General features: G+C 69.3%; 59 protein-coding genes. 30 read left to right on the top strand and 29 right to left on the bottom strand.

Annotated features, from left to right (window positions below):
* Positions 1-119: 119 nt before the first annotated feature.
* The 3 genes from GV790_RS17420 to GV790_RS17410 form a co-directional block, all read right to left on the bottom strand.
* The gene (locus tag GV790_RS17420) at positions 120-1088 is read right to left on the bottom strand and encodes a sigma-70 family RNA polymerase sigma factor (RefSeq protein WP_163814387.1); all 969 of its coding nucleotides are present in this window, start codon (positions 1086-1088) and stop codon (positions 120-122) included.
* A 183-nt stretch (positions 1089-1271) separates the two neighbouring features.
* Positions 1272-2792: a DUF7782 domain-containing protein gene (locus GV790_RS17415; RefSeq protein ID WP_163814386.1), complete on the bottom strand. Its 1521-nt coding sequence runs from the start codon at positions 2790-2792 to the stop codon at positions 1272-1274.
* Positions 2793-2857: 65 nt separating this feature from the next.
* Positions 2858-3208 (bottom strand): DUF3099 domain-containing protein, encoded by a 351-nt coding sequence (locus tag GV790_RS17410; RefSeq protein ID WP_138455166.1) that lies wholly within the window; start codon positions 3206-3208, stop codon positions 2858-2860.
* Positions 3209-3354: 146 nt separating this feature from the next.
* Between GV790_RS17410 and GV790_RS17405 the strand changes: the two genes are divergently transcribed.
* Positions 3355-3591, top strand: a complete 237-nt coding sequence (locus tag GV790_RS17405; protein ID WP_036538019.1) for a DUF3039 domain-containing protein — start codon at positions 3355-3357, stop codon at positions 3589-3591.
* Positions 3592-3621: 30 nt separating this feature from the next.
* Here the strand turns inward: GV790_RS17405 and GV790_RS17400 are convergent, their stop codons facing one another.
* Complete coding sequence (locus tag GV790_RS17400; RefSeq protein WP_163814385.1) at positions 3622-4752, bottom strand: YihY/virulence factor BrkB family protein; 1131 nt, start codon at positions 4750-4752, stop codon at positions 3622-3624.
* Positions 4753-4919: 167 nt separating this feature from the next.
* On the opposite strand from GV790_RS17400, the gene GV790_RS17395 reads away from it, so the two are divergent.
* Positions 4920-6644: a DEAD/DEAH box helicase gene (locus GV790_RS17395; RefSeq protein ID WP_175585927.1), complete on the top strand. Its 1725-nt coding sequence runs from the start codon at positions 4920-4922 to the stop codon at positions 6642-6644.
* Between the two features lie 64 nt (positions 6645-6708).
* Here GV790_RS17395 and GV790_RS17390 read toward each other — a convergent pair whose 3' ends face one another.
* Positions 6709-7323, bottom strand: coding sequence for a TetR/AcrR family transcriptional regulator (locus GV790_RS17390; RefSeq protein ID WP_163814383.1), 615 nt, complete (start codon positions 7321-7323; stop codon positions 6709-6711).
* Positions 7324-7426: 103 nt separating this feature from the next.
* Between GV790_RS17390 and GV790_RS17385 the strand changes: the two genes are divergently transcribed.
* Complete coding sequence (locus tag GV790_RS17385) at positions 7427-8167, top strand: SDR family NAD(P)-dependent oxidoreductase (protein WP_163814382.1); 741 nt, start codon at positions 7427-7429, stop codon at positions 8165-8167.
* Here the strand turns inward: GV790_RS17385 and GV790_RS31770 are convergent, their stop codons facing one another.
* Positions 8168-8518, bottom strand: coding sequence for a helix-turn-helix domain-containing protein (locus GV790_RS31770; protein ID WP_280213805.1), 351 nt, complete (start codon positions 8516-8518; stop codon positions 8168-8170).
* Between the two features lie 227 nt (positions 8519-8745).
* Between GV790_RS31770 and GV790_RS17375 the strand changes: the two genes are divergently transcribed.
* Positions 8746-9315 (top strand): class I SAM-dependent methyltransferase, encoded by a 570-nt coding sequence (locus GV790_RS17375; RefSeq protein ID WP_175585926.1) that lies wholly within the window; start codon positions 8746-8748, stop codon positions 9313-9315.
* Positions 9316-9365: 50 nt separating this feature from the next.
* Here GV790_RS17375 and GV790_RS17370 read toward each other — a convergent pair whose 3' ends face one another.
* The gene (locus GV790_RS17370; RefSeq protein ID WP_163814381.1) at positions 9366-9926 is read right to left on the bottom strand and encodes a hypothetical protein; all 561 of its coding nucleotides are present in this window, start codon (positions 9924-9926) and stop codon (positions 9366-9368) included.
* On the bottom strand, positions 9926-11689 hold the full coding sequence (locus tag GV790_RS17365; RefSeq protein WP_163814380.1) for a DEAD/DEAH box helicase: 1764 nt from the start codon (positions 11687-11689) through the stop codon (positions 9926-9928). Before GV790_RS17365 ends, GV790_RS17370 begins: the two co-directional genes overlap by 1 nt.
* Before the next feature lie 130 nt (positions 11690-11819).
* Between GV790_RS17365 and GV790_RS17360 the strand changes: the two genes are divergently transcribed.
* On the top strand, positions 11820-12575 hold the full coding sequence (locus tag GV790_RS17360; RefSeq protein ID WP_163814379.1) for a TetR/AcrR family transcriptional regulator: 756 nt from the start codon (positions 11820-11822) through the stop codon (positions 12573-12575).
* 250 nt (positions 12576-12825) lie between these two features.
* Here the strand turns inward: GV790_RS17360 and GV790_RS31185 are convergent, their stop codons facing one another.
* Positions 12826-13020 (bottom strand): DUF7455 domain-containing protein, encoded by a 195-nt coding sequence (locus GV790_RS31185; protein ID WP_036538000.1) that lies wholly within the window; start codon positions 13018-13020, stop codon positions 12826-12828.
* 275 nt (positions 13021-13295) lie between these two features.
* Here GV790_RS31185 and GV790_RS17350 point away from each other — a divergent pair, with 275 nt between their 5' ends.
* Positions 13296-13655 (top strand): DUF952 domain-containing protein, encoded by a 360-nt coding sequence (locus GV790_RS17350; RefSeq protein ID WP_163814378.1) that lies wholly within the window; start codon positions 13296-13298, stop codon positions 13653-13655.
* Between the two features lie 12 nt (positions 13656-13667).
* On the opposite strand, the gene GV790_RS17345 is transcribed toward GV790_RS17350, so the two are convergent.
* On the bottom strand, positions 13668-14315 hold the full coding sequence (locus GV790_RS17345; protein ID WP_163814377.1) for a response regulator: 648 nt from the start codon (positions 14313-14315) through the stop codon (positions 13668-13670).
* The gene (locus GV790_RS17340) at positions 14312-15523 is read right to left on the bottom strand and encodes a sensor histidine kinase (protein ID WP_280213627.1); all 1212 of its coding nucleotides are present in this window, start codon (positions 15521-15523) and stop codon (positions 14312-14314) included. Before GV790_RS17340 ends, GV790_RS17345 begins: the two co-directional genes overlap by 4 nt.
* A gap of 180 nt (positions 15524-15703) precedes the next feature.
* Here GV790_RS17340 and GV790_RS17335 point away from each other — a divergent pair, with 180 nt between their 5' ends.
* From GV790_RS17335 to GV790_RS17325, 3 genes are all read left to right on the top strand, one after another.
* On the top strand, positions 15704-16186 hold the full coding sequence (locus GV790_RS17335; RefSeq protein ID WP_104359228.1) for a cation:proton antiporter regulatory subunit: 483 nt from the start codon (positions 15704-15706) through the stop codon (positions 16184-16186).
* Between the two features lie 4 nt (positions 16187-16190).
* Complete coding sequence (locus GV790_RS17330) at positions 16191-17354, top strand: cation:proton antiporter (protein ID WP_163814376.1); 1164 nt, start codon at positions 16191-16193, stop codon at positions 17352-17354.
* A 324-nt stretch (positions 17355-17678) separates the two neighbouring features.
* Positions 17679-18455, top strand: a complete 777-nt coding sequence (locus tag GV790_RS17325) for an MHYT domain-containing protein (protein ID WP_163814375.1) — start codon at positions 17679-17681, stop codon at positions 18453-18455.
* A gap of 69 nt (positions 18456-18524) precedes the next feature.
* On the opposite strand, the gene GV790_RS17320 is transcribed toward GV790_RS17325, so the two are convergent.
* Positions 18525-19886, bottom strand: coding sequence for an RNA polymerase sigma factor (locus GV790_RS17320; RefSeq protein ID WP_104359231.1), 1362 nt, complete (start codon positions 19884-19886; stop codon positions 18525-18527).
* 170 nt (positions 19887-20056) lie between these two features.
* Complete coding sequence (ppgK, locus tag GV790_RS17315; RefSeq protein WP_163814374.1) at positions 20057-20815, bottom strand: polyphosphate--glucose phosphotransferase; 759 nt, start codon at positions 20813-20815, stop codon at positions 20057-20059.
* 168 nt (positions 20816-20983) lie between these two features.
* Between ppgK and GV790_RS17310 the strand changes: the two genes are divergently transcribed.
* On the top strand, positions 20984-21913 hold the full coding sequence (locus GV790_RS17310; RefSeq protein WP_163814373.1) for an inositol monophosphatase family protein: 930 nt from the start codon (positions 20984-20986) through the stop codon (positions 21911-21913).
* Positions 21914-21923: 10 nt separating this feature from the next.
* Here GV790_RS17310 and cei read toward each other — a convergent pair whose 3' ends face one another.
* Positions 21924-22601: an envelope integrity protein Cei gene (cei, locus tag GV790_RS17305; RefSeq protein WP_163814372.1), complete on the bottom strand. Its 678-nt coding sequence runs from the start codon at positions 22599-22601 to the stop codon at positions 21924-21926.
* Here cei and GV790_RS17300 point away from each other — a divergent pair.
* Complete coding sequence (locus tag GV790_RS17300) at positions 22585-22863, top strand: hypothetical protein (RefSeq protein WP_163814371.1); 279 nt, start codon at positions 22585-22587, stop codon at positions 22861-22863. The genes cei and GV790_RS17300 overlap by 17 nt on opposite strands.
* A gap of 110 nt (positions 22864-22973) precedes the next feature.
* Entirely contained in the window at positions 22974-23276 is a 303-nt protein-coding gene (locus GV790_RS17295; protein ID WP_138447349.1) for a DUF4193 domain-containing protein, read from the top strand.
* An 87-nt stretch (positions 23277-23363) separates the two neighbouring features.
* Here GV790_RS17295 and GV790_RS17290 read toward each other — a convergent pair whose 3' ends face one another.
* Positions 23364-23879 carry a DUF3093 domain-containing protein gene (locus GV790_RS17290; protein ID WP_163814370.1) on the bottom strand — a complete coding sequence of 172 codons (516 nt, stop codon included), beginning with the start codon at positions 23877-23879 and terminating at the stop codon, positions 23364-23366.
* A gap of 74 nt (positions 23880-23953) precedes the next feature.
* Between GV790_RS17290 and dut the strand changes: the two genes are divergently transcribed.
* Positions 23954-24451, top strand: a complete 498-nt coding sequence (dut, locus tag GV790_RS17285) for a dUTP diphosphatase (RefSeq protein ID WP_163814369.1) — start codon at positions 23954-23956, stop codon at positions 24449-24451.
* A 4-nt stretch (positions 24452-24455) separates the two neighbouring features.
* The gene (locus tag GV790_RS17280) at positions 24456-25400 is read left to right on the top strand and encodes a DUF3710 domain-containing protein (protein WP_163814368.1); all 945 of its coding nucleotides are present in this window, start codon (positions 24456-24458) and stop codon (positions 25398-25400) included.
* Positions 25401-25445: 45 nt separating this feature from the next.
* On the opposite strand, the gene GV790_RS17275 is transcribed toward GV790_RS17280, so the two are convergent.
* Entirely contained in the window at positions 25446-26141 is a 696-nt protein-coding gene (locus GV790_RS17275) for an alpha/beta fold hydrolase (RefSeq protein WP_163814367.1), read from the bottom strand.
* Positions 26142-26265: 124 nt separating this feature from the next.
* On the opposite strand from GV790_RS17275, the gene GV790_RS17270 reads away from it, so the two are divergent.
* The 3 genes from GV790_RS17270 to GV790_RS17260 all read left to right on the top strand — a co-directional run bounded on the left by GV790_RS17270 (position 26266) and on the right by GV790_RS17260 (position 28174).
* Complete coding sequence (locus GV790_RS17270) at positions 26266-26670, top strand: OB-fold nucleic acid binding domain-containing protein (RefSeq protein ID WP_036537982.1); 405 nt, start codon at positions 26266-26268, stop codon at positions 26668-26670.
* 3 nt (positions 26671-26673) lie between these two features.
* Complete coding sequence (locus GV790_RS17265; RefSeq protein WP_228806827.1) at positions 26674-27411, top strand: DUF3159 domain-containing protein; 738 nt, start codon at positions 26674-26676, stop codon at positions 27409-27411.
* A gap of 127 nt (positions 27412-27538) precedes the next feature.
* Positions 27539-28174, top strand: coding sequence for a sigma-70 family RNA polymerase sigma factor (locus GV790_RS17260; RefSeq protein WP_163814366.1), 636 nt, complete (start codon positions 27539-27541; stop codon positions 28172-28174).
* Positions 28175-28183: 9 nt separating this feature from the next.
* Here the strand turns inward: GV790_RS17260 and GV790_RS17255 are convergent, their stop codons facing one another.
* Together GV790_RS17255 and GV790_RS17250 are read right to left on the bottom strand one after the other, a co-directional pair.
* Complete coding sequence (locus tag GV790_RS17255) at positions 28184-28855, bottom strand: potassium channel family protein (protein WP_163814365.1); 672 nt, start codon at positions 28853-28855, stop codon at positions 28184-28186.
* Between the two features lie 3 nt (positions 28856-28858).
* On the bottom strand, positions 28859-29524 hold the full coding sequence (locus tag GV790_RS17250) for a potassium channel family protein (protein ID WP_036537979.1): 666 nt from the start codon (positions 29522-29524) through the stop codon (positions 28859-28861).
* Between the two features lie 193 nt (positions 29525-29717).
* Here GV790_RS17250 and GV790_RS17245 point away from each other — a divergent pair, with 193 nt between their 5' ends.
* On the top strand, positions 29718-31706 hold the full coding sequence (locus tag GV790_RS17245) for an APC family permease (protein WP_163814364.1): 1989 nt from the start codon (positions 29718-29720) through the stop codon (positions 31704-31706).
* A 28-nt stretch (positions 31707-31734) separates the two neighbouring features.
* On the top strand, positions 31735-33129 hold the full coding sequence (locus GV790_RS17240; RefSeq protein WP_163814363.1) for a class I SAM-dependent RNA methyltransferase: 1395 nt from the start codon (positions 31735-31737) through the stop codon (positions 33127-33129).
* A gap of 171 nt (positions 33130-33300) precedes the next feature.
* Here GV790_RS17240 and GV790_RS17235 read toward each other — a convergent pair whose 3' ends face one another.
* Positions 33301-33969, bottom strand: coding sequence for an SIMPL domain-containing protein (locus GV790_RS17235; RefSeq protein WP_163814362.1), 669 nt, complete (start codon positions 33967-33969; stop codon positions 33301-33303).
* A 182-nt stretch (positions 33970-34151) separates the two neighbouring features.
* Between GV790_RS17235 and dxs the strand changes: the two genes are divergently transcribed.
* The gene (gene dxs / locus GV790_RS17230; protein WP_163814361.1) at positions 34152-36047 is read left to right on the top strand and encodes a 1-deoxy-D-xylulose-5-phosphate synthase; all 1896 of its coding nucleotides are present in this window, start codon (positions 34152-34154) and stop codon (positions 36045-36047) included.
* Between the two features lie 212 nt (positions 36048-36259).
* On the opposite strand, the gene GV790_RS17225 is transcribed toward dxs, so the two are convergent.
* From GV790_RS17225 to GV790_RS17215, 3 genes are read right to left on the bottom strand one after another with little or no spacing between them, the layout of a single operon-like run.
* Positions 36260-36460: a hypothetical protein gene (locus tag GV790_RS17225; RefSeq protein ID WP_163814360.1), complete on the bottom strand. Its 201-nt coding sequence runs from the start codon at positions 36458-36460 to the stop codon at positions 36260-36262.
* Between the two features lie 18 nt (positions 36461-36478).
* Entirely contained in the window at positions 36479-37822 is a 1344-nt protein-coding gene (locus GV790_RS17220) for a ribonuclease D (protein ID WP_256673359.1), read from the bottom strand.
* Positions 37823-37844: 22 nt separating this feature from the next.
* Entirely contained in the window at positions 37845-38396 is a 552-nt protein-coding gene (locus GV790_RS17215; protein ID WP_048834261.1) for a DUF3000 domain-containing protein, read from the bottom strand.
* Positions 38397-38564: 168 nt separating this feature from the next.
* On the opposite strand from GV790_RS17215, the gene hemE reads away from it, so the two are divergent.
* The 4 genes from hemE to GV790_RS17195 all read left to right on the top strand — a co-directional run bounded on the left by hemE (position 38565) and on the right by GV790_RS17195 (position 43469).
* Positions 38565-39623, top strand: coding sequence for a uroporphyrinogen decarboxylase (hemE, locus tag GV790_RS17210; RefSeq protein ID WP_163814359.1), 1059 nt, complete (start codon positions 38565-38567; stop codon positions 39621-39623).
* A gap of 212 nt (positions 39624-39835) precedes the next feature.
* Positions 39836-40309: an RrF2 family transcriptional regulator gene (locus tag GV790_RS17205; RefSeq protein ID WP_163814358.1), complete on the top strand. Its 474-nt coding sequence runs from the start codon at positions 39836-39838 to the stop codon at positions 40307-40309.
* Positions 40306-41547: a globin domain-containing protein gene (locus GV790_RS17200; RefSeq protein ID WP_163814357.1), complete on the top strand. Its 1242-nt coding sequence runs from the start codon at positions 40306-40308 to the stop codon at positions 41545-41547. The genes GV790_RS17205 and GV790_RS17200 overlap by 4 nt, the downstream gene beginning before the upstream one ends.
* A 578-nt stretch (positions 41548-42125) precedes the next feature.
* Complete coding sequence (locus GV790_RS17195; protein ID WP_163814356.1) at positions 42126-43469, top strand: protoporphyrinogen oxidase; 1344 nt, start codon at positions 42126-42128, stop codon at positions 43467-43469.
* Positions 43470-43692: 223 nt separating this feature from the next.
* Here GV790_RS17195 and GV790_RS17190 read toward each other — a convergent pair whose 3' ends face one another.
* Positions 43693-44391 (bottom strand): cation transporter, encoded by a 699-nt coding sequence (locus GV790_RS17190; RefSeq protein ID WP_163814355.1) that lies wholly within the window; start codon positions 44389-44391, stop codon positions 43693-43695.
* Positions 44391-44720, bottom strand: coding sequence for an ArsR/SmtB family transcription factor (locus GV790_RS17185; protein WP_163814354.1), 330 nt, complete (start codon positions 44718-44720; stop codon positions 44391-44393). Before GV790_RS17185 ends, GV790_RS17190 begins: the two co-directional genes overlap by 1 nt.
* Positions 44721-44957: 237 nt before the next feature.
* Between GV790_RS17185 and hemQ the strand changes: the two genes are divergently transcribed.
* Complete coding sequence (gene hemQ, locus GV790_RS17180) at positions 44958-45653, top strand: hydrogen peroxide-dependent heme synthase (protein WP_163814353.1); 696 nt, start codon at positions 44958-44960, stop codon at positions 45651-45653.
* Between the two features lie 82 nt (positions 45654-45735).
* Here the strand turns inward: hemQ and msrB are convergent, their stop codons facing one another.
* The 4 genes from msrB to GV790_RS17160 form a co-directional block, all read right to left on the bottom strand.
* Complete coding sequence (gene msrB, locus GV790_RS17175) at positions 45736-46182, bottom strand: peptide-methionine (R)-S-oxide reductase MsrB (RefSeq protein ID WP_163814352.1); 447 nt, start codon at positions 46180-46182, stop codon at positions 45736-45738.
* Positions 46182-47564, bottom strand: coding sequence for a glycosyltransferase family 87 protein (locus tag GV790_RS17170; RefSeq protein WP_280210333.1), 1383 nt, complete (start codon positions 47562-47564; stop codon positions 46182-46184). The genes msrB and GV790_RS17170 overlap by 1 nt, the downstream gene beginning before the upstream one ends.
* Positions 47565-47680: 116 nt before the next feature.
* Positions 47681-49186: an alpha/beta hydrolase gene (locus tag GV790_RS17165; RefSeq protein WP_163814350.1), complete on the bottom strand. Its 1506-nt coding sequence runs from the start codon at positions 49184-49186 to the stop codon at positions 47681-47683.
* Between the two features lie 89 nt (positions 49187-49275).
* Positions 49276-50115, bottom strand: coding sequence for a pyrimidine reductase family protein (locus tag GV790_RS17160; protein ID WP_163814349.1), 840 nt, complete (start codon positions 50113-50115; stop codon positions 49276-49278).
* Between the two features lie 35 nt (positions 50116-50150).
* Between GV790_RS17160 and zapE the strand changes: the two genes are divergently transcribed.
* Together zapE and GV790_RS17150 are read left to right on the top strand one after the other, a co-directional pair.
* On the top strand, positions 50151-51167 hold the full coding sequence (gene zapE / locus GV790_RS17155; RefSeq protein WP_163814348.1) for a cell division protein ZapE: 1017 nt from the start codon (positions 50151-50153) through the stop codon (positions 51165-51167).
* A gap of 203 nt (positions 51168-51370) precedes the next feature.
* Positions 51371-52198: a tyrosine-protein phosphatase gene (locus GV790_RS17150; protein WP_163814347.1), complete on the top strand. Its 828-nt coding sequence runs from the start codon at positions 51371-51373 to the stop codon at positions 52196-52198.
* A 13-nt stretch (positions 52199-52211) separates the two neighbouring features.
* Here the strand turns inward: GV790_RS17150 and GV790_RS17145 are convergent, their stop codons facing one another.
* A complete protein-coding gene (locus GV790_RS17145; RefSeq protein WP_163814346.1) occupies positions 52212-52751 on the bottom strand; it encodes a GNAT family N-acetyltransferase in 540 nt (179 codons plus the stop codon).
* Positions 52752-52962: 211 nt separating this feature from the next.
* Here GV790_RS17145 and GV790_RS17140 point away from each other — a divergent pair, with 211 nt between their 5' ends.
* The 3 genes from GV790_RS17140 (at position 52963) to GV790_RS17130 (ending at position 55855) form a co-directional block, all read left to right on the top strand.
* Positions 52963-53934 carry a GlxA family transcriptional regulator gene (locus GV790_RS17140; RefSeq protein ID WP_163814345.1) on the top strand — a complete coding sequence of 324 codons (972 nt, stop codon included), beginning with the start codon at positions 52963-52965 and terminating at the stop codon, positions 53932-53934.
* Between the two features lie 78 nt (positions 53935-54012).
* Positions 54013-55065, top strand: a complete 1053-nt coding sequence (locus GV790_RS17135) for a nuclear transport factor 2 family protein (protein WP_163814344.1) — start codon at positions 54013-54015, stop codon at positions 55063-55065.
* Between the two features lie 70 nt (positions 55066-55135).
* Positions 55136-55855 (top strand): DJ-1/PfpI family protein, encoded by a 720-nt coding sequence (locus GV790_RS17130; RefSeq protein ID WP_163814343.1) that lies wholly within the window; start codon positions 55136-55138, stop codon positions 55853-55855.
* Positions 55856-55904 lie beyond the last annotated feature (49 nt).

Genomic DNA, 55904 nt, shown 5'->3' with positions numbered 1-55904 from the left:
ACGCCGACCGGCTCGCACGCTCCGGAGGGGGCGGGTACGTGCGGACACCGGTCGGCGTCGGGAAGGTGACCGTGGGTCACCGAGTATGGCTCGTGCCGGGAACACCGGCACGAGACGGATCAGCTGGCGTAGGCGCGCAGCCTGTCGGCGCGTTCGCCCTTGCGCAGCTTGGACATCACTTCGCGCTCTATCTGGCGGACCCGCTCACGCGAGAGTCCGAACAGCTTGCCGATCTGATCGAGGGTGCGCGGCTGGCCGTCGTCGAGGCCGAAACGCAACCGGATCACCTGCTGTTCGCGCTCGTCCAGCGTGGCCAGGACGCTGCGGACGTCGTGGTGCAGCAGACCGGCGATGACGGCGCTTTCGGCGGAGGTGGCCTCGGAATCCTCGATGAAATCGCCCAGCGGTGCTTCCTCGTCGTTGCCGACCGGCATGTCCAGGCTCACCGGATCGCGGCTGTGGTCGAGCAGATCGGCGATCTTCTCCACCGGGATGCCCGATTCGTTGGCCAGCTCGTCGTCGGTGGCCTCGCGGCCGAGCTGCTGGTGCAGTTCACGCTTGATCCTGGCGAGCTTGTTGACCTGCTCGACCAGGTGGACGGGAAGCCGGATGGTGCGGCTCTGGTCGGCCATGCCACGGGTGATGGCCTGGCGAATCCACCAGGTGGCGTAGGTGGAGAACTTGAAGCCCTTGGCGTAATCGAACTTCTCCATCGCGCGGATCAGCCCGAGGTTGCCTTCCTGGATGAGGTCCAGCAGGGGCATCCCGCGCCCGGTGTAGCGCTTGGCGAGGGACACGACCAGACGTAGGTTGGCTTCCAGCAGATGTGAGCGGGCGGCCTGGCCTTCGCGGACGATGATGGCCAGATCGCGCTTGCGGGAAGCCGACAATCGCTTGCCGGTCTCCAGCAGGTGCTGGGCATAGAGGCCCGCCTCGATGCGCTTGGCCAGCTCGACCTCGTCGGCCGCCGTGAGCAGCGCCGTACGGCCGATCCCGTTCAGGTACACGCGTACCAGGTCGGCGGCGGGGCTCTGGGCGTCGAGGTCCGAATCGCTGGCGCGCACTCGAGTGGTGGCGGGGCTTGTCATGACTTGCCTCCTGTCGGTGGTGTCTCACTCCGATCAACGGACCCGACATAGGGAAAGTTCCCTGACCGGGCGCGGGTAAACCGCTTCTGAACTGCGGTTTTCGCCACGTTCTGCTGAGAAGTTCCTGAGAACACCTCGCGACGGGAACGGCCATGCCCTGCGTCGGCCGATCCGGGCCTCCCGCTACCCGGGAAGGATCAGCCCGTGGCGTACCAGTCCGGCCACCACTGCGAGGGCCTCCGCCGCGAACTCGGGCGTGACGGTGTCGGATCCGTGAGCGATGGCGAGCAGCTCGATCAATTCATGCAACGGCAGACCGTCCGGTCGCATTCCCGCGACCAGGGAGATCGTGGTCTCGTCCACTTCGTGCTGCCAGCGCGGGCCGTCACCGCGATGCAGCCGTGCCACCCGCTGCTCCCAGCCCTGTGGCCCGGGCAGATAGACCCGCTCCAGTGCGGTCGCGGGGTCGACCCGGAAGCGGGCCGACCAGGCGAGGTCGTTGTCGGCGGCGACGGCGCGCAACCAGGCCGAACGTTCGAAGTAGCGGGTCGCTTCCGCGCCCAGCGGGTCATCGAACCCGTGGGTGAGGTCCTCGGCGAGCAACTCGGTGGGGCCGTCGATGGCACGCAGGTAGACGAATCCGAATCCGATGCCCTCGACCTCGGCGGCGGTGAAGGCTTCCAGCCACTGTTCGGCGCGCTGCTGGGCGTGCTGATCGCGCGGGTCCAGACCCGCGTCGCGCAGCCAGGTGCCCACGTAGAGGGCGGGATCGGCGACATCGCGCTGCACCACCCACGCGTCGACACCGTGCGCGGGCAGCCAGGAGGAGACGCGCTGGCGCCAATCCTCGCCGTCGATATGCACCCAGGCCGCCAGCATCGCCGCGGTGCCGCCCGGCGCGAGCAGCTGCGGTGCCTGAGAGATCACCAGCTCGCTGGCGCCGTCGAGGGCGAGGCCGGAATCACGGTAGGTGTGTTCGACGCGGGCCGGGCCGACCACGAACGGGGGATTGGCCACCACCTGGTCGAATCGGCGCCCGGCCACCGGCTCGAACCAGGAACCCGCCAGCAGCTCCACGTCCAGCTCGTTGAGCGCGGCGGTGGCCTCGGCCAGCCACAGCGCCCGCCGGTTGACGTCGGTGGCGGTGACGCGGCCCGCATAGGACGCGGCATGCACGGCCTGCACACCACAGCCGGTGCCCAGATCCAGCACCGAGCCCACCGGCTCGGTCGGCGTGGCCCGCAGCAGCGACAGCGACGCATGGCCGACACCGAGGACGTGGTCGGCGGTGAGCGTGCGCCTGCGCATCGAATCGTCCAGGTCGGACAGAATCCAGCGGGTGCCTGCACCTGTGTCGAGCGGACGCAGGTCCAGGGCCGCACGCACCTGATCGCCGTCGCGTTCCAGCAGGCCCGCCGCCACCGCCTGATCGAGCTCGACCGGCGCCAGCGCGGCGGCGACCTCGGCCTCGGGCAGCGCGTCACCGAGCAGCAGCAGGCGGATCAGCGTGCCGAGCTCACCGGCCGTCCGCGCGGCGCGGCGTACCGGCACCGGTTCGGAGCGGCCGAGGGCGGCGTGTGCGTCGTGGCCGAGGGCCTCCAGCAAGGTGTCGGCGTCGTAGCCGACCCGGATCAGCGCGGTGCGCAGGGCCGGGCACAGGGCGGTCAGCAGCGATCCCGTGGTGGTCGAACGATTCGTAGGCACATCGGTACTCTGCCACCGCGCCTGGTGGTGGCGGCCGCCACTACCCGCGCGGCCGGGTGCCCGGCTCAGCCGTCGATGGCGTTGTGCGGTCGCGATTCCAGCGCCGGACGTGGCCGATCCCAGCGGCTCGGCTCGTTCTTGTCCCGCGGCGGGCGGTCGTTGGCGATCAGGACCGCGATCCACGGCAGTGGAATCGAGGCGACGATGATCAGGATCGAGATCAGCGCATTGCTGAAGGCGCTGTAGGCGATCGCCGCCAGGATCAGCGCCGGAATGCGGAAGGACATGATCGTCAGATACCGGCGGACTCTGGCGCGGTGCTGATCCTCGAGCGACGGGGCGGCCTCGGTGATCAGGACCGGATGTTTGTCGTCTCCGGGGAAGTAGCCGGCAGAACGGCGGGGCCGGGGCGGCATCGGCGCGCCGGTCGGGTCGTCACGGCCGACGCTCTCGTCGGAAGAATCGCCGTGCTGCTGCATACCCCCGAGTCTTCCACTGTCCGCAGCGGGGCGCACACCCGGTGGTCACGACGCCTGCGACGGGATGCGGCATCATGGAAGGCGTGAGTACCGACACTCTGGTTCGCCCCGATACGACTACCGACGAGTCGACCGGCGATGACACCCCCAAGTTCTTCCACTACGTGAAGAAGGACAAGATCGCCGAAAGCGCGGTCATGGGCACCCATGTCGTCGCGCTGTGCGGTGAGGTGTTCCCGGTGACCCGTTCGCCGAAGCCCGGCTCGCCGGTGTGCCCGGAATGCAAGAAGGTCTACGAGCAGCTGCGTAAGGGCGACTGACCGCCATCGCACCCCGCACCTGCGGTCCGGTCAGCGTTCGGGCCCGGTGCGTGAGGGCTGCGCGCTGTCCAGCGGAGGCTGCTCGCGTGCCCGGCCGTCGGGTAGTTCCGGATCGGGCGGCTGCTGCGCCCACGCCGGTTCGATCCCGGCCGATGCGCCGACGGTTCCCGGCGCCGGTTCGGCAGGTTCGCCGCGGACCTGCTCGGCCAGCCAGGCCTTCACCTGTTCCACCCGGGTGGCCCGCGCGGGCCAGAACTCCTGCACGGTCGCGTTGAACTCCGCGCCGACGATGACGGCGAAGGCGAGGAAGAACGTGAACAGCAGGAACGCGATCGGCGTGGCCAGCGCGCCGTAGCTGACGCCCGTGCGGGTGACCCACCCCAGATACCGGCGCAGTCCCTCGCTGGCCGCCATGAAGAACACGCCGGCCACCAGCGCCCCGCCGAAGAGCCGGTGCCAGGGCAGCGAGGTGTGCAGGGCCAGCTTGTACAGCGTGGTCAGGCCCACGATCAACAGCAGGCCGACGCCCGGGTAGTAGAACGCGTCGATCAACCGCAGCCCCGGCTCGCGCCAGCCGTCGGGCAGGGCCCGTCCGATCAGCACCGGGCCCAGCGCGATCAGCGGCAGGATGAACACCGCCGCCACCAGGAACTGCACATACAGCAGCAGCGCGAAGATCCGTTGCCAGACCGGGTGCCTGGCATCCTGTTGGTCGTGGGCCTCCACGATCGCGTCGACGAAGGTGGCCATGGCCGAGGACCCTGCCCACAGCGAGAGCACGAAACCCACCGAGACGAACGCCGCGCGACCCTGGCCGAGCACATCGCGAACCGTGGGTTCGATGAGGTCGTGCACCACCGTCGGGTTGAACAGGTCGCGGCTGAAGGTGAGGATCTTGGACTCGACGATCTCGACGGTGTCGGGGCCGAACCATCCGCCCACATAGCCGAGGCTGCCGAGAACGCCGAGCAACAACGGTGCCAGCGACATCGTCTGCCAGAACGCCGCCGCCGCCGATTTGGCGAAGATCGAATCCTGCCAGGCCTTGACCGCGACCCTGGCCACCAATTTCCAGGTCTGCCGCCCCGCACGCGCCACGCCGGCACCCGCACGGCGCGCGAGGGCGGCCGCGCTCGCGCGAGTGCCTGACGGGTTGCTCATGGTGTGACAAGCATCGCGCACCCGTGCCACATCGGCCGGACGGGGCGGGCATCGTGTCGGCGGGCAACAGGTGAACCGCTGGTTACCCGGGTGAGCGTTGTGATGCCGGTCGCGCCCGTCGCGTCGGTTTGGCGACTCGCGGCCTCCGACCGTTAGTGTTGGCTTCCGTGACAGGTTCGGGTGGCGCCACTGCGGCGGGAGGAGCGCTACGCGCCTGGCAGCGGCGTGCGCTCACCAAATACCTTGCGACAAAACCACGTGACTTCCTCGCGGTCGCCACGCCGGGCGCGGGTAAGACCACTTTCGCCCTGCGGGTCGCCGCGGAGTTGCTGGCCGACCGTACCGTCGACCAGATCACCGTCGTCGCCCCCACCGAGCACCTCAAGCATCAGTGGGCGCAGTCGGCGGCGCGGGCCGGGATCGCGCTGGACTCGCGGTTCTCCAACAGCACCGGCGGCACCTCCGGTGACTATCACGGCGTGGTGGTCACCTATGCGCAGGTCGCCTCGCATCCGTCCAGGCATCGGGTGCGCACCGAGAATCGGCGCACGCTCGTGATCCTGGACGAGATCCACCATGCCGGCGACGCCAAGAGCTGGGGTGACGCCGTCGCCGAAGCCTTCGGCGACGCGACCCGCAGGCTGGCGCTGACCGGTACGCCGTTCCGCAGCGACGACAGCCAGATCCCGTTCGTCACCTACGAACCCGACGAGGGCGGATTCCCCCGTTCGCGCGCCGACCATTCCTACGGCTACGCCGAGGCCCTCGCCGACGGCGTCGTGCGCCCGGTGGTCTTCCTCGCCTACTCCGGCGAAGCGCATTGGCGCGACAGCGCGGGTGAGGAGTACTCCGCCCGCCTCGGTGAGCCGCTCAATGCCGAGCAGACCGCGCGGGCCTGGCGCACCGCCCTCGACCCGGCCGGTGACTGGATGTCGGCGGTGCTGCGGGCAGCCGACATGCGGCTCGGGCAGCTGCGCGCCTCCGGCATGCCCGACGCCGGCGGCCTGGTGATCGCGACCGATCAGGAGCGGGCTCGCGCCTACGCCGAACTGCTCGAACATCTCACCGGCACACCGCCGGTGCTGGTGCTGTCCGACGATCCGACCTCCTCGGCGCGCATCGGTGAGTTCAGTGCGGGCACCCAGCCGTGGATGGTCGCGGTGCGCATGGTGTCCGAAGGTGTCGACGTGCCGCGGCTCGCGGTCGGCGTGTACGCCACCAGCGCCTCCACACCGCTGTACTTCGCGCAGGCGATCGGGCGTTTCGTGCGTGCCCGCAGGCCAGGGGAGACCGCGAGCGTCTTCCTGCCGTCGGTTCCGGTGCTGCTGGACCTGGCCGCGCAGCTGGAGCTGCAGCGCGATCACGTCATCGGCAAGCCGCATCGGGAGAAGGACGGTCTCGACGACGAGCTGCTCATCGACGCCAACAAGCAGAAGGATGAGCCGGGCGAGGACGAGAAGCCCTTCGTCGCGCTGGCCGCCGACGCCGAACTGGATCAGGTGATCTACGACGGATCGTCCTTCGGCACCGCCACCTTCGCCGGTAGCGCCGAGGAAGCCGACTATCTCGGTATCCCGGGCCTGCTCGACGCCGAGCAGATGCGCGCGCTGCTGCGGGAACGTCAGGCTCGGCAGATCGCCGACCGGGCACCGGTGGCGACGGCCGAACCGGCGCCGCAGGCGGGTGGGGCGGCCGAGCGGGTCGCCACCGCCGACCGGCTCGGCGAATTGCGGCGCGAACTCAACAGCCTGGTGGCCATGCATCACCACCGGACCGGTAAACCGCACGGGGTGATCCACGGTGAGCTGCGCCGTCAGTGCGGTGGTCCGCCGACGGCGCTGGCCAGCGCCGAGCAGCTGGGTGAACGCATCGCCGCACTCCGGCGCATGTGAGGGCCTTGCGCGCAGCGAAGTGACCGCCTTGCGCCGCAGGGGATTCGGCGGCCGGTGTCGCTGATCAGCTCGTGGCGGCGGGTTCGGCGGCGGGCCAGGCCGCCATGGCCCGGTCGATCGAGCGCGTGAGTTCGTCGTGGCTCGCGCCGTCGCGGGCCTGCACCGACAGGCCGTAGAGCACAGTGGTGTAGAAGGTGGCCAGCCCGGCGGTATCGGTGCCAGCGGGCAGATCACCCTCGGTGACACCGCGGTCGAGCCGGGCTTCGATGTCGGCGCTGGTCTGCTTGCGCATGTCGATCAGGAATTCGCGCACCGACTCGGTGCGGGTGGTGTAGGTGGAGCCCGCGAGCACCACCATGCAGCCGTGCGGCTTGTCGGGGGCGGTGTAGGCCACGGCGTTGTCGCGCAGCATCGCCTCGATCGCGGCGCGCGCGGTGGGTTCCTCGCGCAGGGCGCGGGCGGTGAGTCCGCCCTCGGTGCGGCCGTAGAGCTCGATCGCCTCCCGGAACAGTGCCTCCTTACCGCCGAAGGCGGCGTACAGGCTGGGGGAGTTGATGCCCATGGCCGAGGTGAGGTCGGTCATGGACGCGCCCTCGTAGCCGTGCTCCCAGAACACCTCCATGGCGCGGCGCAACGCGACGTCGCGATCGAAAGCGCGTGGACGTCCTCGTTCGGCCATGCCGGACCCTTTCTGTGTCGATCATTAAATATACCTCTTGACGACGATCGGTCCGTGGGCTTAGCTATTTATGTACTGATCGACACATAAATGGAGGAAGCTCATGCCGGATCTGCACGGGACCGTGGCACTGGTGACCGGAGGCAGCCGCGGGATCGGCGCGGCCATCGCGCGGGAACTGGCCGCGGGTGGCGCCGATGTCGCCCTGACCTACCAGCACGCCGAAGAGCAGGCCAAGGGCGTGGTCGCCGACATCGAGGCACTCGGCCGCCGGGCCATCGCGGTGCAGGCCGACAGCGCCGACGCCGCCGCGGTGGTGGCCGCGGTACATCGCACCGCGGCCGAGCTGGGCGGGCTCGACATCCTGGTCAACAACGCGGGCATCTTCCCCAGCAAGCCGTACCAGGAATTCACGATCGAGGAGATCGACCGCGCGTTGAACGTGCACGCGCGCGCCGCGTTCGTCGCCGGTCAGGCGGCGCTCGAGCATATGGGCGAAGGCGGCCGCATCATCAGCATCGGCTCCAACCTCTCCGAGCGTGCGCTGTTCGGCGGGCTGAGCCTGTACAACCTGAGCAAATCCGCCCTCAATGGCTACACCAAAGCCCTTGCCCGCGAACTGGGTCCGCGCGGCATCACCGTCAACCTGGTGCAGCCGGGCTCCACCGACACCGATATGAACCCCGCCGACGGTGCGCACGCACCCGACCAGCTCGCCCACAGCGCACTCGGCCGATTCGGTGCCGCCGAGGACATCGCCGCCACCGTCGCCTTCCTGGCCGGCCCGGCCGGTCGCGCCATCTCCGGTTCGTTCCTCACCGTCGACGGCGGCACCAACGCCTGATCACTCGGCGAAATACCGCCCCGGTGGCACCCCGACGACGCGGCGGAAGGCGGCCACATAGGCGCTGGTGGTGCGGTAGCCGACCCGTCCGGCGATCCGGGAGACCGGCAGGCCGTCGGCCAGCAGCGGTAACGAGGCGGCCAGCCGGATCTGAGTGCGCCACTGGCCGAAGGTCATTCCGGTCTCGGCGTTGAACGCGCGGGCCAGGGTGCGGGCGCTGGTGGCGACGTCAGCAGCGAATTCGTCGAGGGTGCGGGCATCGGCGGGGTCGCCCAGCAGCGCGGTGGCGACCTCGGCGGCACGCGGATCCCGTGGTGGTGTCGCGCCGACCGCGTCGTCGGCAACACCCACGTGCCGCGCGGGGTCTGCACGGTCACCACACCGTGTGCGGCCCAGGCGATCTGGTGCTGCGGGTGCTGGTGCGGCGGAAACCAGTGCCCGCGTGGCAACGTCCCCGCCCCGACCACCATGGCCGTCGCGCCGGTCGCGGCAGGCATCATCAACGGTTGTCCGTCTTGCGACACAGATTGTCACCGTAGCCGGTCGTGGCCGCGGGCAGTGGTTCCTACCGTGAGGGCATGGCTATGAACCTCGTGCATCGCATGCTGTGCCGGTCCGCGCTGTGGGAGCGGACCAGCGCGACCAAGATCGTGCCGTGGGCGTTGTCCGGCCTCGAACTCGGTGGCGACACCCTCGAGATCGGGCCCGGCTACGGCGCGAATGTGAACGCTCTGCTCGCCCGCACGCGCGCGCTGACCGGTGTCGAGATCGATCCGGAGCTCGCCGATCGGCTGCGCGGACGGCACGGCGCCGCGATGACGGTGATCACCGCAGACGGCGCCGCTATGCCGTTACCGGACAACGGTTTCGACGCCGTCGTCTGTTTCACCATGCTGCATCACGTACCGACGGCCGATCAGCAGGACGCCGTATTCGCCGAGGCGTTGCGGGTTCTGCGGCCGGGCGGGGTGTTCGCCGGCAGTGATGGCCTCGACAGCCGCGCGTTCCGGCTGATCCACCTCGGCGACACCTGCGTTCCGGTGCCACCGGAAACGGCGGCGCGCCGCCTCGCTCGCATCGGGTTCACCGACGTCGAGATCGATACCGCGGCGAGCAGTTTCCGGTTCCGCGCACGCAAGCCCGTCTGACACCGGTGACGCCTGTCCGGATCCGCGGTGGCGGCCGGCCGTCGCGGGGTTCAGCCCGGTACCGCGAACCATCCGACCGGGTCGAGGGTGTTGAGCGGGATCCAGCGTGCCGGTTCCACGGTGGCCTCCGCGCCGGGCGGTGCGGCGGCTGCGGTGAAGTAGCCCTGGATTTCCAGGGCCAGCCGCGGTGTTTCGTCGACGCGGCGGGCCATGTCGTAGAGCACGGCCAGCACGTGCACGCACCGGTCGGTGCGGGCGGAGCAGGAACAGTCGACGGCTACCAGGGTGGGGGCCGGCGTGGTGTCGGCGTCGATGAGGCCGCGGTGCATTTCGTCGGTGAGCGTCACCGGGTCGGGGCCGATGATCGTGGCGATCGCATCGATAGCCGGCCGCGGCATCGGGGCCACCTCGAGGTGTGCCACCGAGGCCTGCCCGCCCCGGTGGATGTGCGCGCTGACGATCCGGCCGGTGACGGTGGCCTGTACGCCGTGGTTGCGGGCGATGCTGCGCGCTCGCGGCAGCAGTGGATCGGGGCGGGTCTGGCGCAGTGGTTCGGCGAGGCGCACCCAGTCCATGCCCCAGCGGGTGTAACCGAATTCGTTGTCGCCCATCAGTTCTCCCGTTTGCGGCGCAGGATCTCGATCAGCTGGTCGTCGTCCAGGCGGGCCAGTTCGGCGATGCCTGCCGCGTCACCGAGATCGGTGAGGGCCGACTTGCGTTGTTGCATGGTGGCGATGTGTTCCTCGACGGTAGTGCCCGAGGTGAGCGTGGTGACGGTGACGGTGCGGGTCTGCCCGATCCGGTGCGCCCGGTCCGAGGCCTGAGCCTCCACCGCCGGGTTCCACCAGCGATCGAAATGGATGACGTCGGCGGCGCGGGTGAGGGTGAGTCCGGTGCCGGCCGCGCGCAGGCTCAGGATGAGCACTGGCGGCCCGTCGGCGGCCTGGAAATCGCTGACGATCTGGGCGCGCTCGGCCTGATTCAGCCCGCCGTGGAAGAACGGCGCGCGCACCCCGAATTGGTCGGCGAAATGCTGTACGAGCAGCTCACCGGTCTTGCGGTACTGGGTGAACACCAGCGTCGGCGCACCGAGATCGAGGTTGTTGGCCACGATATCGGTGCACAGGTCGAGCTTGCCGGATCGGCCGACCAGCTCGTCGAGCTCACCGGTGATCAGGCCCGGGTGATTGCACACCTGTTTGAGGCCGGTCAGCGCGGCCAGGACCCGGCTCTGGCGTTGGGCGCCGTGGCCGAAGCCGTCATCGATGGCGCGGTCGAGCAGCTGATCGTAGAGCCGTTCCTGTTCGGCGGTGAGATCGCAGAGCAGATCGGAGTGGATCTTGGCCGGTAGGGACGCGGCGACCTGATCCTTGCGGCGGGCCAGCACCACCGGCTCGATCGCCTCACGCAATCGCGCCGCCGCGGTCGCCGAACCTTCTTGGATGGGCCGGGCGAAGCGTCGCCGGAACTGGGTGCGATGCCCGAAAAGCCGCGGCGCGACCAGATTCAGCAATGCCCACAGTTCCTCGAGGTGGTTCTCCACCGGGGTTCCGGTCAACGCCACGGTCGCGGCGGCGTCGATGGACCGGGCGGCCTTGGACACCTGGGTGCGCGGATTCTTCAAGGCCTGTGCCTCGTCGAACACGGCGGTGGCCCAGCGGGTCTCGCGCAGGCCGGCGCCGTGCAGGCGCAAGATCGGGTACCCGGTGACGATGATCGTGCCCGGTTCGGCGTCGCATTCTCCGCCGCGCCAGGGGAGCGGTCGCAGGCCCGGCGCGAACCGCTGGATCTCGTGCACCCAGTTGCCCACCAGCGAGGTCGGGCATACCACCAGCTGCGGACCTTCGGTCGCGCGGCCGAGCAGGAAACCGATCGTCTGCACGGTCTTGCCGAGACCCATGTCGTCGGCGAGCACCGCGCCGCCGTGCTCGGCGACCGCCGCGCGCAGCCAGCTCACCCCACGGGCCTGATAGGGGCGCAGATCGGCCTTCAGCGTGTCACGGAGTTCGGCCGCGACCGCCCTGGTGGTGGCGAACGCGCCGCGTGCGTAATGGGCGGAGAGCATGGCGGTGCCGGTGGCGTTCGGTACCGCGTGCGCGGCGGGCGGCAGCGATATCTCCGCGGCGGGCAGATCATCGGCGAGGGCGTGGCGCCAGGCCCGCACCGAGGCGTCCGGCTCGGGGACGTCGGCCGCGGCGAACTCCTCGGGTTCGAGCAACGTGCAGTCGACGTCGGTGATGTCGACCGTCGCGCTGCCCACCGCGGCCTGCGCCGCGGTACCGGTCGGGACGGCGAGGGCTAGCACCGCCGGTACGCCGAGCTCGCGCGGCGGACGTCCCGGACCGTGACCGGTCCACGTCCACATCGCGAACATGTTCCGGTCGGGCAGATAGGTGGCCTGTGTGCTGGGCAGAGCGGACCCCTCAAATCGTCGTATGGTGTACGGAGTAATCTGGTAACGCACACCGTAGCGGAATTGTTCCGCCGTTGGCACAAGGAGTTCGATGGCCGACCGTCCGTCACCGGCGCCTGCCGATCAGGCGGGGCAGCTGCTGGCCCTGCTGTGGCGTCACGAGCTGCCGCTCCGCCCTGGCGGTCGCGGTCCCAAACAGGCCGTCAGCGTCGACGAGGTGGTGCGTACGGCCATCGCACTGGCCGACCGGGATGGGCTGGCGAAACTGTCGGTGCGCGCGGTGGCCGCCGAGCTGGGGCTGCGCCCGATGAGCCTCTACACGTATGTGCCGAGCATGCGGGCGTTGACCGTGTTGATGGTCGACGCGGTCGCCGTCGATGACGAACCGCTGCTCACCGATGCACCACCCCGCACGCGCTTGGCCGCGGTGGCGCGGCAGGTGCGCGCCGAGGTGATCGCGCATCCGTGGCTGCTGGAGGTCTCACCGTGGCGGATGGTGCTCGGGCCGGGGCGGATGCGCCGGTACGAACGGCAGCTCGCCGCGGTGGCCGGGCTCGGGCTGACCGACGTAGAGATGGATCGGGTGGTCGCGGTGCTGACCGAATTCGCCACCGGCAATGCCCGCATGGCCGTCGCCGCGGCGCGGGAGGCCGCCGAGATGAGCGATGCGCGGTGGTGGGAGGTGCACGGACCGCTGCTGACGCAGGTCATGCCCGCGCACGAGTTCCCGCGCGCCGGGCGGGTGGGTGCGGCGGTGGGGGAGCTGTACCAGGCGCCTGCCGATCCCGACGGCGCCTTCGAGTTCGGGCTGGCGGCGTTGCTGGATGGGATCCTTGCTGATGGCTGATGGCTGATGGCTGATGGCTGATGGCTGATGGCTGATGGCTGATGGCTGACGGCTGACGGCTCACTGGAGCACTGCGGCTGCGGTCCGGCTTTCGCCGGTGCTCGAGCGGCGGTGGGCCGCGGGGCCGGCTGCGGCCGGATCGCTGGCGAGTGCCCCCAGGACGCAGCACAGCGGGCGACCCTCGGGTCGCCCGCTGTGGTGTACGCGGTATCCGGTTGTTCGATGCTGTTGTGTCGGACGCGAGGAGCGGTCAGAGGGCGGGAGCCGATTCCGTGTCGATCACGGCGTCGAGCTCACGCAGCCTGTCCATGTGTTCATTCGCGTGGTGCTGGCAGAAGAGCAACTCTCCACCTGCGGGCAGAACGGCACGCACTCGGGCAGCCGCCCCGCAGCGGTCGCAACGATCGACCGCGGTCAGTGGGGTGCTTGTCAGGGTTCCTGGCATGACTCCTCCGTCCTGGCTCCCGGCACACAGACCGTTCACCTGGTGTGGGGCCCGTGGTCACTCCGCGGGCTCGCTACCGCTACTTCCCAGCAGTGGTATGACTACTCTGTCAGACGTTCGGGACGGGGGCTTTGTTCCCGCAAGCGAATCGATGTGTTTTCCCTAACACGACCAGTGCTTTTCGCTGTGCGCGAACGACACCTGCCAGGGGTGGGAAAGCCACTCGAATCACCGACTCGAACAGGCCGATCCAGTTGTCTACCGGGAGATTACCCGTGACCTATGACACTCACACTCTGGTTCACCTGTGCACCGGGACGGAATGGCTGGCCGCCCGGACCAGTGGTGCGCGTCGGCCGCCTTCGCTCGACGCCGAGGGCTTCGTGCATCTGTCCACGCCGCAGCAGGTGCACCTGCCCGCCAACCGCCTCTTCGCCGGACGGCGCGACCTGGTGCTGCTGCGGCTGGATCCGGCCCGGCTCGGCTCGCCCGTGCGCTGGGAGCCGGGCGTGCCGTCCGACGATCCCGGCATGCTGTTCCCGCACCTGTACGGCCCGTTGCCCGCCGCCGCGGTCATAGCGGTCGAGGATTACCGGCCAGGCGCGGACGGGACCTTCGCCGAGCTCGACCACTGACAGCCGCCGCCACTAACCGCCGCGCAGCTCACGCGCCAGGATCGCCGCCTGCACACGTGAGCGAACACCCAGCTTCGTGAGCACCCGCGAGACGTGCGTTTTCACCGTGGTCTCGCCGATGAACAGCCGGCCGGCGATCTGCGCGTTGGACAGCCCGTCGCCGAGGCATGCGAGCACCTCGAGTTCGCGCTCGGTCAGATCCGCCAGTCCGTCGGGCTCGCGGTGGACGGGGGCGCTGGGTGCGGCGGCGAAGGCGTCGATCACCTTCCGCGTCACCTCCGGCGCCAGCACACCGTCTCCGGCGGCGACCGCGCGCACCGAGGCCACCAGTTCCTGCCCGGAGACCGATTTGAGCACGAATCCGGAGGCGCCGGCGCGCAGCGTGCGGAAGACGTATTCGTCCAGGTCGAAGGTGGTCAGGATGAGTACCTTCGCGATACCGTCGGCGGTGATCCGCGCGGTGGCCGCGATGCCGTCGACCCCGGGCATGCGCACGTCCATGAGCACCACATCCGGTCGCAGCGCGCGAGCCTGCGCGACCGCCACGTCGCCGTCAGCGGCCTCACCCACCACCTCGATGTCCTCGGCCGCGTCGAGGATCATGCGCAGTCCCGCGCGGATGGCGCTGTGGTCGTCGGCGATCAGCACCCGGATCGTCATCGGCGCTCACCTCGGGTGACCGGTTCGGCCGACAGTGGCAGCTCGGCGTGCACCAGCCACTCGTGCGGTGCCGCGCCTGCGGTGAACTCGCCGCCGAGGGCCGCGGCGCGCTCGCGCATGTTCGTCAGGCCACGATGGGGCAGGCCGGGCTGATCGGCTCGGCCGTTCGTGCGGGGAAGCGGATTGCGGATCTCGACGGTGAGCGTCGTCGCGTCGGTGCCGATGTGTATGTCGACCTCCTGGCCGGGAGCGTGTTTCATGGCGTTGGTCAAAGCTTCCTGAATGATGCGGTAGGCGGCCTGATCGACCGCGCTCGGCAGGGGAGCCCGGTCTACACCTCCGTGCACCCGGACCGTGCTCCCCGCGGCGCGGGCGGCGTCCACCAGCAGCGACAGCTGCGCCAGCCCGCGCGGGGCGGCCAGATCCTCGGCGCCGTCGTCGCGGCGCAGCAGGCCGATCATGGTGCGCATCTCGTGCAGAGCGCTGACGCTATTGGCTCGGATGGATTCGACCACGCCGGCCAGCGCGGGGTCGCCGTCGTCGCGCCGCGCCAGCAGCCCGAGGGCGGCCTCGGATTGGATGGCGATGGCCGAGAGGTGCCCCGCGATCACGTCGTGCAGATCGCGGGCCATGGTTTTGCGTTCGTCGGCGATCGCGGCCCGCCGGTCGAGTTCGGCCACCAGTTCCAGCGCCCGCGCCTTCGCCCGTTCGGCCTGCGCGGTCTCCTTGTGCGCCCGCACGGTCAGCGCCCACCAGATCGACGTACCGAGGAAGGCCGACGAGGCCAGCAGAGTGATCACGATGGCGCGCCACTCGCCCGTCACGACCAGCGCGGTCACCGAGCCCGCGGCCGTGGCGATGATGGCCGCGCCGACCACGACGCGGGACTGGCGCCGGGTCCCGTACAGCACGCCCGCGTAGACGAGATCGGAGTAGACCAGCCAGATGGGAATCGTCGGTCCGAGCGCGAAATCGATCAGCAGCGGGATCAGCCCGGCCGCCAGCGCCCACATCGGCTTGCGCCTGCGCCACATGCTCGTCGCGCACAGCAAGGCGAGCAGCGCCATCCGCAGCGTCAGCGGCGGCTGCGAGCTGTGTTCGGTCATGGCGTACAGGCCGAAGCCGTAGAGCGCCGCGCCGACGGTGAACACGAACGCGACGATCAGCGCCTCCTGCGCCGTCGCCGACAACGCCGCCCACCACTTCACCCACCCATCTCAGCACAGCTGCGTGGCGGTGCGGGTCCGCCGAAGTGATGAGTCGCCGCACGCCGAGAATCGACGGGTCCGGCCCGGTCACAGCGATGCTCGAGGACGCAGGTGAGCGCGGTCGTGGTAGTGCATCGTGGCACGCTCGGCGGATCGTTCGGCGACGGTTAGCCTGGACTTGTGAATGTCGATGTCACTGCGTTACCCGGGATCGGGGTGCGAAAAGACTTCGAGGTGAAGTCCGGGCGCCGGATCGGCGTCGTCGCCCACCGCGACGGCGATATCGATCTGATCGTGTCCAAGCTCGAGGATCCGGACGCCTGTGCCGCGCAGGTCGCGTTGACCACCGACGAGGCCGCCGTGCTGGCCAATCTGCTCGGCGCGCCGCAGCTGGTCTCCCGGCTCAACGACGACCATCGCGACATGCCGGGCATCACCACGCGGCAGCTGCCGATCTCCGATGAATCGCCCTACAGCGGCCGCACCCTCGGGGAAACGCAGATGCGCACCCGCACCAAGGTGTCCATCGTCGCGGTGATGCGGGCCGGGCAGTTGCACCCCTCACCGGGGCCGGATTTCACCTTCACCGCTGGTGACCTGCTCGTCGTCGTCGGGACGCCCGACGGCCTTGACGCCGCGGCGAAGATTCTCACGCACGGCTGATCCGGTGTCCACGACCGCGCTCGCCCTCATCGAGCTGGGCGCGGTGTTGTTCGCACTCGGAGTGTTCGCCCGGGTGGCTGGCCGATTCGGGCTCTCGCCGATCCCGCTGTATCTGCTCGGCGGCCTCGCCTTCGGTCAAGGGGGCTTTATCCATCTCGGCGCCGCCAACGAGTTCGGGCATATCGCCGGGGAGATCGGTGTCGTCCTGCTGCTGTTGCTGCTGGGCCTGGAATACACCGCCGCCGAGCTGATGACCGGAATGCGCCGTTCCTGGCCGGTCGGCCTGCTCGACATCGTCGCGAACGCGACTCCCGGTGCGGTGGTGGCGCTGCTGCTGGGCTGGGGGCCGGTGGGCGCGCTGACCCTCGGCGGCGTCACCTACATCTCCTCCTCTGGCATCGCCGCGAAAGTCCTCAACGACCTGGGGCGGCTCGGTAACCGCGAGACGCCGGTGGTCCTGTCGATCCTGGTGTTCGAAGACCTCACGATGGCGGTGTACCTGCCGGTGCTCACCACGGTGCTGGCCGGTCTGAGCTTTGCCAGCGGGCTGAAATCCCTGGCCGTCGCGCTGATCGCGATCACGGTGGTGCTGGTGGTGACCTTGCGCTACGGACGCTATGTCTCGGCGGTGGTGGACAGCACCGACCGCGAGGTGTTCCTGCTGAAGCTGCTCGGTGCGGCCTTGCTGGTGGCCGGCGTGGCGTCGGCGCTGAACGTCTCGACCGCGGTCGGGGCGTTCCTGCTCGGCATCGCGATCTCGGGGTCGACCGCGCGGGAGGCGGTGCGGCTGCTGGAACCACTGCGCGACCTGTTCGCCGCGATCTTCTTCGTGGCCTTCGGACTCAATACCGATCCGACCGCTATTCCGCCGGTGCTGGGCTGGGCGGTGGCGCTGGCGGTGATCACCACCGTCACCAAGATCGCCACCGGCTGGTGGGGTGCGCGCAGGCAGGGCATTCGGCGGATGGGCCGGGCCAGGGCCGGGGTGGCGCTGGTGGCGCGTGGCGAGTTCTCCATCGTCATCGCGGGGCTAGCGGTCACCACCGGCGCCATCGACGGCAAACTCGCCGCGCTGGCCTCGGCCTACGTCTTGATCATGGCGGTGGCCGGGCCCATTGCCGCGCGAGTGGTGGAGCCGGTACTCGAACGGGTCTCGATCGCGCGGTGATCGCGCCACTACTGGGCCGCCGCGAGCCACGCCGATGGTGACCGGGACAGTCGCGGACGCGGCCTGCGGGGCCGCGCCGGCGGGTTGCCGGTGGCCTGCGTGGGACAACCCGGTGGACCGTCGCGGGGCTCGGGTGCAGGATCACCTGAGCGTCGTGGCAACGTTCGGGCGTGCTGCGCTCCGGCCTCCCGTTCGTCGGTCGAACCAGATTCCTGTTTAAAAGGAAATTATTACTGTAAATTCCCTACCTGCGGATCCTTGTTCATCTATGGCGCGGGTTCATGCGCACGCATGGCCCGGGCTCAGGCCAGCTAGGGAGCTCGTGTGCCCACAATCGATCACTTCAGCTATGGGTGGCTCACACCCGTTGTCGCCTATCTCATGTCGTTCACCGGGTCATTGCTAGGACTGCGCTGCATGGCCAGGGCGCGCTCGACCTCGCTGCGCGACGGCTGGATGGTCGCGGCCGCGGTCGCCATCGGCGGCACCGGCATCTGGGTCATGCACTTCATCGCGATGCTCGGCTTCACCATCGACGGCGCCTCGATTCGTTACAACGTGCCACTCACCCTGATCAGCGCGCTCATCGCCATGGTGGTGGTGTGGATCGGGCTCGGCGTGGCGCAGCGTCGTAGCTGGGGCCCGGTAGCGCTGCTCGCCGGTGGCGCCATCACCGGCGCGGGTGTCGGCACCATGCACTACTGCGGCATGTACGCGATGAAATCCGATGCCGCGATGGACTACAACGGATGGATCGTCGCGATCTCCATCGTGATCGCCGTCATCGCCGCGACCGCCGCACTGTGGTTCACCCTGCATGTGCGCGGCACACTCGCGACCGTCGGCGCGGCGGCCGTCATGGGTGTGGCGGTCTCCGGCATGCACTACACGGGCATGTTCGCGATGCGGGTGCAGCATGTCGCGCACGCCCATCAACCCTCCGGTGCGGGCGCGGCGCAGCTGCTCACCCCGCTGACCGTCGGGGTCAGCATGGTGACGGTCGTGTTGCTGCTGCACCTGGCCATGACCGAAGCCGGCGAAGCGGAGGCCCGCACCACCCGATCCCGTCGACCCGCCCAGTACTGGCCGACCCGGGACTGACCCCACCGACGACTACGGCCCGCGCGCGGCCCCGAGAAGGGGCAGCACGCGGGCCGTAGCCGGGATTGCCTAGTCCAGATAGTCGCGCAGGACCTGGGAGCGGCTGGGGTGGCGCAGCTTGCTCATGGTCTTGGACTCGATCTGGCGGATGCGCTCACGGGTGACGCCGTACACCTGACCGATCTCGTCCAGCGTGCGCGGCTGACCGTCGGTCAGGCCGAAACGCAGCCGGACCACGCCGGCCTCGCGCTCCGACAGCGTCTCCAGCACCGACTGCAGCTGATCCTGCAGCAGGGTGAAGCTCACCGCGTCGACCGCGACGACGGCCTCGGAGTCTTCGATGAAATCGCCGAGCTGGCTGTCGCCCTCATCGCCGATGGTCTGGTCCAGCGAGATGGGCTCACGCGCGTACTGCTGGATTTCCAGCACCTTCTCCGGCGTGATGTCCATTTCCTTGGCCAGCTCCTCCGGGGTGGGCTCACGGCCCAGATCCTGGAGCAGCTCGCGCTGGATGCGGCCGAGCTTGTTGATGACCTCGACCATGTGCACCGGGATGCGGATGGTGCGGGCCTGGTCGGCCATGGCGCGGGTGATGGCCTGCCGGATCCACCAGGTGGCGTACGTGGAGAACTTGTAGCCCTTGGTGTAGTCGAACTTCTCCACCGCGCGGATCAGACCCAGGTTGCCCTCCTGGATCAGGTCCAGGAACGCCATGCCGCGGCCGGTGTAGCGCTTGGCCAGCGAGACCACCAGACGCAGGTTCGCCTCGAGCAGGTGGTTCTTGGCTCGGTTGCCGTCGCGGATGATCCAGTTGAAGTCGCGGCGCACCGCCACTGGCAGCTTCTCGCCCTGCTCGGCGAACTCGCGCATCTTCTCCGCCGCGTAGAGCCCGGCCTCGATGCGCTTGGCGAGCTCGACCTCCTCCTCGGCGTTGAGCAGCGCGACCTTGCCGATCTGCTTGAGGTAGGCACGCACCGAGTCGGCGGAGGCGGTGAGCTCGGCATCCTTACGAGCCTGGCGCAGCGCCTCGGATTCCTCCTCGTCCCAGACGAAGTCGCCGGAGGCCTTGTCCGCGGCGGTGGGCTCCTCGGCGGCTTCCTCGGCTTCTTCGGCGACCTCTTCGACCAGGTCTTCACCCTCGTCGGTCAGGTCGTCCTCGGAGACCTCGAGATCGCCGAGATCCTCCACATCCAGCGACTCGTCGTCGAGGTGTTCCTCGGCGTCCTTGCCCTTGGGTGCGGCTTTCTTGGCGGCGGCCTTCTTGGCGGGCGCCTTTTTCGCGGCGGCCTTCTTGGCGGGAGCCTTCTTGGCGGCGGCCTTCTTCGCCGGAGCCTTCTTGGCGGCAGCCTTGCGAACCGGCCGTGCTTCGGTTACATCGGCGGAGTCGGCGTCGGCCGATTCGGCGGTCTGACGGGTATTCGTGGCTACCACGTACGCCCTTTCGTGACGGTCTCGTGCGGCGTCACGCCAGAGTGGATATCCGGCGGAGCGGTCTGTCGGGTTGCACCGGCCAGCGCCGGTCGGGTTTCACCGGCTCACCGCCGGGCAGTTCCATTGTAACGATCGGACCCGCGAGGTCTCGCCTGCGATGCCCGCAACCGCTAAGGTGCGATTCCCGCATCGATGGCCATGGCCGCGCCGACGATGCCAGCGGTGTTCTTCAGGTTCGCCGGGATCACCGGAGTCCGGTTGGTCAGCAAGGGGATCCACTGTGCGGCATCGCGGCTGATGCCGCCACCGGCGACGAACACTTTCGGCCAGAACAGGTTCTCCAGGCCGATCAGCACGGTACTCACCTGGACCGCCCACTGCTGGTACGACAGGCCGTCACGGTCCTTGATCGATGCGGCCGCGCGGTGCTCGGCCTCCATCCCGCCGATCTCGACGTGACCGAGCTCGCTGTTGGGTACCAGGGTGCCGTTGTAGAGCACCGCCGAGCCGATGCCGGTGCCGAAGGTCAGCAACAGCACGAGACCCTCGAAATCCTTTGCCGCGCCGTAGCGGTCCTCGGCCATGCCGGCGGCGTCGGCGTCGTTGAGCACGGTCACCGCGCGGCCGCCGAGCGCGGCGCTGAACAGCGTCCTGGCGTCGGTACCGATCCAAGCCGGGTCCACATTGGCGGCCGAGCGGGCCACACCGTCGAGCACCACGCAGGGCAGGGTGATGCCCACCGGTCCGTCCCAGCCGGCCTGGGCGACCAGATCGGCGACCGTCTCGGCCACGGCGTGCGGGGTCGCCGGCTGCGGGGTGGCGATCTTGATGCGCTGGTGCACGAGTTCACCGGTGGCCAGATCCACCGCGGCGCCCTTCACGCCGCTGCCGCCGATATCGATTCCGAATGCGTGCCCCCGAGCAGACATGACAGTTCCTCGTTCCCTGTGCCGGCCAGTACGGAATACGCGCCGTCGCACGGGGGCTTCGCGACCGCCAGCCGGGGCGCGAAGGGGGTGCCCGACGACGGCGCTGTGTCGTGCACGACAAGAGTAGTGGGCGGTCGCGGCTGCGCGGTCCGCAGGATCTGTGGTGCGATGGAGGACGTGCCGCATTCGTCGTCCTCGCCCCAGTCCACCGTCCTGACCACCGAGAACTCCCCGATCGCCGCACCCGACGCCGCAGCGTTGCGCCGCCTCGCGGTCGAGCTGGCCGAGGCCGCCGCCGCGCATGTACGAACACGCAGGCCCGAGGTGTTCGGGCCCGCCGGTGACGCGGACGGCGCCGTGCGATCCAAGAGCACCCCCACCGATCCGGTGACGGTGGTCGACACCGAAACCGAGCAGCTCATCCGCACCATGCTGGCCCGGCTGCGTCCGGCCGATCACATCCTGGGTGAAGAGGGCGGCGGCGATCTGGGCCGCGCCGACGACGACACCGTGGTCTGGGTGGTCGATCCGATCGACGGCACCGTCAACTTCCTGTACGGGATACCGGCCTACGCCGTCTCGGTGGCCGCCATGCGCGGCGGGCGCTCGATCGCCGGTGCGGTGGTCGACGTCGCCGCCGAGCGGACCTATCACGCCGGGCTCGGCCTCGGCGCCGAACGCGTCGACGCCGACGGGTCGGTGCACCCGCTGCGCTGCACCCCGGTCGAGGAGGTGCGCATGGCGCTGGTCGCCACCGGGTTCGGCTACGGCGCGGCGCGGCGGGCGCGCCAGGCCGAGCTGGTCGCCGAGGTGCTACCGCGGGTGCGTGACATCCGCCGCATCGGTGCGGCCGCGCTGGATCTGTGCATGGTGGCCGAGGGCCGGGTGGACGCGCACTACGAGCACGGTCTCAATCCCTGGGACTGGGCCGCCGGCGCGCTGATCGCCACCGAGGCCGGGGCGCGGGTGGTGGCCCCGCCCGCGCATTCCACCGGCGCCGCGGGGGAGTTGTTCGTCGCGGCCGCGCCGGGAATCGCCGACGAACTGCTGGCCCTGCTGGACGAGCTCGGGGTCAGCGCGCCGATCCCCGAGCCCTGACCTGCCCTGCTCAGCAGCGGGCCTGCCTGGCCGCCTCGAGGAGATCGATATCGAGGGCCGGGGTCTCGCCGGAGGCCGGGTTCTTCAGCGAACGCAGCACTTCTTCGGCGTCGTTGGACGGCTGGATATCGCGGAACAGCGAGCCGAGCACCAGATCGACGGTGTCGTTCTCGCGCTTGTCCTCGATCAGTTCCGCGCACGGAACGGCCAGCTGCACCGAGGCCGCGGCCCGGCGGCCGTTCACCCCGAAGCGGATCTGGCCCATGCATTCCAGATCGCCGTTGACGTATATCGAATCGTTGCCATAGGCCTCATTCGGGACGCTGCCGAATCCGAGGTCGCCGAGCTGGGCGGCGGCATGGGCGGCCTGCCCGCGCTGGTTGTTGGCATTGAGGACGCGCACCTTCGTGTCGGCCAGCGCGGCCGGTTCCACGTTCTCGAGCCGGCTCGGCCCCACTCGCTGCCCCAGCGCGGGCTGCGGTTCGGCGCCCGGATCGGTGGCCGGGCTCGGCGAATTGCACGCCATCGCCGTGTAGTCGGTGTCCTCGGTGGTCAGCGCCTTGATCCACACGATCGTGCAGATGAGGGCCAATACCGCGACCAGGACGAGCCAGGGCTGCAGGCGCCGCCGGATGAAGGGTCGTCCCCGCGAATCCGTTGCGCTGCCTTCGGTGATCAGTGAAACCACCAGCACACTCTACGAAAATGTCCGGGCGAACCTTGCAGCCGCCGTGCCGTCGGTCTCGATTCGTGACGCCGATGGTGTCGATTCCCTGACGGTTTCGACTCGGCTGTGTTTTGATTGCGACTTTTGTCTGGGGGTCCGCTATTGTCTGGCGGCCCAGATCGAAACACCGGCCCGAAAATCGGTGGTTGGTCGCGGGAACAAGCAGGGCATGTTCAGCGTTGTCCGACTGCTATCCGGTGCAGAACCTCAGAATCTGCCCTGATAGGGGACCGGTACACGTGTGATGTGTGCCACCGGCGGGCGGTGTGGACAACCGCGAGGAATGTCCGCGCCGATCCGGGATATACGGAGTAAGGACGAGGGGAAGACGACATGGCAACCGACTATGACGCACCGAGGCGCACCGAATCCGACGACGTGTCGGAGGATTCGCTGGAGGAGCTGAAGGCTCGTCGCAACGAGGCTCAGTCCGCCGTCGTGGATATCGACGAATCCGATACCGCGGAGTCGTTCGAGCTTCCCGGCGCGGACTTGTCCGAAGAAGTGCTGACGGTCCGGGTGATTCCGAAACAGGCCGATGAGTTCACCTGCTCGAGCTGTTTCCTTGTGCACCACCGCAGCCGACTGGCCAGCGACAAGGGCGGTCAGCTGATCTGCATGGACTGCGCGGCCTGAGCGCGCGCCCGATATGGCGACGGCCCCGCGAACCGGGATCCGAGATCCCCTCGCCGGGCCGCTACACCGCGCTGTCGCACCGCGGTGTCAGTCCGCGCTCGGCAGTCCGAGCGCGGCGAGGACCTGTTCGGGCCGGCGGGTACTGATCAACCAGTACGGCGTCGGATCGTCCGGGTCGTCCAGCACGAGCAACACCATCGACCCGATCCACGGGCGATGTTGCACATAGGCGGCGGGGTCGAGTTGACGACCCAGCGCCGCGCTCTTGGCGCTCGCGGGCACCACGGCCGCGCGGGCGATGAATTCCACCGGTAGATGGGCGCGATCCACCCGCAGTTCCGGCGCACCGTTCGGATCGGCCGCCACCGCGATGCGGTGCCTACTCAGCCACAACAGCACCCACACCGGCACGGGGAACAGCAACACGTAGGGCAGCCAGGCCCGCACGCCCGGCGCGCCCATGTGGATTTCGGCGGCCAGCAGGCCTGCGATCGCGAACGCCACCGGCCACCACCACAGCGGCACCCACAGGCGCTCGGTGTAAGCGGGCGGACCGGACCGGGTCGAGCGCTGGGTATCGGCTGGTACGGGCTGGTCGGACACAACTCAAGAGTAAGCCAGCGGCTCGCCGGGATGGTGTGCAGGTACGGCCGGGAAAACGCGTAGGCTCGTGCTACGTGAGCGCACTTTCACCGATACCTCTGCTGCGGCTCGATCCCGGCATCCCCGTGCCGACGCGCGCCCATCCCGGCGACGCGGGCGTGGACCTGTGCACCACCGAGGACGTCATCCTGGAACCGGGAGAGCGGGTGCTGGTCGGCACCGGCATCGCGGTCGCCCTTCCGGTGGGCACCGTGGGATTGATCCATCCCCGTTCGGGGCTGGCGGCCAAGACCGGTCTGTCGGTGGTGAATACGCCGGGCACCGTCGACGCCGGCTACCGCGGCGAGATCAAGGTGTGCCTGATCAACCACGATCCGCGGACCCGGATCGAATTGCGGCGCGGCGACCGGATCGCCCAGCTGCTGGTGCAACGGGTGGAGCTGGTGGATTTCGTCGAGGTCGACCGGCTCGACGAGACCACGCGGGGCGCGGGCGGCTACGGCTCGAGCGGTGGGCACGCGAGCCTCGACGCCTCCGGTACGGCGTCGGCCGCGACCGGCAAGGAGGAATGACGCGATGTTCGGGAAGAAGAAGTCCACGCGCCGCGACAGATCCGTCGACGACGACCGCTACGACGAACCCGGCGATTACGCCGAGTTCGACGGCGACGAATACGACACCGACGAATACCCGGAGTACTCCGACGATTTCGCCGACGCGATCGCCGAGGACGATTACGACGACGACTCCGATTACCGTCCGGCCGAGCATGCCGCGCCCGACGACGAGGCGCCGGCCACCGGCCCCTACGACTACGAGGAAGTCGCCGAACTGCTCGAGTCGGTCGCCGATCAGCGCCTCGACCTCGGCTCGGTGATCCTGCCGGTGCCGCCGGGCGGTCAGCTCCAGGTGGAGATGACTCCCGAGGGCACCCCGCAGGCGGTGCATCTGGCCACCGAGCACGGGCGGATCACCGTCGCGGCCTACGCGGCGCCGAAATCACCGGGCCAGTGGCGCACGGTGGCCTCGGATCTGGCCGACTCACTGCGCAAGGACGGCGCGAAGGTGGCCATAGAGACCGGGCCGTGGGGCCGGGAGATCTTCGCCGTCACCGAGGGCGCGGATCTGCGCTTCATCGGCGTGGACGGCTATCGCTGGATGGTGCGGCTGGTGGCCGCGGGCCCGTCGGGTGCCGCCGACGCCGACACCCCGCTGGTCACGGCCGCGCGGGCGATCCTGGCGGAAACGGTGATCCGCCGGGGCACCGATCCGCTGCCCGTGCGCGAACCGCTGCCGGTGGTGCTGCCGCAGGAATTGGCCGATCAGCTCGCCGCGGCCCATCAGCAGCAGATCCAGGCCCAGCAGCAGGCGATCGCGGCCCAGCAGCAGGCGCTGGCCGCCCAGCAGGGCACACCGGGCGTGGTGCCGGGTATCGCGCCGGGCGCGGGCCGTCCGGTGATGCCCGATCAGCCGCGGCGCGGTGCCGACGGTTCGGCCATGCAGCAGCTCGGTCGCAACTAGCGGGCCGGCATCGGGCGGCAGCCCGGCGTGACAGCATCGCCGGGCTCAACCGAAGGCAGCCAGCCCCAGATGGCCGAGGACGGCCGGGTCGGCGCCCAGTTCGTCGAGGGTGAGTTCCTCCAGCACCGAAGTCGCGATCAGGCCGGCCCATTCCTGGGCGACCGGCCACGGGTGCACCGGATCGTCGACCGCGCCGAGCACCGCCACCGGCGTGGTCAGTGTCTCCAGGCGTTGCGGCTCCGGCCATTTGTAGGCTGCCGCCTCCTCCAGCGCCTGCGGCAGGTCCGGCCATTGGGATCGCCAGGAGCGATCCAGCGCCTCACCCAGCCATGCTGGACTGCCTGCCCGCATCCTGGCCACCACCTCGTCGAGGCCGTCGGCGCGCAGGGCCGCGGCGGTACCGGCGGCGCTGGCCGCGGCGGGACAGCCGATGCTGTCGGGTCCGGTCCAGGCGGGCAGCGCGGCGATGACCCCTGCCGCGGCCTCGGGGCGAGTGCTCGCCCATTCGATGGCCACCGCGGCTCCGAGTGAGATACCCGCCACCAGCACCGGGCCGCGGCGTGCGGCGTCGTCGAGGGCCGCGACATAGCTGTCGACGACGGCGCGAGGGTTCGGATCGACGGCGATCAGCTCCAATCCGCGAGCGGTGCACGCGGGCTCGAGTGCCCGGCGCGCGAAGTGGGCGTCGGAGCCGGTACCTGGGAGCCCGACAACGACGGCGGGCGTGGGTGAGTCGAACATCGGAGGTGAGCGTAGCGGTGCGATGGTTGCCCATCTACAGTGGCGGTGTACGGCCGCAGACGGTCGTGCGAACAACGAGATGGTCGTGCGACCCACGTCCATCAGCTCTACAGGAGACCGAGCGATGTCTTCCTTCGGAGGAAGAAAGGCGGCTTCGAACCCCGCCTCGGGATATTTTCGCAGGCTCGGACGCAGACTGACCGAGGACATCGATCAGCTCGACGCCGAGGAGCTGGCCGAAACGGCCGACGCCTCGGGAGCCTGCCTGGCATCGGAGTGTCGCCGCGGCGACGAAGCGACGATGCTGGGGCGCCTTCGCAGTGTCGAGGCGTGCCCCCAGTCCGCCGGCGCGAGTGTGCAGGCGGAGTTCTACGACGGCACCGACGCCATCACCCTGGTGTGGATCGGTCGCAAGCGCATCCCCGGCATCGAATCGGGGCGGCGCATCATGGTCCGCGGTCGCGTCGGCGACCGTGACGGCCGCAAGGTCATGTACAACCCCTACTACGAATTGCGCGGGAACAGCTGACGTATGCCATCGAGCGACGAAAACCTACCGACGCCCGCCGAACTCGCCACAACCACCGCGCCGGAGCCCGCGCCCGCCGGCACCGCTGGTGAGGAGGTCGAGGCCGAGGTAGCCCGCCAGCAGACGCTGCTCGAACAGCTCGGTGGTTTCAGTGGCCTGATCTATTCGACCCTCCCGGTTCTGGTCTTCGTCCCGGTCAACACCGTGGCCGGGCTCACCGCCGCGATCTGGGCTTCGCTCGGTGTGGCCGCGGCGATCCTGGTCTGGCGGTTGGTGCGCAGGGATCCGGTGCAGCCGGCGATCTCCGGGTTCATCGGCGTCGGCATCTGCGCGTTCATCGCCTACCGGATGGGCGAGGCCAAGGGCTTCTTCCTGTTCGGCATCTACACCAGCCTGGTGTACGGCGGTGTGTTCCTCGCCTCGATCCTGGTGCGCTGGCCCCTGGTCGGCGTCATCTGGGGGGTGCTCAACGGCCACGGCAGCGAATGGCGCACCGACCGGCGGGTGGTCCGGCTCTACGACATCGCCACGCTGGCCTGGGTGCTGGTCTTCGGCTCCCGGTATCTGGTGCAGTCGCACTTCTACGACACCGACCACACGGGTTGGCTCGCTTTCGCGCGCATCGCGATGGGCTGGCCGCTGACGGCGGTGGCGCTCACGGTCACGGTGTGGGCGGTGCGCCGGGCCGGGCATCTGCCCGCCGCAGGCCGTCCCGCCGCCGGCCGTCACGCCAAGGCTTGATTCCGCGGGTCGGTCTCGACCCGCCGCGAAGGTGGGGCCCTACCCACCCTGGGGTATCTGTCGGCAGTCTCTGGATCGGCGCAGGATCGTTTCATCACCGCGAACGATCGCTGAGAGGACTGGCGAATTGGCTACCCAGCGCACCACCGCCACTACCCGTACGGGCCGCAGGCAGGACAATCCGGCCCTGTCGGAGAGCCGCCGGATCTCGGCCGAACTGAACAGCCTCATCGGTCCCGCCGCCGCGGGCGACAGCCGGGCCATCAGCGATGTGCTGCGACTGATCCATCCGCTGGTGTACCGCTATTGCCGGTCCAGGATGGGCAACACCGCACACCTTCAGGTCACCGCCGATGACGTCGTGCAGGAGGTCATGCTGGCCACCGTGCACGCCATCCCGCGCTACCGGGAGCAGGGCAAGTCGTTTCTGGCCTTCGTCTACGGCATTGCGGCGAACAAGGTCGCCGACGCCTTCCGCCGCGCCCAGACCCACCCGGTCTATCCGACCGACGACATGCCCGACGCCGCCTCACTGGCGGCCGGACCCGAGGAACGGGCCCTGGTGTCCGAACGCCAGCGCGCCACCCGTCAGCTGATGCAGGTGCTCGCCCCCGTGCACCGCGAGGTGCTGGTGATGCGGATCATCCTCGGCTGGACCGCGGCCGAGACCGCCGATGCCATCGGTACCAGCCCGGGCGTGGTGCGCGTGATGCAGCATCGGGCGTTGAACAAACTGCGCGCCGAATTGAAGGTGGCCTCCTGAGCGCTGTGTTCAGGAGGCGGCGCCGTGTGAGGCGAGGGCCGCGCGCAACTCTTCCTCGCCCTCCGGTGAGGTGACGAACAGCAATTCGTCCTCGCCTTCGAACGGGTCGTCGGCCTCGGGCACGATGACCCGTCCGCCGCGCAGGATCGTCACCAGCGCGGTGTCGCGGGGCAGTGTGAGGGTCCGCACCGGTTTGCCCGCCAGCGATGTGTCCGGCGGGAGAGTCAGTTCCACCAGGTTCGCCTGGCCCTGCCGCAGCGTCATGAGCCGCACCAGATCACCGACCGACACCGCCTCCTCCACCAGCGAGGCGAGCAGCCGCGGGGTGGAGACCGCGACGTCCACACCCCAGGAGCCGTCGAAGAGCCATTCGTTGCGTGGATCGTTGACCCTGGCCACCACCCGGCGAACGCCGAATTCGGTCTTGGCGAGCAGGCTGTGCACGAGGTTGGCCTTGTCGTCGCCGGTGGCGGCGATGACGACCTCATAGGTTTCCAGGTCGGCGTCTTCGAGCAGCGCGAGTTCGCAGGCGTCGGCGTGTACCCAGATCGCGTCCGGGATGGCCGCGGGATCGATGTGGTCGAGCTGACGTTCCAGCAGCATCACCTGGTGCCCGCTGCGCAGCAGCTCCCTGGCGATGGATCGGCCGACGGCTCCGGCGCCGGCAATGGCCACCTTCATATCTCAGTCCTCGTTCGCTGGGGGCTTACCGGCGAGGGCGACGGCTTCGCCGACCGACCCGGATGTGGCGGCCACATAGATGATGTCGTCGGCCTGCACCACGGTCTTGCTTTCCGGCAGCACGCCCTGGCCGAAGCGGATGATGAAGGCCACTCGCGCGCCGACGGTGCGTTCCAGATCGCGCACCGTGCGCCCGTACCAGTCCTCGTGCAGGGTCAGCTGGGCGACCGCCACCGTGCCGGTCGGGTCGCGCCAGGTGGTGGTGCCCGCGTCGCCGATCAACGTGTGCAGGAACCGGTCGGTGGTCCACGGCACGGTGGCGATGGTGGGGATGCCGAGCCGTTCGTAGACGGCGGCGCGTTTGGCGTCGTAGATCCGCGCGACCACGCGTTCGACGCCGAACATCTCCCTGGCCACCCGCGCGGAGATGATGTTGGAGTTGTCGCCGGAGGAGACGGCGGCGAAGGCGCCGGCGCGTTCGATTCCGGCCCGGGTCAGCACGTCTCGGTCGAATCCGACCCCGAGCACCCGCTCACCGGGGAAGTCCGCGCCGAGGCGCCGGAACGCGCTCTGATCGCGATCGATCACGGCGACCTCGTGACCTATCCGGACCAGGGCGCGCGCCAGCGACGAGCCGACGCGTCCGCACCCCATGATCACTACGTACACCGTGCAACCTCGTTCCTGGAAACCGTGGCGTCCGGTCTGTTCGTCCGTCCGGGATCGAACCGTACTCGCCGCGTGTCCCCGCAGCCATGTTCCCCCCACCAGGTCACATCAAACATGTCGGCACCGCATCGAACAGGGGAACTACCGTGACGTCCCGGGGCGCAGCGTTTCAGCGGGGCCTATGCTCGCTCCAGTGTCCAAGTTGACGACAGCGGCGAAGCGGATGCTGCTCGGCAGGCCGTTCCGCAGTGATTCGCTCGGTCATACCTTGCTGCCGAAGCGAATCGCGCTGCCCATTTTCGCCTCTGATGCCATGTCGTCGGTCGCCTACGCGCCCGAAGAGATCTTCCTGGTGTTGTCGGCGGCCGGGATCTCGGCCTTCGTATACGCGCCGTGGGTCGGCATCGCGGTGGCGATCGTGATGGCCGTGGTGGTCGCCAGCTACCGGCAGAACGTGCACGCCTATCCGTCGGGCGGCGGCGACTACGAGGTGGCCACCACCAATATCGGTCCCAACGCCGGTCTGACGGTCGGCAGCGCGCTGCTGGTGGATTACGTACTCACGGTCGCGGTCTCGATCTCCTCGGCGGCCTCCAATATCGGCTCGGCCATCCCGTTCGTCGCCACCCACAAGGTGCTGTTCGCGGTGGTGGCCATCGCCGTGCTGACCGCCATCAATCTGCGCGGTGTCCGCGAATCGGGCAAGACCTTCGCGATCCCCACCTATGCCTTCATCTTCGGCATGTTCTTCATGCTCGGCTGGGGGCTGCTGCGCATCTATGTCTTCGGCGAGGACCTGACCGCGGAGTCGGCCGGGTTCGGACTGGAGGCCGAGGACGAGCACCTGTACGGCATCGCCTTCGCGTTCTTGATCGCGCGGGCGTTCTCCTCCGGATGTGCCGCGCTGACCGGCGTCGAGGCGATCAGCAACGGTGTGCCCGCATTCCGGAAACCGAAGTCGCGCAATGCCGCCACCACCCTGCTGCTGCTGGGCACCATCTCGATCACCCTGCTGATGGGCATCATCATGCTCGCCCAGAAGATCGGGATCGTGTACGCGCACAACCCGGAGCACCTGGTCGGCGCTCCCGCCGACTACCAGCAGAAAACACTGATCGCGCAGCTGGCCGAAACCGTCTTCGCCGGTTTCCCGATCGGCTTCTTCTTCCTTACCGTGGTCACCGCGCTGATCCTGGTGCTGGCCGCCAACACCGCGTTCAACGGGTTCCCGGTGCTCGGCTCGGTACTCGCCCAGGACCGCTACCTGCCGCGTCAGCTGCACACCCGCGGTGACCGGCTGGCATTCAGCAACGGCATCCTGTTCCTGTCCGGGGCGGCCATCGCCTTCGTCGTGCTGTTCGACGCCGAGGTGACCAAGCTGATCCAGCTCTACATCGTCGGCGTGTTCGTCTCGTTCGTGCTGAGCCAGTTCGGCATGCTGCGGCATTGGACCAGGTTGCTGCGCACCGAAACCGACAGCGCGCAGCGATCGAGGATGAAGCGGTCGCGGGTGATCAATGCCGTCGGTCTCACCATGACGGGCACCGTGCTGGTGATCGTGCTCATCACCAAGTTCTTCGCCGGTGCCTACATCGCCATCTTCGTGATGATCGCGATCTTCGTGGTGATGCGGATGATTCGGCGCCACTACGATTCGGTGGCCCGCGAGCTCGACGAACACGAGTGGGACGGCGTGCTGCCCAGCCGGTCGCATTCGATCGTGCTGGTCTCGCGGCTGCACCTGCCGACCCGCCGGGCCCTGGCCTACGCACGCGCCACCCGGCCGGACACGCTAGAGGCGATCACCGTCAACGTCGACGATCCCGATACCAGGGCCCTGGTGCGCGAATGGGAGCAAAGCGATATCAACGTGCCGCTGAAGGTGATCGAATCGCCGTACCGCGAGATCACCAAACCGGTGCTCGATTACGTCAAGCGGGTGCGCAAGGACGCACCGCGCGATGTCGTCACCGTGTTCATCCCGGAGTACGTGGTCGGCCACTGGTGGGAGCAGTTGCTGCACAACCAGAGCGCGCTGCGGCTCAAGGGCAGGCTGCTGTTCGAGCCCGGCGTGATGGTGACCAGCGTGCCCTGGCAGCTGAGCTCCTCGGCCAAGGCCCGCGCGGCCGGGGTGACCAACGCACCCGGCGCGGTGCGGCGAGGATACGAGGATCGCTCATGACCGCGCGAGGCGAGTGCGGGCCGCGGCGATGAGCGACTGGTCCGGGCACACCGTCGAGATCCGGCTGGGCCCGCCCGGCCACGGTGGGTTCTGCGTCGGACGCCACGAGGGCCGGGTGGTGTTCGTCCGGCACGGCCTGCCGGGTGAGCTGGTGCGCGCCCGCGTCACCGAGGACGCCGGCGGATCGTTCTGCCGTGCCGATGCGATCGAGATCCTGGAGGCTTCGCCGGACCGGGTGCCCGCCACCTGCCCGGTGTCGGGGCCGGGTGGCGCGGGCTGCTGCGACTTCTCGCACGCCACGCCCGCCGCGCAGCGCGAACTCAAGGCCGCGGTGGTGGCCGAACAGCTCCGCCGGATCGCCGGGCTGGACCGGGAGATCGTGGTCGAGCCACTGGACGCCGGCACCGAGACGGGCGGCTGGCGGACCCGCGTGCGGCTACCTGTCGACGCGGCAGGCCGCGCGGGGGCCCACCGGTATCGGAGCACCGAGGTCATCGCCGATCTGCGGTGCCCGCAGCCGGTAGCGGGCGCGCTGGACGGGATCGCCGACCGGCTCTGGACCCCTGGCGCCGATCTGGTGGTGGCGGTCGACGGTGACGGCACCCGTCACCTCGTGGAACTGGCTCCGCCGGTCGAAACCGACCTGGGCCGCGACCGGGACCGCCGCGGCGATACCGCCGACCCTGGACGCGAAGGCCCGCGCCGTAGCCGTGCCGGCGACCGTCCGCATCACGGCAAGCGCGGGGGACCGCGCGGCCGCCGCGGCGAATCCCGCCCCGGCAACGCCGAACGTCAACGCGCGGCCGCGCATCGCGCCGCCGCGCACGCGGCCAGGGACGAATGGCTGATCGAGGGCAGCGGCCGGGCCGTCGAATACGTGGCGGGCCGGCGCTGGGAGCTATCGGCGACCGGCTTCTGGCAGGCCCACCGTGCTGCCGCGCAACGTTATTCGGATGTGGTGGCGGGGTGGTCCGCCCTGGCACCGGGGGATACGGCGTGGGATCTCTACAGCGGTGTCGGTGTCTTCGCGGCCCGGCTGGCCGAACAGGTCGGTCCGTCCGGTGCGGTGCACGCGGTGGAATCGGGGCGCACCGCGGTGGCCGACGGCACGCTCGCACTGGCCGATCTGCCCTGGCTGCAGCTGGGTAGCGGCCGGGTCGAGCGCTGGGTGGCCCAGCACACCGGCGGCGCGCCTCGGGTCGTCGTGCTCGACCCGCCGCGCGCGGGCGCGGGCAAGGCCGTCGTCGGCGCGGTCACATCCGTCGCACCCGAGCGCATCATCCACATCGGCTGCGATCCCGCCTCCTTCGCCCGCGACGTCGGTCTCTACCGCGCGGCCGGCTATGAACTCACCGGCCTGCGCGCTTTCGACGCCTTCCCGGCGACCCACCACGTCGAATGCCTTGCGCTTCTGGAGCGTTGAGCCGGACCGCTGGAGCGTTGGGCGCGGCGCGGGTCACGAAGGTCGTCCGTCGTGCCACGGCCACGTGGCGATCGCCCGATGGGGCTCCGTGCGTCCGGTCGACTACCGCGGCGCCACTGGAAGCGGACCTGCTCCCGCGCTCGGGACCGAGTACGCCGGAGTGTCGGCGGTTCAGTCGAGTTCCCAGGTGACCCGCACGTCGGCGGCGAGTTCGGATTCGCCGAGCTCCACCGGCACCGCTGCTGCGGCATAGGCGATTTCGCTCGCTCCACGCGCACGGGGGCGGGGGACCGGGACCGGCGCCGAGGTGTCCTCGGTGATCTCGACGACAGCACCGAGGGTGCGTCCGGCGCGCTCGGCGTACTGCTCGGCCTTGGCTTTGGCGTCGTCCCAGGCCGCGTCGCGGGCGGTGCCGAGCAGGGCGTCCGGGTCGGCGACGGTGAGTTCGAGTCCACCGAGACGGACATCGTCGCCGCCGGCGTCGACACAGTGCGCGATGATGGTGGCGGGGCCGGGGTCGGCGTCCTCGCCGATCTCACGCAGCGTGATCGTCAGCGACGTGGTCGCCAGATAACCGGTGATCTTGTTGCCGCCGCCCTCCACCCAGACGGTCTCGGTCCGCACCGACAGCCCGCTGGTGGCGATATCGGTGCTCGGCACGCCGTAGGAGCGCAGCGAGGCGGTGACCGCGGCGACCCGCTCCCCGGCGCGCCCATAGGCCAGGGCCACCTTGCTCGCGCGGCTTTCCACCGACAGGGTCACGCGCATGAGGTCGGGGGTCGCGTGGACGGTTCCGTGCCCGAACGTGGTGACCGCGCCCGACGACTTCTTCTTGCCCACGAGTTCTCCTGTCCTCGGTTGTTCGCGCACGCCTACGAGCCCACTCTAAGCTGGGCATCGTATGTCGAGTCTCACATTCGCCGGCCAAGTCCGCTGGTGGGGATCCGTCGTCGTGTGAGGCACACAGAGTGGCTCCGTAGACTGATCGGATCAGATGCGCTATCCGGAGGGAGCGAGTTCAGGTGGGAATGCTTTCCCGGGTCGACACGCCCGAAGACCTGCGGCAGCTGACGGTGCCGCAGCTGCGCGAGCTGGCGGCGGATATCCGTGAGTTCCTGGTCCGCAAGGTCGCGGTCACCGGCGGTCACCTCGGCCCCAACCTCGGCGTGGTCGAATTGACCATCGCCCTGCACCGGGTCTTCGACTCGCCCGCCGACCCGCTGATCTTCGACACCGGCCATCAGGCCTACGTGCACAAGATCCTCACCGGCCGCAAAGACCAGTTCGACACCCTGCGCACCCAGGGCGGCCTGTCCGGCTACCCGAGCCGCGCGGAGAGCGCGCACGATTGGGTGGAGTCCTCGCATGCCTCCGCCGCGCTGTCCTACGCCGACGGTCTGGCCAAGGCGTTCGCGCTGACCGGCCAGGACCGGCATGTGGTGGCGGTGGTCGGTGACGGCGCCCTCACCGGCGGCATGTGCTGGGAAGCGCTGAACAATATCGCCGCCGCACCCGATCGCCCGGTGGTCATCGTCGTCAACGACAACGGCCGCTCCTATGCTCCCACCATCGGCGGTCTGGCCCAGCGGCTCACCGCGCTGCGCACCCAGCCGGCGTATGAACACGCCCTCGACGCCGGCCGGCGGCTGCTCAAGAGCATCCCCCGGGTGGGCGACTCGGCGTACTCGATGATGCACGCGGTGAAAGCGGGCATCAAAGACGCGGTCAGCCCGCAGGAGCTGTTCAGCGATCTCGGACTCAAGTACGTCGGCCCGGTCGACGGGCACGATATCGCCGCACTCGAGGGCGCGCTGCGCCACGCCAAGGACTTCGGCGGTCCGGTGGTCGTGCACGCCGTCACCCAGAAGGGCCGCGGCTTCGAACCGGCCGAGAACCACGAGGCCGACCAGATGCACGCCTGCGGGCCGATCGACCCGCTGACCGGTGAGCCGGTGGGCAGCAGCAAGGCCAAGGACTGGACCTCGGTGTTCTCCGCCGAGCTGATCGAACACGCGCAGCGCCGCGACGACATCGTCGCCATCACCGCCGCCATGCCCGGCCCCACCGGCCTGGCCGCCTTCGGTGAGCGATTCCCGGAGCGGATGTTCGATGTCGGGATCGCCGAACAGCATGCGGTGGCCTCGGCGGCCGGTCTGGCGCTCGGCGGCATGCATCCGGTGGTCGCCATCTACTCGACTTTCCTCAATCGGGCCTTCGACCAGCTGCTGATGGATGTCGCGCTGCTGAAGCAGCCGGTCACCCTGGTGCTCGACCGCGCGGGCATCACCGGCTCCGACGGCGCGAGCCACAACGGGATGTGGGACCTGTCGGTGCTCGGCATCGTGCCCGGTATGCGGGTCGCCGCGCCGCGCGACGCGGTCACCCTGCGCGAGGAACTGGGTGAGGCGCTGGCCGTCACCGACGGGCCCACCGCGCTGCGTTTCCCGAAAGGCAGTGTGGTCGAAGAGATCACGGCGGTGGAGCGGCTCGACGGCGTCGATGTGCTGCGCCTGCCCGAGGGCGACGGCACCGCCCGTACCCAGCACGGTGACGTCCTGCTGGTCGCGGTCGGCTCGTTCGCGTCGATGGCCGTCGAGGTTGCCGAACTGCTGGCGCCGGAAGGCATTTCGGTCACCGTCATCGACCCGCGCTGGGTGCTTCCGGTCTCCGACACCATTGTCAAGCTGGCCGAGAACTACCGCATGGTGGTCACCGTCGAGGACAGCGGCCTGCACGGCGGCATCGGCTCCAGCGTGTCCGCGCGCCTGCGCACCGCGGGTCTCGACGTCCCCACCCGCGATATCGGTGTGCCGCAACAGTTCCTCGATCACGGCACCGTCGCCCAGGTCCGGCAGGAGCTGGGTCTCACCGCTCCCGACATCGCTCGCCGCATCGCGAGCTGGGTCGACGCGGGCTGAGCCGGAGTTACCCGCCCACCTCAGTCGCGGGTCGCGCTCGCGATGAACACCGGCACGGCGACCATGAGCCGATCGTGTGCTGTGACCGCGAGGATTTCACCCGCTGCCCGAGTTTCCGATCCGCGATCGCCGCGACTACAGCCGGGGGTGATCCGGGCGGTGTGGCGGCGAAATGCCAGGACCGACTGCCGCAATCAGGGTGCGGGAGGCGACTAGACCAGCTCGACTTCGTCGAACGCGACGGTCATATGGTGGCGCCGCTCGCGCAGTACACCACCTTCACGGTGGACGGTCCCTTCGCTGAATTCGATACGCATCCGGGCGCCACGGGCGTCGACCACGCCGCAGATCCCGCTGAACGGCCCGTGCGGAAAGTAGCCGACGTCACCCGGTGCGAATTCGGTAATCCCCACGCCGCCAACGTAATCCACTCAGTCGCCGTCTGCCGGTTCCTGCGGCGGCTCGGCGACGATCAGCGCGACGGTCAGGCGCGGCACGGCCAGTTCGCGCTGCCAGGGCCGGGCGCCGGCGGAGCGGAGGAACTCGTCGATCTGTTTGCCGAGCTCGGTGGCCGAATCGGGGCCGAAGTCGTAGCTGGGGAGCCCGTCCCAGCACAGGCGCCGCACCACGTCGGGGGTGAGCAGGTTTTCCACCGGGACCAGGACTTCGGTCGACAGCTCGCCCATGGCGGCACGGGCTCGGGTCAGGCGGGCGGCGGCCACCGGGTCACGGCGCTCCCAGCGGTTGACCGGCGGCGGCCCGTCGTAGGGCTGGGACAGCGGCGGTAGCTCGGTATCGGGCAGCGTCCTGGCGCGCTCGACGGCGCTGAGCCATTCCCGCGAATACCGGCGCTGGCGCGGCCCGCCGAAAACCGGCAATTCGCGCAGTTGGGCGATGGTACGGGGCTCGGCGTTGGCGGCGGCGATGATGGCCGAATCGGGCAGGATGCGCGAGGGCGCGATATCGCGCTGGCGGGCCAGTTCGTCGCGGGTGGTCCACAGTTCGCGCACCGTCGCCAGCTGACGTGCTCGCCGCAGGGTGTGGATGCCGGAGGTGCGCCGCCAGCGGTCGGCCTTCGGCGCGGGCGGCTCGGTGAGCCGGACGTGCTCGAATTCCTGTGCCGCCCACTCGGTTTTGCCCTGCTGATGCAGCGCGATCGCCACCGCTTCGCGTAGCTCGAGCAGTAGTTCCACATCGAGGGCCGCGTAGTTCAGCCAGGCCTCCGGCAGCGGCCGGGTCGACCAGTCCGCGGCGCCGTGCCCCTTGCGCAGCGCACGCCCGAGCAGCCGCTCGACCATGGCCGCCAGTCCGACCCGGTCGAACCCGGCCAGCCGCCCGCCGAGTTCGGTGTCGAACAACGCCGCCGGACGCAACCCCAGCTCGGCGAGACCGGGCAGGTCTTGGTCGGCCGAATGCAGCACCCACTCGAGATCGTTGATCGCCTCGGCCAGCGGTGCCAGCGCATCAGCCACCGGGATCGGGTCGATCAGGAAGCTGCCCGCTCCCGCGCGCCGCAGCTGGATCAGGTAGGCGCGAGCCGAGTAGCGGAAACCGGAGGCGCGTTCGGCGTCCACGGCCAGCGGACCGGTACCCGCGGCGATCCGGGTGGCGGCCTCGGCGATCTCGGCTGGAGTGCTGAGCACCGGCGGCACACCGTCGGCGGGGACGAGCAACGGCACCGCGGTCTCGGTCTCGGCGTCCACCGAGACCTGCGTGGTCGTACTGTCCGTCTCGCCGCTGTCCACGTCGCGGCCGGCCCCGTCTGCTTCCGGCATAGAGGTGAACTCTACGTGGCGCTCAGCTGCGGTCGTTATTGGTGTACGACTGTGGCCGCAAATCTGTGATACCGGCCGGTGGCAGCCCGGCGGCGAAGGCCAGTACCTCGGCGAAGGCTTCCACGTGCGGACGCATCTCGGTGGTCATCGCGGTCCAGGAGGCGCGCAGCTCCAGCTGGTGGGCGCGCGGCGGGCCCGCGATATCGCCGTAACGGACCGAACTGGTGGAGGTGACGGTGCCGCCGAGCGCGGTGAACGGCTCCCCCCGCGATTCCAGCGCGTCCACCAGCCAGCTCCACGCCACCTCGGGCAGCAGCGGGTCGGTGGCCAGGGCGGCGTCGATATCGGCCTGGATGTAGGCGACCAGCCGGAACGTGCCGTGCCAGGCCTCGTCACCGTCGGGGTCGTGCAGCAGGATCAGCCTGCCGAACGCATCGCCCTCGGAGTCGATCGGCACCACACCGGTCTCGGGGTGTTTGACCTCGGCGCCGAGCGCATAGGAATACGGGGCCAGCCGTTGCGGCGGACGGATAGGGGCCAGCTCGATCCGGGGATGCACTGTTGCGGTGCCCATCGCCTCGACCGCGGCACGAAAGGAAGCTGGTTCGCCGTCGGAGCCCTCGGTCGATGCGGCGCCGTCGCGGTAGTCGAGCGGTGTCACGAGAGGTGACGGTAGACCTACCGTCCCCGGCGCAGTCGGAGGCGCGCCGCTGAGGGGCGGGTGGACCCGCCTACGATAACGATGGTGAGCACACAGACGCGCCGCCGGTTGACCGATGCCCCCTTCCTGGCCGCCGCCACCGGCGGCGAGCCGAGCCGGCGTCCGGTGTGGTTCATGCGCCAAGCCGGCCGCTCGCTGCCTGAGTACCGGGAGCTGCGCGCGGGCATCGGCATGCTGGAGTCCTGCTTCGATCCGGAACTGGTCTGCGAGATCACCATGCAGCCGATCCGCCGCCACGGGGTGGATGCGGCAATCCTGTTCTCCGACATCGTCGTTCCGCTCAAGGCGGCGGGCATCGACCTCGATATCGTGCCGGGTGTCGGCCCGGTGGTGGCCGCGCCGGTGCGCAGCACCGCCGATGTGCGGGCGTTGCCGCGGCTGCGACCGGAGGAGGTCGGCGCCGTCACCGACGGGATCGGGCTGCTGCTCGACGCACTGGGGCAGACGCCGTTGATCGGGTTCGCGGGCGCACCGTTCACGCTGGCGTCGTACCTGGTCGAGGGCGGTCCGAGCAAGCATCACGAGCGCACCAAGGCGATGATGCATGCCGATCCGCAGACCTGGCACGAGCTGCTCGGCGTGCTCACCGACATCACCATTGCCTTCTTGCAGGCCCAGCTCGCGGCCGGAGTGGACGCGGTGCAGGTGTTCGACTCCTGGGCCGGTGCGCTCTCGCAGGCCGATTACCGCCGGTTCGTGCTGCCTCATTCGGAGCGGGTGTTCGCCGAGGTCGCCGCGGCCGGTGTGCCGCGCATCCACTTCGGGGTGGGCACCGGTGAGCTGCTGGGGGCGATGGGGGAGGCGGGCGCCGACGTCGTCGGAGTCGACTGGCGGGTGCCGTTGACCGAAGCCGTGCGCCGGGTCGGTCCTGGAAAAGCGTTGCAGGGCAACCTGGATCCGGCGATCCTGTTCGCCGGGTGGGACGCGGTGGAGGCCGAGGCGCGCCGCATCACCCACGAGGCCGACGAGGCCATCACCCTCGGGGCCGCCGGTCATATCTTCAACCTCGGCCACGGGGTGCTGCCCGATACCGATCCGGGTGTGATCACCGCGCTGGTCGAACTCGTCCACCAGTTGTGACGTCCGCCGCAGCCCGTCGCGTTGCACTGATCGCGCCGGGGCGGAATGCCTTTCTGCGATACCGATTCCACGGCGTAGCAGCAATTTCCGGCGATTGATACCGCATTGCCGCATGCCCTGATCCGGCGCCTAAAAACCGCACGAATTCGCGTAATTAAGAACACCCGTCCGGAATTGGTTTCCGGAGTCCCGGGCTCGGTAGCGTCGATGCCATGCAGCTGACTCGCTTGACCGATATCGGGCTCCGGGCCCTGATGCGGTTGGCGGTGAGTGACGAGGCCGATAACCGGGTCACCACTCGGTTGATCGCCCGGCAGGTCAACGCGTCCGAACGTCATGTGGCGAAAGCGGTGACGCAACTGGTCGAGCTGGGTTTCGTGCAGGCGCAGCGTGGCCGCTCCGGTGGGTTGTTCATCACCGAGACCGGGCGCGGCGCGTCGGTCGGCGCGCTGGTGCGTGCCCTGGAAGGTGACCGCGAAGTTGTGCTGTGCGAGGGCGATCATCCCTGTCCGCTCGCCGGTTCCTGCCGGTTGCGCCGAATTCTCGCGGACGCCAAGGAAGCGTTCTATCGAGAATTGGATCGTTATACGGTCACCGATCTCGTCACCGGACCTGCCGTCGAATTGCTGCATCTGCTCACCATTCCCTCGGTGGGCGGTGGTTCCGAGGTAAAGGAAAGTCAGTGAACACCGACAGCGTCGTCCGTGCCCTACCCGAACTCGACCCCGAGCATGCCGAAACGATCCGCGCCACCCTGCCCTTGGTCGGTGCCCATATCGACGAGATCACCACGGCCTTCTATCGCCGGCTGTTCGGCAACCATCCCGAATTGATCCGTGATCTGTTCAACCGTGGCAACCAGGCGCAGGGTTCCCAGCAGCGTGCGCTCGCCGCCTCCGTCGCGTCCTTCGCCACCTACCTGGTCGATCCGCAGCTGCCGCACCCGTCGGCCATGCTGTCGCGGATCGGGCACAAGCACGCATCGCTCGGCATCACCGCCGATCAGTACCAGGTGGTGCACGACAATCTGTTCGCCGCGATCGTCGAAGTGCTCGGCGCCGACGTGGTCACCGACCCGGTGGCGGCCGCCTGGGATCGCGTCTACTGGTTGATGGCGGACTCGCTGATCGACCTGGAGAAACAGCTGTATGTGGCGGCCGGTGTCGAACCCGGCGATGTGTTCCGGGACGCGGTGGTCGTGGGACGTGAGGACGATCCGGCCGGTGCTGCGATCTTCACTGTCGAGTCGGCTGATCCCTCCGCGCCGTTCCCGGAATTCCTGCCGGGGCAGTATGTTTCGGTCGGCGTCCGGTTGCCCGACGGTGCGCGTCAGCTACGCCAGTACAGCCTGGTCAACAACCCGGGCGAAGGAAAGCTGACGTTCGCCGTCAAACGCGTGGACGCTGTCGCGGGCTGTCCCGCCGGCGAGGTGTCGAGCTGGTTGCACGACAACCTCACCACCGGCGACCACCTCGAGATCACCCTGCCCTTCGGCGACCTGACCGTCGACACCGACGCGACCACCCCACTGGTCCTCATCTCCGCTGGCATCGGCATCACCCCGATGATCGGCACCCTCGAATACCTGGCCGCCCACCGATCACCCCGGACCGTCCTGGCCCTGCACGCCGACCGCACCCCACGCACCCATCCCCTGCTGAACCGCATGCGCACCCTCATCGACCGCCTCGACGCGGCCACCCTCGAACTCTGGTACCAAGACGAGGCGGGCGAAGCCCACCAGGGCCTACTGGACTTGTCCACGATCACCCTCCCCGCCGACGCGGACATTTACGTCTGCGGAGCGGACGGATTCTTGGATGCGGTCCGCTCCCAGCTGACAGCCGTGGGCGTCCCGAGCGATCGGGTGCACATCGAACAGTTCACCCCGACCGATTGGCGGACCGGCGTCTGCCCGGTCTGAGCGGGTTCCCGCCGTCGCCGCGACTGAGCGCGGCCGGGCCTGACATCAGGGCTCGGAAACCCTGACCGAAAACACGCATGACGGCGCCCCGTGGCCGATCTGGTGGTCACGGGGCCGTCGCAGATTTCTCGGCGCCGGTGGACTGTGCCGACCCTGGCCTGCGATTCGGTGGTCGGCCGAATCTGTCGGTGGTCTGCCATAAGATCACCGCATGAGACGGATTTTCGGTTGGGGCGCAACAAAATCCGAGGCGCCGGCGCGGGAGGAAAGTGGGGCCGTCGAGTCGGACGAGGCTAGTGGCGAACGTGCTGCGGCGACGGCCGCCCGGGCGGCGCGGGTGTCGCGGGAGCTGCGCGGTGTGCGCCGATACTGGCGGCGCAATAGACCCATCGAACGGTCGCCCTACTCGAACAACCCGTCCATGCCGGGATAGCTCTGCCGGGGCGTCCGCGGCTCGACCGTCGCGTCGCCGGGTGCCGCGCGCAGGCTGTGATCCTCACCGCGTCGCCAATGCGGTGACCAGCGGTTTCGCCGACCACCGTGACGGCCGGTCACGGGCGGGGATTACCGTCGTCGGTATGAGAATCGCGGTCGTCGGCGGTGGTATCAGCGGGCTGGTTTCGGCGTATCGGTTGCGTGGGCTGCTCGGGCCGCAGGCCGAGATCGTCGTGGTAGAGCGGGGGGAGCGGCTCGGCGGCATTCTCTACACCGGTGAGATCAACGGGGATCCGGTCGATCTGGGTGCCGAGGCGTTCGTCGGGCGGCGGCCCGAGGTCATCGCACTGCTGGCGGAGCTCGGGCTCGACGATCAGTTGGTGCGCCCGGCGGGGCTGCGTCCGCTGATCTGGGCCGAGGGGAGCACACACCCACTGCCTGCCCGGACGCTGATGGGAATCCCATCCGATGCCGACACGCTGCGCGGACTGGTGTCCGAGGAAACCCTGCAACAGGTCGCCACAGAACCCGAACGGCCATTCAGCTGGCAGCCTGGCTCCGACATCGACGTGTACAGCCTGGTGGCCGACCGGTTCGGTGCGGAAGTCGCTGACCGCAGCGTCGATCCGCTGCTCGGCGGGGTGTACGCGGGCAGCTCACGATCCATCGGGGTGCGCGCGGCCCTGCCTGGTCTGGCCGCCGCTCTCGACAACGGCGCCCCCAGCCTCACCGCCGCCGTCACCGCGGCCCTGCCGCCACCATCGGATGCACCCGTCTTCGGCGGAATCCGCGACGGCTATCAGGTCCTGCTCGAAGCGCTCGCGCAACGATCCGGCGCGACGTTCGTGACCGCGGAAGCCACCGAACTCACCAGGACGGCGACGGGGTGGCAGCTCGAACCGGTGGGTGCGGTGGACGCCGTCGTCCTCGCCACGCCCGCCCCGGTGACTGCCCGCCTGCTCGCTGCGGAAGCGCCCGCCGCGTCGTCGGCGCTGGCCGGAATCGAGCTCTCCTCCTCGGCCCTGGTCGCACTCGCCCTCCCGCGCGACACCCCGCTGCCGCAGAACTCCGGCATCCTCGTCGCCACCGGAGAACCGTTGAGCGCCAAGGCCTTCACCCTGTCCAGCCGCAAATGGCCGCATCTGGCCGCCCGCGAGATCGCGCTGGTCCGCGCCTCCTTCGGCAAATTCGGCGATGACGCCGTGCTGTCCTGGCCGGACGGCGAACTCGTCGCCGCCGCCGTCGCCGACCTCGCCACCGTCACCGGCGTCCCCATCTCCCCACTCTCGGCCACCGTCCAACGCTGGCCCGGCGCCCTCGCCCAATACGCCCCCGGCCACACCAGCCGCATCGCCGAGATCGAATCCGCCACAGCCGAATTCGACACCCTCGCCATCACCGGCGCCTACCTGCACGGCGTCGGCGTCCCCGCCTGCGTCGCCTCCGCCACCACCGCCGCCCGGCATATCGCGGCAGCGCTCACCTGACCGCCCGCCATATCGCTGCGGCGCTCGCCTGGCCGGGCGTCTGCCGCTGCGGCTCGTCTCGTGGTGGGGCGAGTCAGCGCGGCGAAATCTCCCGGCGGCCATGGTGTCGGGGAGGAAGCGGCAGTGTCCGGGGAGCTCCTGGCCGGTGAAGCCGATGCGGAGACGATGATCTAGGCGAGTGCTTCCCGAAGCGCGTGCGGCAGGGGAAGGAATGCCGGAGACGTCAGTCGCAGCATTCGCAGTCGTGCCCTGCGGATCCCCTCGTGGCGAGCGCCGCGGCCGGTGCGGGGCAGCAGGTGTCGCCCTTCCAGGCGTTGCGGCCTTCTTTCACCGCGATGGCGGCGATGACGAGGGCTGCGATCGGGTCGGCCCACGACCAGCCGAACAGGCTGTTGAGCAGCAGGCCGACGAGCAGCACTGCCGACAGGTACGTGCACAGCAGGGTCTGTTTGGAATCGGCGACGGCGGAGGCCGAGCCGAGCTCACGGCCGGCGCGGCGTTGCGCCCAGGACAGCACCGGCATGACGACCAGGCTCACGGCGGCGAGTCCGATGCCGATCGGGGAGTGCTCGGCGTCGCCCATGCCGAGCAGGCCGCGGATCGACTCGACGGTGACGTAGGCGGCGAGGGCGAAGAAGGAGAACGCGATGACCCGCAGGGCGAGCTTCTCCCGTTTCGCTGGGTCGCGTCCGGCGAATTGCCACGCCACGGCGGCCGCAGAGGAGACTTCGATCACCGAATCCAGCCCGAACCCGATCAGCGCGGTCGACGACACCCGTGCGCCCTCGGTGAGCGCGATAATCGCCTCGACCACGTTGTAGGCGATGGTCGCCGCGACGAACCAGCGAATCCGCCGCGCCAGCACCGCTTTCCGGCTCGCGCTCGGCTTCGCCCGCGCGGTCGGCGTTCCCGGCGAATCCATCAGCAGCACTCCTGGGTATCGGCGGCTGGGCAGCAGGCCGGATCCACGACAAGCACCAATCCGAGCAGATCAGACAGTGCGGCCGAAATCCTGGCATCGGCCAGCTCGTAGCGGTTGCGCCGCCCTTCCGGCACGGCGACCACCAGCCCGCATCCGCGCAAGCACGCCAGATGGTTGGACAGAATCTGCCGCGTGACCCCGATCTGCTCGGCCAGCTCCGACGGATAGCCGGGACCTTCACGCAGGCTCAGCAGGATTCGGGTGCGCGTCGGGTCGGACAACGCATGACCGAACCGGGCCAATGCATCGTGATGCAGCGAGGTCTCCATACCCGAACAGTACATGGAAATCTGTATTCAGAAAATAGTGAACATTGATGCTGCGCTTGCTCGTCGGCCGTCGCACGACCGGATCGCCGCGCGCCCTGTTCGCTGGGGCGCGGTCACGGGGTTGCCGAGTCGGCCTTCGGCAGCACACGTCTCGCGCTCGGTCCGGCGCGCGGCGCGGCACGACGTCCGGGCGGGGATGGCGGCGGCGGGAAAAGCGCCGAGTGGCACGATGGGGGTATGGCGCGACTCGACTACCAGGCTCTCAATTCGACTATCCGGTACCTGATGTTCTCGGTGTTCCAGGTGCAACCCGGTGCGCTGGGTGACGACCGGGAGGCGGCGATCAAGGAGGCGCGCGCCTTCTTCGACGGGCTGGCCGATCGCGGGGTGGTGCTGCGCGGCATCTACGACGTCGCTGGTATGCGCGCCGATGCCGACTTCATGCTGTGGACGCACGCCGAACGGGTCGAAGATCTGCAGGCGGTTTACGCCGACTTCCGCCGCACCACCGCGCTCGGCAAGGCCAGCGCGCCGGTGTGGAGCAATGTGGCCATCCACCGGCCCGCCGAGTTCAACAAGAGCCATATCCCGGCGTTCCTGGCCGGCGAGGACCCGGGCAACTACATCTGCGTGTACCCGTTCGTGCGGTCCTACGAGTGGTACCTGCTGCCCGACGAGGAGCGCCGCAAGATGCTGGCCGATCACGGCAAGGCCGCCCGCGGCTACCCGGATGTGCGAGCCAACACCGTGAGCTCGTTCGCGCTCGGCGACTACGAGTGGATCCTGGCCTTCGAGGCCCCGGAACTGCACCGCATCGTGGACCTGATGCGCGATCTGCGCGCCACCGAGGCCCGCCTGCACGTGCGCGAGGAAGTACCGTTCTTCACCGGCCCGCGCGTCGAGGTCGAGCAGCTGATGACCGCGCTGCCCTGAACCCAGTACCGCGCATGCCCCGAACTTTCGGGGCATGCGCGCCGCTGCCTGGTTGCGTACCGTTTGCGCACGGCACGTCGGGTTACTGGCGGGTTGCGGTGTCCGAGGGGTGCAGCCGCAGCGCGATGGAATTGATGCAGTACCGCTTGTCGGTGGGTGTCCGGTAGCCCTCGCCCTCGAAGACGTGCCCGAGGTGGCTGTGGCACGTCGCGCACAGCACCTCGACCCGGCGCATGCCGAGCGAATTGTCCGCTCGCAGGATCACCGCGTCGGAGTCGGCCGGATCGAAGAACGACGGCCAGCCGCAGTGCGAGTCGAACTTTTCCGTACTGCGGAACAGTTCGGCGCCGCAGGCTCGGCAAGTGTAGACGCCCTCGGTCTTGGTGTCGGTGTATTCGCCGACGAAGGGCCGTTCGGTGGCCGCCTCACGCAGCACCGCGAACTCTTCGGGACTGAGCTTGGCCTTCCACTCCTGCGGCGTCAGCTGGATCCGCGGGGCGGGCAGGGAGGTATCCGATTCGGAGCTCATCACTCCACGGTAATGCGCTTGTCCTCCGCCGCCGCTGTGTCGTTGTCCGCTTCCTCGGCACGATCGCGCATTCGCTCGGCGCGTGCGGCGGGTGAACCCGGCTGTTCGGCGTCGATAGTGCCGGTGGACGCCACGGCCGCAGGCTCGGCCGGTCCACGCGGGTCCGGCGCCGAGGCCATCCACGCGGGATCGATCCCGAACTTCAGCCGGCCTTCCCGGCGCGCGGCCAGATAGCGGTCACCGAGCACGCAGAACACCACGATCAGCAGCAGACCCCAGCCGAAGGTGATCCGCAGGTATTCGATATTGCGGCCGAGGCTCTGCCAGCGATCCGACAGCCATTTGTCGTAGCTGAGGAACCCGAAAATGGCGAGCCAGGCCGGCCAGTTGCGCAGCACCGAGTTGCGCAGCACCACCGTCATCAGGAACGGGAACACCAGCATCGAGTAGTACATCTGGCCCAGCGACGACAGCAGCCAGGACGCGATCAGCAGCACGCCGGAGGAGGTGCAGACGAAGAAGAGCTCGTCCTCGCGGTAGTAGCGGTACAGCAGCCACAGCGTCAACGCCACGATGACGCCCATGGCCAGCCGCATGGTCCAGGTCAGCCACGGCGGCAGCCCGAAGTACTCGGCGTTGCCGGAGATCGCGCTGTTGAAGTAGTCGCGGGTTTCCAGGATGTAGGGGCCGGTCCGGGTGAGGAAGGAACTCGCGTCCTTCATCAACGGCCAGGCGATCGCGTTGAGCGCCAGCGGCACACCGAGAGCGGTGATGAACACCTTCCACTGCCCGCGCGCCGCCGCGATCAGCAGCAGCGGCGCGAGCGTGGGTTTGACCGCGATCGTCAAGCCGAGTATCGCCCCCGACCACACATCCCGCCGTTGCAACAGCAGCATGATGAACAGCAGCTCCGCCAGCAGCAGGCACCCGTTGACGTTGGTGAACACCAGCGTGTTGATCACCGTCTCGGACATGAACATCGCCAGCAGCAGCGCGGGCGCGGCGATCGACTTCAGCGTGTAGTTGAACAGGCGAAGCAGCAGATACCAGGCGATCAGGATGGCGACGGCGTTCAGCAGGATGAACAGCCAGCGCGACTTCTCGTAGTCGATGATCGCGATCGGCGCGATGAGCAGCGTGCCGCTGGGCGGATACAGGTAGTGCGGATCGACCGAGTCGAAATTGGCCGTGTAGACCGCGCGACCGTTCAGGAAATCGAGCGACGCCTGATACACGGGCCGATAATCGTCTGTGACGAAACCATTGACAGCCTTGATGAGGACCCTGTTCAGCACGGTCATGACCGCGAGGGGCCACAGTGCGAACTTGATCACCTCGGCGGTGGTGCGAGCTGTCCTGGGCTCGAGCTGTCGAAGTAACACTGGGGCACGGTACACCGGATCGTGCCCAGATGGTTGCCCGGACCCGCCTCGGCGTGCCCGCGACCGGGTCGGCGAGCCCGCCGAGGCGGGAGTCGATGAGGTGCGCACCGCGCCGCTCAGGCCGGGCAGGCAGTGCCGTCGGCGGGCAGCTTCGCGTCCTTCAGGTACTCGACCACAGCGCGCTGCGCACAGCCGGAGTGGTTGGACACCGGATGGCCGTAGCCCTGCCAGGTGAGGGTGGCATTGCGCGCGCCCGCGCGCCCGAGTGCACCGGTGACCGATGCCTGACCGGCACCGCTGACCGGATCGGCCACCCCGGCCAGTACCAGCACCGGAAGCGCGAGCTTCTCCGGGGCCGCCGGCGGGGTCAGCACGGGCCAGGCCGAGCAGGTCAGCAGCGAGATCGCCGCGGCGCGGCCGAACACCGGATACTTGGCGCCCCAGTCCTCGGCAAGCCCGGCCGCCTGGCTCGCCGTCGGCGGCTGCTGGGTGTCGGTGCAGCCGTTGACGAACTGTCCGTCGTCGGCGGTGGCCGAGGTCGCGCGCTGGACCTGGTTTTCCAGCGGCGCGAGGTCGCCGCGATCGGCCGCCGAGAGCGCATCGGCCAGTTCGGTGACGCGGTTGTTCTGGTCGCTGCGCGGGCTGCCGAGGAAGCCGGTGATCGCGGTGAGCAAGCCGTTTGCCGAGATGTCGCCGAGCTGTCCTGCGGTGGCCTTGCCGAGAAGTTCGGTCACCTTCCCGCGCGGATCGGGACCAAGCGAACAGTTCAGGCCGACGCAGCGTTGCGCGAACGCCGTCAACGCCGCCTCCGCGCCCTGCACCTGCTGCTCGCCCTTGGTCACCGCGTCCACGCCCACCGCGTGCGGTGAATCCAGCACCAGGCGCGCCAGATGATCGCCGAACTTGCGGGCATAGGCCATCGCGACCAGCGCGCCGTTGCCGGTGCCGATCATCGCGATATGTTCGACCTGCCACTGCTTGCGCAGCTGCTCGATGTCGTCGGCGGCGTGCGCGGCGTCGAAGGTGCCGTCGTAGGGCTGGAGGAAGTCGCGGCAGGCGATGGTGGCGTTCTGGCTCAGCTCGGCCATCGTGGCGATCTGGTCGTCGCCGGGCGAGAACTGGGCGTTGTCGTGGATGGGGTCGCGGATTTCGGGTGGCAGGCAGTCGATCGGCTGCGAGCTACCGATGCCGCGACGGTCGACCGCGACGATCGGGCGTTGGGCCAGGATCGCGTTGGCCGGGCCGACCGCCAGCCCGGCCAGCGTCGCGGTGGAGGACCGGTCGGTGCCGGAGGTGAGCACGACCGGCGCCGCGTCGGCGGGGGTTTGCGGTAGACGGGCACGGATCGCGCCGTTGCGGAAGGAACCGAGAATCGCCCCCGAAGCGTCGATCGGCGTCGAATACTCGGCGCATTCGAGCACCAGGCCCTCGGGGGCGGGGCCGAGACCGAGCAGATCGAGCGTCGGCGTGGTGCATTCCCGCCAGCTCAGATCGGTCTTCGGCACCTCGGCCTGCGGCGGCGGCGCGGCGGCGGCCGAGGTGGTGGCCTCGCCCGCGACCGGCGGACGTTCGATGGCCACGCCGGGGCGATCCGAGGGTCCGGCCCCGCATCCGGCGATCATGATCGAAAGTATCGAGGCCGGTACCACGGCCCGAGTCCAGCGCATGCGTTACACCCTGCCAGGTCTCGTGCCGTGTTTCACACAGGCCCTCAGCAGCGCACCCACCGGATGAGCATCGTCGCGTCCTCGTCCAGCAGAATGTGGGCCGGGCGCATCGTCACCCGGAACTCCTCGCGCGACAGCGCGATTCGCGCCGCGGTCCCGCCGATCAACACCGGCGAGGTGGTCAGGCACAGCTCATCGATGCAGTCCGCGACCAGCAGATCACCGAACAGTCGCGGCCCGCCCTCGCACAACACCCGCGTCAGTCCGCGCTCGGCCAGTGCCGTCATCGCGGCCTGCGGTGACACGGCGACGTCACCGGCCTCGATCACCTCAGCTCCGGCGTCGGCGAGCTGCTGTTTGCGGATGGCGGGCGCGGCCGCGGTGGTGATGATCAGCGGGGCGACCAGGTGCGGGTTCGGCCCCGCAGGAGGCCGCGTCGCCTGGCCACCGGCGGAATCGGCCCGGGTAGCCGCAGACGCGTCGTGGGACCGGGGAAACAGCCGTGCGGTGGCGTCCATCGCGGCGCTGGCCGTCACCACCGCGATGGGCGGTGGCGTGCCGTCGGGGTGGCCGCCGATCCCGAGCTCGTGCAGCCGGCGCCGCAGCGCCGGATCGGTCTTGGCGGGACCGTAGTTCTCCGTCCGTACGGTGCCCGCTCCGACCAGCACCACGTCGGCCAGCTCGCGCAGCGCCAGAAAGACCTTGCGGTCGGCGTCGGTGCCCAATCCGCCCGACACGCCGTCGCTGGTGACGGCGCCGTCGATGCTGGACACGAAATTCGCTCGCACCCAGGGACGGTCGAGCCCGGTGGGGTAGCCGTAGAGCTGGAAGAGTTCCTCGTCGGTCAGTCCTGTGAGCTGGATCGCATTGTGGATACGCTGCATGAAGACAGATCACACCACGTCATTAGGCTTCGCCCATGCAAGAACGCCTCGTCGATCGCCATCCGGAGGTTCCGGCGGATCAACTCGTCGCCCAGATGGTGCCGCCACCCATGTTCGACGAGGTCAGCTTCGCCTCCTACATTCCCGACCCGAACGAACCCAGCCAGGCCGCCGCGGTACGCAAGGCCGAGGAGTTCGCCGGGCAGGTCGCCAAGATCCACAAGGCCGCCTCGAAGAAGAGCCTGTTCGGTAAGAAGAAGCAGGTCGACGGCGCCGGGCTCTACCTCGACGGCGGCTTCGGCGTCGGCAAGACCCACCTGTTGGCCTCGATCTTCCACAGCGCGCCGGCACCCAAATCGTTCGGCACCTTCGGCGAGCTCACCAACCTGGTCGGCGCGCTCGGATTCACCAACGCGGTGGAGCGGCTCAGCGCCAACAGCGTGCTGTGCATCGACGAATTCGAGCTCGACGATCCGGGCGACACCATGCTGGTCTCGCGCCTGCTCACCGAGCTGTCGGCGAGCGGTGTGTCCATCGCGGCGACCTCCAACACCCTGCCGGGCCAGCTCGGCGAGGGCCGTTTCGCCGCACAGGACTTCATGCGCGAGATCAAGAAGCTCGGCGCGATCTTCGAGGCCGTGCGTGTCGACGGCCCCGACTACCGCCACCGCGACCTGCCGCCCGCGCCCGAACCCACCTCGCCCGACGAGCTCGCCGAGCGCGCCGCCGCCACGCCCGGTTCGACCCTGGATGATTACGACCAGCTGCTGAAGCATCTGAGCACCCTGCACCCGTCCAAGTACGGTGCGCTGATCTCCGGTGTCTCCTCGGTCTTCATCTCCGGCGTGCACCCGGTCACCGATCAGGCGGTGGCGCTGCGCATCGTGGTGCTGGCCGACCGGCTCTACGACGCCAGCGTGCCCGTCACGGTGTCCGGCGCCAAGCTCGACGAGATCTTCTCCCAGGAGATGCTCGATGGTGGCTACCGCAAGAAATACCTGCGCGCGATCTCGCGTCTGCTGGCCTTGTCGCGGTTCGAAGTGACGGCCTGAGCCGATCGAGTACGGCGGCGGTCGCGGCGTATCACCACGTCGGGCCCCTGGATCAAGCCGGATCCGACGCGGCGTGATCGGCCGCGACTCGCCGAAACGGGCTTGACCGCACCGTCTCCGGCTTGGTTTGCTGGGCGGGACTTGCCGTGGGAGCCGTCGGCAGAACAGGCCGGGCACCACGCGCCGATGAGGGGAGCTTCGCGATGGTCCACCGTTCCACCATGGTCGGTTACGGGCTGCGTGTGCCGATCGCTCTGGTCGCCGGGGCGGCCATCGCCTTCGGGCCCACCGCCGCCATCGCACCCGCCGATCCGCCGTCCGCGTCGAGCGCGCTCGCCATCGACCGCTCACTCCACCTGGAAGGCGCGCGGAATGCCCGCGACCTCGGCGGCTATCGCACCGTCGACGGGCGAACGGTGCGCACCGGACTGGTGTTCCGCACCGATCAACTCGATCACCTCACCCCGGCGGATCTGGCCGAACTCACCGAGCGCAAGGTACGCGACGTCGACGATCTGCGCACCGTCTACGAACGCGCGCTCGCACCGGACCGGGTGCCGGCAGGTGCCCGGGCGAACTGGTACGACGTGATCGGTGGCGCGCCGCTGCCGCAGCTGGTGTCGAGCCTGGCCGGCGGCGCCGAGATGTATCGCGCCTTCATCACCGCCCCCGGCGCCAACGCGGCCATCGCGTCGGTGCTGCGTGACGTCATCGAGAACGGGCGGGCCGCCGACGGTGGCGCCGTGCTGTTCCACTGCACCGCGGGCAAGGACCGCACCGGCTGGACGGCCGCGGTGCTGCTGAGCATCCTCGGCGTCGACCGCGCCACCGTCACCGAGGATTACCTGCTGTCGAACCACTATCGCGGCGCCGAGCCCGGTGATCTGCTCAACGGTGTCGAAGCCGGCTGGCTCGATGCCGCCTTCGATCAGGCCGCGGCCACCTACGGCAGCTTCGACAACTACGTCCGCACCGGTCTCGGCCTGACCGATTCCGAGATCGCCGGCCTGAAAGCGCGCATGCTGGCCTGAGCGAGGCTCGGCCTCAGAACACCAGTTGCATCACGTAATCGTGGTGTACCTGGTTGCCGACGGTGAAGGTCTTGGTGCCGACGGTGTCGAAACCGTGCTTGGCGTAGAAGCGTTGCGCACGGGCGTTTTCCTGGTTCACCCCGAGCCACACTCCCGAATAGCCGTCCTCGCGAGCCCTGTCGAGCGCCGCCACCATCAACGCCGTGGATACGCCCGTCCCGTGATGGCCCGGCAGCACATACATCTTGCTGATCTCGACCACCGGCCGCGGATCGACCGCCGCCGCGACCTCCGGATCGGCCGGTTCGCCGCCGACCAGCATCGCGTATCCGACGATCTCGCCGCCCGACACCGCCTTCAGCACCGCGCGCGACGGATCAGACAGGTACTCGCCGAACCGTTCGCCCGACAGCACCTCGGAGATGAAGATCTCGATATCGTCGGCGGTCGCGCCGGGTGGGCACGCGAGCGGAAAGGTCGCCGCGGCGACATCGCTGAGCGCTTCGGCATCCCAGAGTCCGGCCCGGTCCACGATGACTGGGGTATTGCTCATGTGTCCAGTACAGCACGAACCCTGGCGAGTGCCCGGAGTTTGCCGGGCGTGGCACGGGAACGGCCGCAACCACATCGCTACGCCCGCCGATCACCGCGCGCCCTGCCGCCGAGGCGCGGCGGGATACCGCGAGGCGGTAGGACGAGGACCTGGAAGCCGGAGTGAATTGGCTCCGCCTGGCCAATATGCCGCTGTGCGCTAAATTCTGGCCATGACAGTGGTAGCGGTACTTGCTCCGGATTCGGTGATCGGTTTCGAGGTGATGCTTCCCGGCATGGTGTTCGGCGCGGCGAACAGCATGCTCGGCGAGCAGTACTACGACATCCGCGTGGTGACCCCGGGCGGCAGCGCGGGTGCGGCGGCGGTACACGGCGCTGTCCGGTTGCAGTCGGAATGGGATCTCGACTGCCTCGCCGAGGCGGACATCGTCATGATTCCGGGCCGGACCGAGTTCCTCGACGAGCCCGCCGAAGCCGTTCGCCGCGCACTGCTGGACGCCGCCGCGCGGGGCGCGCGGGTGGCGTCGGTCTGCGTCGGCGCGTTCACCCTGGCGGCGACCGGGTTACTCGACGGGTCGCGCGCGACGACCCACTGGGAACACGCCGCGGAACTGGCTCGCCGGTATCCCCGCGTCGAGGTGGATCCGTCGGTGCTGTTCGTCGACAACGGGTCCCTGCTCACCTCGGCCGGTGTAGCGGCCGGACTCGATCTGTGCCTGCACATGGTGCGCCGCGACCTGGGCGCGCGAGTCGCCGCCGATACCGCGCGGCGACTCGTCATGCCGCCGCAACGTGGCGGTGGCCAAGCGCAATTCATCGCACACACCGACCCGGACGATTCCGGCGCCTCGCTGCAGCCGGTGCTCGACTGGATGCAAGCCAACCTGCACCGGCCGGTGACCCTCGACGACATCGCCGCGCACGGAGCCCTCAGCGTGCGCAGCTTGAACCGTCGATTCCGGGCCGAGATCGGGACCACGCCATTGCAGTGGTTGCTCCGAGCCCGGGTGCACCGGGCCCAGCAACTGCTCGAGACCTCGGACCTGTCGATCGATCGAATCGCCGAGGCTTCGGGTTTCGGCACCGCCGCGACCCTGCGATACCACTTCGCCCGGTTCGCCCGGACCTCGCCGCAGGCCTACCGCGCCAGCTTTCAGCATGCCGGACGGCTGGCCAGAATTTAGCGGACATTGGCTATCCGGCCACTGGGCGGTGGTCGCTTCCGAACCGAGACTGAGTGGGCACATTCGGAAGGGACAACGATGACCGTTCAACAAGCCGACCGGGCCCAGTTCGACCTGCCCACTTCGGAACTCGCGCTTGCGGCCGACGCGCTCGTGGCGCGGGTGTCGCCGCCGCTGGTCTACAACCATTGCGTCCGCGCCTACCTGTACGCGCGGGAGGTCGCCAAGGCCGAAGGGCTGCGGCCGGGGGTGGATTACGACGACGAGCTGGTCTACCTCGGCAGCATCCTGCACGACCTCGGGGCGACCGAACACGCGAACGGCGATCAGCGGTTCGAGGTGGACGGCGCCGACGCCGCCGCGGAGTTTCTCCGCAGCCACGGGGTCGAGGAGTCGCGGGTGCGGACGGTATGGAATGCCGTCGCCCTGCACACCGTCGACGGCATCGCCCATCGATTCGGGCCGGTGGAGGCACTGGTACAACGCGGCACGGGCGTCGATATCGTCGGGCGCTACCGGGACCTGCTGCCGGAGGGTTTCGCGCAGCGTGTGCACGCGGTATGGCCGCGCCACGACCTCGGATACGCGTTCGGTGAGATGCTGGCCAGGCAGGTGCGCGACAATCCGGCCAAGGGCAGCCCCTTCAACTTTCCCGGCCAGATCTGCCGGCTGTACTACCCGACGCACGGGCCGATCACCTGGTTCGACCTCGTCGACTCCGCGGGATGGGGCGATCGTCCGGTGCGGGTCGGTGCCGACAGCGTGGGAGCCGGTTCGCCCGCCGAGCTGGCAGCGCTGTTCACCACCCACTTCAACGCCGGTGATCTCGATGCCTTGATGGCGCTGTATGAGCCTGCGGCGCTGCTGTTCTCGGCGCCTGGCGAGAGCCGGGCCGGAACCGAGGCGATCCGGGCGGCGCTCGGCGAGATGATCGGCTCCGGGGCCACCATCGAACTTCGTCCTCGCCGCCTCCACGTCGCCGGTGACTTGGCGATGATCTCCAATGACGCCGTCGTTTCCGGTGTGGGTCCGAACGGCGCCGCCGTGGTCTCCACCTCCACCGAGATCGCGCGGCGTGGCCGGGACGGGTCCTGGCGGTACGTGCTGGACGACCCCTACTTCTCCGCATGAGCACGCGGAGCTCACGCCGACGCGCCGGTGCTCGCGCGCCGGAGCGGCACCTCGAGCACGATGACCGGGCATGAATCGGCGGACGATGCTGCGGGCCGGTGTCGGCGCGGCCACCGGTGCCGGATTCCTGGTGATGCCGACGGCGGCACCGGCGCCGACGCGGCGCCGACGCGACGATCCGGCTTCATGGCGGGTGCAGATTCTCGTCTTCGACGGGGTTGACGACCTGGATATCTTCGCGCCGCTGGAAGTGCTGGGTTACGCGACGCATTTCGACTCTCGTGCCGAGGTCGAGCTGGTCAGCGCGGCTGATCCAGGTCCGGTCGTCCTGATGTCGGGCACCGCGATCGACATTCGTTCCGGGTGGTCGCCGCACCTGGCCGACGTGATCGTGGTGCCCGGCGGTGGCTACGGCTTACCGCCGGGCGCACCCGGCGTCCCGACCGAGATCGAGCGGGGTCACCTGCCCCGGCTGCTGGCGGCGGCCCGGCGGGACGGACTGACCATGGCCTCGGTCTGTGTCGGGTCGATGCTGCTGTCGGCGGCGGGGCTCACCCGGGGCCGACCGTGCACGACCCATCACCGGCTGGTCGAGCAGCTGGAACGGGAAGGCGGTGTGATCACCAGAGCGCGAGTCGTCGACGACGGCGATCTGGTCACCACCGGTGGTGTCACCTCTGGTCTGGATCTCGCGCTGTGGCTGGTGCAGCGCGAGTTGGGTTCGGCGACGGCCCTCGCCGTCGAGGAAGTCATGGAATATGAGCGGCGGGGGACGGTCTGGACCCGGTAGCGGGTGCGACCTCCCCGATCGACTCGGCCCCCGCCGGGGGTACCACGGC

The sequence above is a fragment of the Nocardia cyriacigeorgica genome (genome assembly GCF_010858045.1).
In the GTDB taxonomy this organism is placed as follows: Bacteria; Actinomycetota; Actinomycetes; order Mycobacteriales; family Mycobacteriaceae; genus Nocardia; species Nocardia cyriacigeorgica_E.
This window is presented reverse-complemented; position numbering and strand designations above follow the sequence as displayed.

What these genes read in the sequence shown, in the direction of transcription:
- GV790_RS17165 (WP_163814350.1), bottom strand. Translation starts at nt 49,186, where the DNA reads ATGATCGCCGGATGCGGGGCCGGACCCTCGGATCGCCCCGGCGTGGCC.
- GV790_RS17400 (WP_163814385.1), bottom strand. Translation starts at nt 4,752, where the DNA reads ATGAGCAACCCGTCAGGCACTCGCGCGAGCGCGGCCGCCCTCGCGCGC.
- GV790_RS17220 (WP_256673359.1), bottom strand. Translation starts at nt 37,822, where the DNA reads ATGCCGGAAGCAGACGGGGCCGGCCGCGACGTGGACAGCGGCGAGACG.
- GV790_RS17270 (WP_036537982.1), top strand. Translation starts at nt 26,266, where the DNA reads ATGTCTTCCTTCGGAGGAAGAAAGGCGGCTTCGAACCCCGCCTCGGGA.
- GV790_RS17385 (WP_163814382.1), top strand. Translation starts at nt 7,427, where the DNA reads ATGCCGGATCTGCACGGGACCGTGGCACTGGTGACCGGAGGCAGCCGC.
- GV790_RS17275 (WP_163814367.1), bottom strand. Translation starts at nt 26,141, where the DNA reads ATGTTCGACTCACCCACGCCCGCCGTCGTTGTCGGGCTCCCAGGTACC.
- GV790_RS17240 (WP_163814363.1), top strand. Translation starts at nt 31,735, where the DNA reads ATGAGCGACTGGTCCGGGCACACCGTCGAGATCCGGCTGGGCCCGCCC.
- msrB (WP_163814352.1), bottom strand. Translation starts at nt 46,182, where the DNA reads ATGAGCTCCGAATCGGATACCTCCCTGCCCGCCCCGCGGATCCAGCTG.
- zapE (WP_163814348.1), top strand. Translation starts at nt 50,151, where the DNA reads ATGCAAGAACGCCTCGTCGATCGCCATCCGGAGGTTCCGGCGGATCAA.
- GV790_RS17410 (WP_138455166.1), bottom strand. Translation starts at nt 3,208, where the DNA reads ATGCCGCCCCGGCCCCGCCGTTCTGCCGGCTACTTCCCCGGAGACGAC.
- GV790_RS17360 (WP_163814379.1), top strand. Translation starts at nt 11,820, where the DNA reads ATGGCCGACCGTCCGTCACCGGCGCCTGCCGATCAGGCGGGGCAGCTG.
- GV790_RS17390 (WP_163814383.1), bottom strand. Translation starts at nt 7,323, where the DNA reads ATGGCCGAACGAGGACGTCCACGCGCTTTCGATCGCGACGTCGCGTTG.
- GV790_RS17310 (WP_163814373.1), top strand. Translation starts at nt 20,984, where the DNA reads ATGGAGGACGTGCCGCATTCGTCGTCCTCGCCCCAGTCCACCGTCCTG.
- GV790_RS17255 (WP_163814365.1), bottom strand. Translation starts at nt 28,855, where the DNA reads ATGAAGGTGGCCATTGCCGGCGCCGGAGCCGTCGGCCGATCCATCGCC.
- GV790_RS31185 (WP_036538000.1), bottom strand. Translation starts at nt 13,020, where the DNA reads ATGCCAGGAACCCTGACAAGCACCCCACTGACCGCGGTCGATCGTTGC.
- GV790_RS17280 (WP_163814368.1), top strand. Translation starts at nt 24,456, where the DNA reads ATGTTCGGGAAGAAGAAGTCCACGCGCCGCGACAGATCCGTCGACGAC.
- GV790_RS17205 (WP_163814358.1), top strand. Translation starts at nt 39,836, where the DNA reads ATGCAGCTGACTCGCTTGACCGATATCGGGCTCCGGGCCCTGATGCGG.
- GV790_RS17215 (WP_048834261.1), bottom strand. Translation starts at nt 38,396, where the DNA reads ATGGGCACCGCAACAGTGCATCCCCGGATCGAGCTGGCCCCTATCCGT.
- GV790_RS17345 (WP_163814377.1), bottom strand. Translation starts at nt 14,315, where the DNA reads ATGACGATCCGGGTGCTGATCGCCGACGACCACAGCGCCATCCGCGCG.
- GV790_RS17145 (WP_163814346.1), bottom strand. Translation starts at nt 52,751, where the DNA reads ATGAGCAATACCCCAGTCATCGTGGACCGGGCCGGACTCTGGGATGCC.
- GV790_RS17135 (WP_163814344.1), top strand. Translation starts at nt 54,013, where the DNA reads ATGACCGTTCAACAAGCCGACCGGGCCCAGTTCGACCTGCCCACTTCG.
- GV790_RS17140 (WP_163814345.1), top strand. Translation starts at nt 52,963, where the DNA reads ATGACAGTGGTAGCGGTACTTGCTCCGGATTCGGTGATCGGTTTCGAG.
- GV790_RS17190 (WP_163814355.1), bottom strand. Translation starts at nt 44,391, where the DNA reads ATGGATTCGCCGGGAACGCCGACCGCGCGGGCGAAGCCGAGCGCGAGC.
- GV790_RS17375 (WP_175585926.1), top strand. Translation starts at nt 8,746, where the DNA reads ATGGCTATGAACCTCGTGCATCGCATGCTGTGCCGGTCCGCGCTGTGG.
- GV790_RS17160 (WP_163814349.1), bottom strand. Translation starts at nt 50,115, where the DNA reads ATGCAGCGTATCCACAATGCGATCCAGCTCACAGGACTGACCGACGAG.
- GV790_RS17130 (WP_163814343.1), top strand. Translation starts at nt 55,136, where the DNA reads ATGAATCGGCGGACGATGCTGCGGGCCGGTGTCGGCGCGGCCACCGGT.
- GV790_RS17420 (WP_163814387.1), bottom strand. Translation starts at nt 1,088, where the DNA reads ATGACAAGCCCCGCCACCACTCGAGTGCGCGCCAGCGATTCGGACCTC.
- GV790_RS17185 (WP_163814354.1), bottom strand. Translation starts at nt 44,720, where the DNA reads ATGGAGACCTCGCTGCATCACGATGCATTGGCCCGGTTCGGTCATGCG.
- GV790_RS17370 (WP_163814381.1), bottom strand. Translation starts at nt 9,926, where the DNA reads ATGGGCGACAACGAATTCGGTTACACCCGCTGGGGCATGGACTGGGTG.
- GV790_RS17150 (WP_163814347.1), top strand. Translation starts at nt 51,371, where the DNA reads ATGGTCCACCGTTCCACCATGGTCGGTTACGGGCTGCGTGTGCCGATC.
- hemE (WP_163814359.1), top strand. Translation starts at nt 38,565, where the DNA reads ATGGTGAGCACACAGACGCGCCGCCGGTTGACCGATGCCCCCTTCCTG.
- ppgK (WP_163814374.1), bottom strand. Translation starts at nt 20,815, where the DNA reads ATGTCTGCTCGGGGGCACGCATTCGGAATCGATATCGGCGGCAGCGGC.
- hemQ (WP_163814353.1), top strand. Translation starts at nt 44,958, where the DNA reads ATGGCGCGACTCGACTACCAGGCTCTCAATTCGACTATCCGGTACCTG.
- GV790_RS17295 (WP_138447349.1), top strand. Translation starts at nt 22,974, where the DNA reads ATGGCAACCGACTATGACGCACCGAGGCGCACCGAATCCGACGACGTG.
- GV790_RS17265 (WP_228806827.1), top strand. Translation starts at nt 26,674, where the DNA reads ATGCCATCGAGCGACGAAAACCTACCGACGCCCGCCGAACTCGCCACA.
- GV790_RS17195 (WP_163814356.1), top strand. Translation starts at nt 42,126, where the DNA reads ATGAGAATCGCGGTCGTCGGCGGTGGTATCAGCGGGCTGGTTTCGGCG.
- GV790_RS17365 (WP_163814380.1), bottom strand. Translation starts at nt 11,689, where the DNA reads ATGTTCGCGATGTGGACGTGGACCGGTCACGGTCCGGGACGTCCGCCG.